The organism is Vibrio neptunius (genome assembly GCF_000967495.1).
In the GTDB taxonomy this organism is placed as follows: domain Bacteria; phylum Pseudomonadota; class Gammaproteobacteria; order Enterobacterales; family Vibrionaceae; genus Vibrio; species Vibrio neptunius.
In genome coordinates this window covers 173,015-229,727 of the sequence record NZ_JXXU01000048.1, presented here as the reverse complement: position 1 = coordinate 229,727, position 56,713 = coordinate 173,015, and the positions used below count along the sequence as shown (strand labels likewise).

Annotated in this window: 64 protein-coding genes (2 of these 64 cut by a window edge); 29 read left to right on the top strand and 35 right to left on the bottom strand. The window is 43.1% G+C overall.

Translation table 11 applies throughout. From position 1 onward, the window contains the following. A protein-coding gene (locus TW84_RS18110) for a methyl-accepting chemotaxis protein (protein ID WP_045977016.1) crosses the window boundary here: on the bottom strand, positions 1–832 show its 5' end (the start). Its footprint begins 932 nt before the window's first position; only the first 832 of its 1,764 coding nucleotides appear in the window; its start codon is at positions 830–832; its stop codon lies beyond the left edge, outside the window. A 116-nt stretch (positions 833–948) separates the two neighbouring features. On the opposite strand from TW84_RS18110, the gene TW84_RS18105 reads away from it, so the two are divergent. Then, the gene (locus tag TW84_RS18105) at positions 949–1,575 is read left to right on the top strand and encodes a beta-phosphoglucomutase family hydrolase (RefSeq protein ID WP_045977015.1); all 627 of its coding nucleotides are present in this window, start codon (positions 949–951) and stop codon (positions 1,573–1,575) included. Between the two features lie 38 nt (positions 1,576–1,613). Here the strand turns inward: TW84_RS18105 and TW84_RS18100 are convergent, their stop codons facing one another. Together TW84_RS18100 and TW84_RS18095 are read right to left on the bottom strand one after the other, a co-directional pair. Beyond that, positions 1,614–2,918 carry an inosine/guanosine kinase gene (locus tag TW84_RS18100; protein WP_045977014.1) on the bottom strand — a complete coding sequence of 435 codons (1,305 nt, stop codon included), beginning with the start codon at positions 2,916–2,918 and terminating at the stop codon, positions 1,614–1,616. A gap of 109 nt (positions 2,919–3,027) precedes the next feature. After that, complete coding sequence (locus TW84_RS18095) at positions 3,028–3,498, bottom strand: CreA family protein (RefSeq protein WP_045977013.1); 471 nt, start codon at positions 3,496–3,498, stop codon at positions 3,028–3,030. 147 nt (positions 3,499–3,645) lie between these two features. On the opposite strand from TW84_RS18095, the gene TW84_RS18090 reads away from it, so the two are divergent. Continuing rightward, the gene (locus tag TW84_RS18090) at positions 3,646–4,146 is read left to right on the top strand and encodes a hypothetical protein (protein ID WP_045977052.1); all 501 of its coding nucleotides are present in this window, start codon (positions 3,646–3,648) and stop codon (positions 4,144–4,146) included. A 241-nt stretch (positions 4,147–4,387) separates the two neighbouring features. Next, on the top strand, positions 4,388–5,035 hold the full coding sequence (locus tag TW84_RS18085; RefSeq protein ID WP_045977012.1) for an HAD-IA family hydrolase: 648 nt from the start codon (positions 4,388–4,390) through the stop codon (positions 5,033–5,035). Positions 5,036–5,044: 9 nt separating this feature from the next. Here TW84_RS18085 and TW84_RS18080 read toward each other — a convergent pair whose 3' ends face one another. The 4 genes from TW84_RS18080 to torT all read right to left on the bottom strand — a co-directional run bounded on the left by TW84_RS18080 (position 5,045) and on the right by torT (position 7,624). Continuing rightward, positions 5,045–5,242 (bottom strand): hypothetical protein, encoded by a 198-nt coding sequence (locus tag TW84_RS18080; protein ID WP_045977011.1) that lies wholly within the window; start codon positions 5,240–5,242, stop codon positions 5,045–5,047. Positions 5,243–5,480: 238 nt separating this feature from the next. Beyond that, complete coding sequence (locus TW84_RS18075; RefSeq protein WP_045977010.1) at positions 5,481–6,119, bottom strand: bifunctional 4-hydroxy-2-oxoglutarate aldolase/2-dehydro-3-deoxy-phosphogluconate aldolase; 639 nt, start codon at positions 6,117–6,119, stop codon at positions 5,481–5,483. 61 nt (positions 6,120–6,180) lie between these two features. Continuing rightward, positions 6,181–6,636 (bottom strand): methylglyoxal synthase, encoded by a 456-nt coding sequence (locus TW84_RS18070; protein ID WP_045977009.1) that lies wholly within the window; start codon positions 6,634–6,636, stop codon positions 6,181–6,183. 22 nt (positions 6,637–6,658) lie between these two features. Beyond that, complete coding sequence (gene torT, locus TW84_RS18065; RefSeq protein ID WP_045977008.1) at positions 6,659–7,624, bottom strand: TMAO reductase system periplasmic protein TorT; 966 nt, start codon at positions 7,622–7,624, stop codon at positions 6,659–6,661. A 116-nt stretch (positions 7,625–7,740) separates the two neighbouring features. Between torT and torS the strand changes: the two genes are divergently transcribed. Together torS and TW84_RS18055 are read left to right on the top strand one after the other, a co-directional pair. Then, a complete protein-coding gene (gene torS / locus TW84_RS18060; protein ID WP_045977007.1) occupies positions 7,741–10,614 on the top strand; it encodes a TMAO reductase system sensor histidine kinase/response regulator TorS in 2,874 nt (957 codons plus the stop codon). Between the two features lie 8 nt (positions 10,615–10,622). After that, positions 10,623–11,147, top strand: coding sequence for a GNAT family N-acetyltransferase (locus tag TW84_RS18055; RefSeq protein ID WP_045977006.1), 525 nt, complete (start codon positions 10,623–10,625; stop codon positions 11,145–11,147). 153 nt (positions 11,148–11,300) lie between these two features. Here the strand turns inward: TW84_RS18055 and TW84_RS18050 are convergent, their stop codons facing one another. Next, on the bottom strand, positions 11,301–12,449 hold the full coding sequence (locus tag TW84_RS18050; RefSeq protein WP_045977005.1) for an iron-containing alcohol dehydrogenase: 1,149 nt from the start codon (positions 12,447–12,449) through the stop codon (positions 11,301–11,303). A 185-nt stretch (positions 12,450–12,634) separates the two neighbouring features. On the opposite strand from TW84_RS18050, the gene TW84_RS18045 reads away from it, so the two are divergent. Further along, positions 12,635–13,522 carry an AraC family transcriptional regulator gene (locus TW84_RS18045; RefSeq protein ID WP_045977004.1) on the top strand — a complete coding sequence of 296 codons (888 nt, stop codon included), beginning with the start codon at positions 12,635–12,637 and terminating at the stop codon, positions 13,520–13,522. 167 nt (positions 13,523–13,689) lie between these two features. On the opposite strand, the gene glgC is transcribed toward TW84_RS18045, so the two are convergent. The 5 genes from glgC to fruB form a co-directional block, all read right to left on the bottom strand. After that, positions 13,690–14,907, bottom strand: a complete 1,218-nt coding sequence (glgC, locus tag TW84_RS18040) for a glucose-1-phosphate adenylyltransferase (protein ID WP_045977003.1) — start codon at positions 14,905–14,907, stop codon at positions 13,690–13,692. A 155-nt stretch (positions 14,908–15,062) separates the two neighbouring features. Next, on the bottom strand, positions 15,063–16,937 hold the full coding sequence (locus TW84_RS18035; RefSeq protein WP_240478198.1) for a sensor domain-containing diguanylate cyclase: 1,875 nt from the start codon (positions 16,935–16,937) through the stop codon (positions 15,063–15,065). Between the two features lie 240 nt (positions 16,938–17,177). Beyond that, complete coding sequence (fruA, locus tag TW84_RS18030; protein WP_045977001.1) at positions 17,178–18,914, bottom strand: PTS fructose transporter subunit IIBC; 1,737 nt, start codon at positions 18,912–18,914, stop codon at positions 17,178–17,180. Positions 18,915–18,931: 17 nt separating this feature from the next. After that, positions 18,932–19,882, bottom strand: a complete 951-nt coding sequence (pfkB, locus tag TW84_RS18025; protein WP_045977000.1) for a 1-phosphofructokinase — start codon at positions 19,880–19,882, stop codon at positions 18,932–18,934. Between the two features lie 9 nt (positions 19,883–19,891). Next, complete coding sequence (fruB, locus tag TW84_RS18020; RefSeq protein WP_045976999.1) at positions 19,892–21,028, bottom strand: fused PTS fructose transporter subunit IIA/HPr protein; 1,137 nt, start codon at positions 21,026–21,028, stop codon at positions 19,892–19,894. A gap of 265 nt (positions 21,029–21,293) precedes the next feature. On the opposite strand from fruB, the gene cra reads away from it, so the two are divergent. Further along, positions 21,294–22,274: a catabolite repressor/activator gene (gene cra, locus TW84_RS18015; RefSeq protein WP_045976998.1), complete on the top strand. Its 981-nt coding sequence runs from the start codon at positions 21,294–21,296 to the stop codon at positions 22,272–22,274. A gap of 47 nt (positions 22,275–22,321) precedes the next feature. Here cra and TW84_RS18010 read toward each other — a convergent pair whose 3' ends face one another. Both TW84_RS18010 and TW84_RS18005 read right to left on the bottom strand, forming a co-directional pair. Next, positions 22,322–22,861, bottom strand: coding sequence for a hypothetical protein (locus TW84_RS18010; RefSeq protein WP_420806553.1), 540 nt, complete (start codon positions 22,859–22,861; stop codon positions 22,322–22,324). Between the two features lie 76 nt (positions 22,862–22,937). Beyond that, positions 22,938–23,306: a YgiW/YdeI family stress tolerance OB fold protein gene (locus tag TW84_RS18005; RefSeq protein WP_045976996.1), complete on the bottom strand. Its 369-nt coding sequence runs from the start codon at positions 23,304–23,306 to the stop codon at positions 22,938–22,940. Positions 23,307–23,473: 167 nt separating this feature from the next. On the opposite strand from TW84_RS18005, the gene TW84_RS18000 reads away from it, so the two are divergent. From TW84_RS18000 to modC, 4 genes are read left to right on the top strand one after another with little or no spacing between them, the layout of a single operon-like run. Continuing rightward, positions 23,474–24,937, top strand: coding sequence for a cobyric acid synthase (locus tag TW84_RS18000; protein ID WP_045976995.1), 1,464 nt, complete (start codon positions 23,474–23,476; stop codon positions 24,935–24,937). Between the two features lie 5 nt (positions 24,938–24,942). Next, positions 24,943–25,689 (top strand): molybdate ABC transporter substrate-binding protein, encoded by a 747-nt coding sequence (gene modA / locus TW84_RS17995; RefSeq protein ID WP_045976994.1) that lies wholly within the window; start codon positions 24,943–24,945, stop codon positions 25,687–25,689. A gap of 11 nt (positions 25,690–25,700) precedes the next feature. Beyond that, positions 25,701–26,393, top strand: a complete 693-nt coding sequence (gene modB, locus TW84_RS17990) for a molybdate ABC transporter permease subunit (protein WP_045976993.1) — start codon at positions 25,701–25,703, stop codon at positions 26,391–26,393. Beyond that, positions 26,390–27,496 (top strand): molybdenum ABC transporter ATP-binding protein ModC, encoded by a 1,107-nt coding sequence (modC, locus tag TW84_RS17985; protein ID WP_045976992.1) that lies wholly within the window; start codon positions 26,390–26,392, stop codon positions 27,494–27,496. Before modB ends, modC begins: the two co-directional genes overlap by 4 nt. Positions 27,497–27,533: 37 nt before the next feature. On the opposite strand, the gene TW84_RS17980 is transcribed toward modC, so the two are convergent. Beyond that, positions 27,534–27,971 (bottom strand): DUF3069 domain-containing protein, encoded by a 438-nt coding sequence (locus TW84_RS17980; protein ID WP_045976991.1) that lies wholly within the window; start codon positions 27,969–27,971, stop codon positions 27,534–27,536. Positions 27,972–28,147: 176 nt separating this feature from the next. Here TW84_RS17980 and TW84_RS17975 point away from each other — a divergent pair, with 176 nt between their 5' ends. Further along, the gene (locus TW84_RS17975) at positions 28,148–29,080 is read left to right on the top strand and encodes a GGDEF domain-containing response regulator (RefSeq protein ID WP_045976990.1); all 933 of its coding nucleotides are present in this window, start codon (positions 28,148–28,150) and stop codon (positions 29,078–29,080) included. Between the two features lie 69 nt (positions 29,081–29,149). Here TW84_RS17975 and TW84_RS17970 read toward each other — a convergent pair whose 3' ends face one another. Then, positions 29,150–30,385: a GGDEF domain-containing protein gene (locus tag TW84_RS17970; protein ID WP_045976989.1), complete on the bottom strand. Its 1,236-nt coding sequence runs from the start codon at positions 30,383–30,385 to the stop codon at positions 29,150–29,152. Positions 30,386–30,607: 222 nt separating this feature from the next. On the opposite strand from TW84_RS17970, the gene TW84_RS17965 reads away from it, so the two are divergent. The 9 genes from TW84_RS17965 (at position 30,608) to TW84_RS24180 (ending at position 39,086) form a co-directional block, all read left to right on the top strand. Next, positions 30,608–30,979 (top strand): late competence development ComFB family protein, encoded by a 372-nt coding sequence (locus tag TW84_RS17965; RefSeq protein WP_045976988.1) that lies wholly within the window; start codon positions 30,608–30,610, stop codon positions 30,977–30,979. A gap of 12 nt (positions 30,980–30,991) precedes the next feature. After that, positions 30,992–31,267, top strand: coding sequence for an HlyU family transcriptional regulator (locus TW84_RS17960; protein ID WP_045976987.1), 276 nt, complete (start codon positions 30,992–30,994; stop codon positions 31,265–31,267). Positions 31,268–31,564: 297 nt separating this feature from the next. After that, complete coding sequence (gene pntA / locus TW84_RS17955; protein WP_045976986.1) at positions 31,565–33,100, top strand: Re/Si-specific NAD(P)(+) transhydrogenase subunit alpha; 1,536 nt, start codon at positions 31,565–31,567, stop codon at positions 33,098–33,100. Between the two features lie 12 nt (positions 33,101–33,112). Further along, entirely contained in the window at positions 33,113–34,489 is a 1,377-nt protein-coding gene (pntB, locus tag TW84_RS17950) for a Re/Si-specific NAD(P)(+) transhydrogenase subunit beta (RefSeq protein ID WP_045976985.1), read from the top strand. Positions 34,490–34,592: 103 nt separating this feature from the next. Beyond that, a complete protein-coding gene (gene vxrA, locus TW84_RS17945) occupies positions 34,593–36,092 on the top strand; it encodes a sensor histidine kinase VxrA (RefSeq protein ID WP_157634061.1) in 1,500 nt (499 codons plus the stop codon). Next, positions 36,067–36,726: a response regulator transcription factor VxrB gene (vxrB, locus tag TW84_RS17940; RefSeq protein WP_045976984.1), complete on the top strand. Its 660-nt coding sequence runs from the start codon at positions 36,067–36,069 to the stop codon at positions 36,724–36,726. Before vxrA ends, vxrB begins: the two co-directional genes overlap by 26 nt. Then, on the top strand, positions 36,726–37,598 hold the full coding sequence (locus TW84_RS17935; RefSeq protein ID WP_045976983.1) for a DUF2861 family protein: 873 nt from the start codon (positions 36,726–36,728) through the stop codon (positions 37,596–37,598). The genes vxrB and TW84_RS17935 overlap by 1 nt, the downstream gene beginning before the upstream one ends. A 59-nt stretch (positions 37,599–37,657) precedes the next feature. Beyond that, positions 37,658–38,872: a conjugal transfer protein TraF gene (locus TW84_RS17930; RefSeq protein WP_045976982.1), complete on the top strand. Its 1,215-nt coding sequence runs from the start codon at positions 37,658–37,660 to the stop codon at positions 38,870–38,872. Positions 38,873–38,936: 64 nt separating this feature from the next. Then, positions 38,937–39,086 (top strand): YoaH family protein, encoded by a 150-nt coding sequence (locus TW84_RS24180; protein WP_084720260.1) that lies wholly within the window; start codon positions 38,937–38,939, stop codon positions 39,084–39,086. A 634-nt stretch (positions 39,087–39,720) separates the two neighbouring features. Here TW84_RS24180 and TW84_RS17925 read toward each other — a convergent pair. Both TW84_RS17925 and TW84_RS17920 read right to left on the bottom strand, forming a co-directional pair. After that, the gene (locus TW84_RS17925; RefSeq protein ID WP_240478196.1) at positions 39,721–40,305 is read right to left on the bottom strand and encodes a hypothetical protein; all 585 of its coding nucleotides are present in this window, start codon (positions 40,303–40,305) and stop codon (positions 39,721–39,723) included. Between the two features lie 38 nt (positions 40,306–40,343). Continuing rightward, a complete protein-coding gene (locus TW84_RS17920; protein ID WP_045976980.1) occupies positions 40,344–40,649 on the bottom strand; it encodes a hypothetical protein in 306 nt (101 codons plus the stop codon). A 461-nt stretch (positions 40,650–41,110) separates the two neighbouring features. Here TW84_RS17920 and TW84_RS17915 point away from each other — a divergent pair, with 461 nt between their 5' ends. The 3 genes from TW84_RS17915 to TW84_RS24455 all read left to right on the top strand — a co-directional run bounded on the left by TW84_RS17915 (position 41,111) and on the right by TW84_RS24455 (position 42,694). After that, on the top strand, positions 41,111–41,797 hold the full coding sequence (locus TW84_RS17915) for a hypothetical protein (RefSeq protein ID WP_071209565.1): 687 nt from the start codon (positions 41,111–41,113) through the stop codon (positions 41,795–41,797). Positions 41,798–41,967: 170 nt separating this feature from the next. Then, positions 41,968–42,525, top strand: a complete 558-nt coding sequence (locus tag TW84_RS17910; RefSeq protein WP_045976979.1) for a hypothetical protein — start codon at positions 41,968–41,970, stop codon at positions 42,523–42,525. A 13-nt stretch (positions 42,526–42,538) separates the two neighbouring features. Beyond that, the gene (locus TW84_RS24455) at positions 42,539–42,694 is read left to right on the top strand and encodes a hypothetical protein (protein ID WP_157634060.1); all 156 of its coding nucleotides are present in this window, start codon (positions 42,539–42,541) and stop codon (positions 42,692–42,694) included. 226 nt (positions 42,695–42,920) lie between these two features. On the opposite strand, the gene TW84_RS17905 is transcribed toward TW84_RS24455, so the two are convergent. After that, positions 42,921–43,157: a hypothetical protein gene (locus TW84_RS17905; protein WP_045976978.1), complete on the bottom strand. Its 237-nt coding sequence runs from the start codon at positions 43,155–43,157 to the stop codon at positions 42,921–42,923. An 833-nt stretch (positions 43,158–43,990) separates the two neighbouring features. Here TW84_RS17905 and TW84_RS17900 point away from each other — a divergent pair. Further along, entirely contained in the window at positions 43,991–44,287 is a 297-nt protein-coding gene (locus TW84_RS17900; RefSeq protein ID WP_045976977.1) for a hypothetical protein, read from the top strand. Positions 44,288–44,344: 57 nt separating this feature from the next. Next, complete coding sequence (locus TW84_RS17895; protein ID WP_045976976.1) at positions 44,345–44,626, top strand: hypothetical protein; 282 nt, start codon at positions 44,345–44,347, stop codon at positions 44,624–44,626. 384 nt (positions 44,627–45,010) lie between these two features. Here TW84_RS17895 and TW84_RS23775 read toward each other — a convergent pair whose 3' ends face one another. Then, positions 45,011–45,745 (bottom strand): DUF2799 domain-containing protein, encoded by a 735-nt coding sequence (locus tag TW84_RS23775; RefSeq protein ID WP_084720259.1) that lies wholly within the window; start codon positions 45,743–45,745, stop codon positions 45,011–45,013. Between the two features lie 858 nt (positions 45,746–46,603). Between TW84_RS23775 and TW84_RS17885 the strand changes: the two genes are divergently transcribed. Then, positions 46,604–46,996 (top strand): hypothetical protein, encoded by a 393-nt coding sequence (locus tag TW84_RS17885; RefSeq protein WP_045976975.1) that lies wholly within the window; start codon positions 46,604–46,606, stop codon positions 46,994–46,996. A gap of 322 nt (positions 46,997–47,318) precedes the next feature. Here the strand turns inward: TW84_RS17885 and TW84_RS17880 are convergent, their stop codons facing one another. After that, positions 47,319–47,930 carry a hypothetical protein gene (locus TW84_RS17880; protein WP_240478195.1) on the bottom strand — a complete coding sequence of 204 codons (612 nt, stop codon included), beginning with the start codon at positions 47,928–47,930 and terminating at the stop codon, positions 47,319–47,321. A gap of 177 nt (positions 47,931–48,107) precedes the next feature. On the opposite strand from TW84_RS17880, the gene TW84_RS17875 reads away from it, so the two are divergent. Next, positions 48,108–48,479, top strand: a complete 372-nt coding sequence (locus tag TW84_RS17875; protein WP_045976974.1) for a phage protein — start codon at positions 48,108–48,110, stop codon at positions 48,477–48,479. A gap of 803 nt (positions 48,480–49,282) precedes the next feature. Here TW84_RS17875 and TW84_RS17870 read toward each other — a convergent pair. The 11 genes from TW84_RS17870 to TW84_RS17830 form a co-directional block, all read right to left on the bottom strand. Then, positions 49,283–49,474, bottom strand: a complete 192-nt coding sequence (locus tag TW84_RS17870) for a hypothetical protein (protein ID WP_045976973.1) — start codon at positions 49,472–49,474, stop codon at positions 49,283–49,285. 11 nt (positions 49,475–49,485) lie between these two features. Beyond that, a complete protein-coding gene (locus tag TW84_RS24920; RefSeq protein WP_167336333.1) occupies positions 49,486–49,653 on the bottom strand; it encodes a hypothetical protein in 168 nt (55 codons plus the stop codon). A 9-nt stretch (positions 49,654–49,662) separates the two neighbouring features. Continuing rightward, on the bottom strand, positions 49,663–51,024 hold the full coding sequence (locus TW84_RS17865; protein WP_045976972.1) for a zonular occludens toxin domain-containing protein: 1,362 nt from the start codon (positions 51,022–51,024) through the stop codon (positions 49,663–49,665). Between the two features lie 4 nt (positions 51,025–51,028). Beyond that, positions 51,029–51,373, bottom strand: a complete 345-nt coding sequence (locus tag TW84_RS17860) for a DUF2523 family protein (RefSeq protein WP_045976971.1) — start codon at positions 51,371–51,373, stop codon at positions 51,029–51,031. A gap of 1 nt (position 51,374) precedes the next feature. After that, complete coding sequence (locus TW84_RS17855) at positions 51,375–52,646, bottom strand: prefoldin domain-containing protein (RefSeq protein ID WP_045976970.1); 1,272 nt, start codon at positions 52,644–52,646, stop codon at positions 51,375–51,377. Between the two features lie 138 nt (positions 52,647–52,784). Beyond that, positions 52,785–53,003, bottom strand: coding sequence for a hypothetical protein (locus TW84_RS17850; RefSeq protein WP_045976969.1), 219 nt, complete (start codon positions 53,001–53,003; stop codon positions 52,785–52,787). Between the two features lie 34 nt (positions 53,004–53,037). Next, entirely contained in the window at positions 53,038–53,262 is a 225-nt protein-coding gene (locus TW84_RS24170) for a hypothetical protein (RefSeq protein WP_084720258.1), read from the bottom strand. A gap of 3 nt (positions 53,263–53,265) precedes the next feature. Further along, positions 53,266–53,580, bottom strand: a complete 315-nt coding sequence (locus tag TW84_RS17845; protein WP_045976968.1) for a hypothetical protein — start codon at positions 53,578–53,580, stop codon at positions 53,266–53,268. After that, complete coding sequence (locus TW84_RS17840; protein WP_240478194.1) at positions 53,571–54,830, bottom strand: replication initiation factor domain-containing protein; 1,260 nt, start codon at positions 54,828–54,830, stop codon at positions 53,571–53,573. Before TW84_RS17840 ends, TW84_RS17845 begins: the two co-directional genes overlap by 10 nt. Further along, entirely contained in the window at positions 54,823–55,047 is a 225-nt protein-coding gene (locus TW84_RS17835) for a hypothetical protein (protein ID WP_045976966.1), read from the bottom strand. Before TW84_RS17835 ends, TW84_RS17840 begins: the two co-directional genes overlap by 8 nt. A gap of 3 nt (positions 55,048–55,050) precedes the next feature. Continuing rightward, the gene (locus TW84_RS17830; RefSeq protein ID WP_045976965.1) at positions 55,051–55,605 is read right to left on the bottom strand and encodes a 3'-5' exonuclease; all 555 of its coding nucleotides are present in this window, start codon (positions 55,603–55,605) and stop codon (positions 55,051–55,053) included. A 117-nt stretch (positions 55,606–55,722) separates the two neighbouring features. Between TW84_RS17830 and TW84_RS17825 the strand changes: the two genes are divergently transcribed. Continuing rightward, positions 55,723–56,091 carry a DUF3693 domain-containing protein gene (locus tag TW84_RS17825; protein ID WP_045976964.1) on the top strand — a complete coding sequence of 123 codons (369 nt, stop codon included), beginning with the start codon at positions 55,723–55,725 and terminating at the stop codon, positions 56,089–56,091. A 150-nt stretch (positions 56,092–56,241) separates the two neighbouring features. Here TW84_RS17825 and yciH read toward each other — a convergent pair whose 3' ends face one another. Continuing rightward, positions 56,242–56,553, bottom strand: coding sequence for a stress response translation initiation inhibitor YciH (yciH, locus tag TW84_RS17820; RefSeq protein WP_045976963.1), 312 nt, complete (start codon positions 56,551–56,553; stop codon positions 56,242–56,244). Between the two features lie 6 nt (positions 56,554–56,559). Further along, positions 56,560–56,713, bottom strand: the final stretch of a protein-coding gene (locus TW84_RS17815) for a DUF3319 domain-containing protein (RefSeq protein ID WP_045976962.1). It continues 218 nt past the right edge of the window; the window shows 154 of its 372 coding nt (coding positions 219–372); its start codon lies off the right edge, out of view — the gene reads right to left on this strand; its stop codon occupies positions 56,560–56,562.

Here is a 56,713-nt window from a genome sequence, read left to right as displayed (position 1 = left end):
CGACGTTATTTGATCGAGCGATCTCCTGAATAATGGAAAGCAGGGCCGCGACCTGTTGGTTTATTGATCTGGAAATTTGGACAATAAAGCCGAGAATAAATACCATAACAGCAACACTGACCCCTTGTTTAATCAAGGTGAGCTCTTTTCTGGTTGTCTCACTTTGTTCGTCGAGTGCAGCTGCGAAGGTTTTGAACTGTGTCTCCACCGCATGGGAGAGGCTACGAGCTTCGCCGAGCAGGCCTTCGCTATACTTTAGGCCGATGAGTTTCTTCTGAGCAACAACCTGATTCGCTGCAGCGATTAGTCCACTGGCGTTGCTAGGAAGTAACTGGGTTTGAACTTCTCCTTTGGCAATATGCTTGTCGAATTCGAACAGGTCAACCAACTGCTCGCTGGACAACGACGGTTTTAATGCCTTTAACTCTGTGTTGTAAGTACCGAGGATTTTGACTTCAGGTTTGAGCCCTAGGGCATTGAACGAATTGACAAGATTGGTAAAACCGTTTTGATAACTGAGGATATCCTGCCTTACCTGGGAGCTTGAAGGCAAATCATTACCCTCTAAAACAGGGGCGAGTTCAGATTCGAGATCAAGAAAGATGTCCATATTCTTGTTAAATTTATCAAGGTATTTCATGTCCAGCCTGAGAAGGAAATCCTTTTCGTTTCTCCTGAGATTAAGAAGACGAATTTCCAGTTCAGCGACGAGTAAATTTGCTTTATTTAGTTGCTTGGTGGTTTGGGCAAAATGAGAGGTTGTTAAAAGTAACGAGACAACCCCTAAAATAGCGACTGCACCTAATGAATACAGTTTGTTCTTGATATTCATGAGACTACCTGAGTTAATTGAGCGGTTAGTTTTATCGGCTTCTGTTTGAAAGAGTAGCTGTTGTTTATAAATATATCAATTAATCTGGTCTGGCCAGATTTTTATGGATGGTAGCAATGTTTAATGTCGCAAATATTATAAAATTTAAACAATTGGAGCGGTATCAAGGTTTCATCTTTGATATGGACGGCACCCTAATCGATACCATGCCCGCACACTTGAAAGCTTGGGCGACAACAGCCATCGAATTTGGGTTTCCTTTTAAACAAGAATGGCTCCATAGCTTGGGTGGTATGCCAAGCTATAAAATAGCGTCTGAAATCAATAAGAAATATGGTTTGACGCTAGACCCCATGGCAGTATCCTGCTTTAAGATGAAAACCTTCGGTGCACTGGAAGATTTCGGACGACCAATAGAGTCTACCAATGAAGTACTCACGCATTTTTACGGTAAAAAGAAAATTGCGGTAGGGACAGGAAGTCAACGCGAAAGCGCTTTGCGACTGCTGTCAGAAAGCCAGATCCTCGACAAACTGGATACTGTCGTGACGGCGACAGATGTTAAGCGTCACAAACCTCACCCAGATACATTTTTAGTCGCAGCTCAAGAACTTAACTTATTACCAAGTGAGTGCGTTGTCTTTGAAGATACAGAGCTAGGAAAGCAAGCTGCACACGCAGCTCAAATGGACTGTGTCATGGTTGAAGGAAGTGGGTTAGCTTTCTATCCCTGCCCACACTAATAAAGAAAGAGCCGCATGACGGCGGCTCTGTTAGTTTGTTATCTGTCCCAGTATGTCTCTTCAAGGCTATCTTCGCGTTCTGGCAGTGCGCGGCTTAGACGAGGGGAGTGCTGGGTTAACACTTCATAACTGACTCGGTTTGCATATTTACAGATCTGAGACAAAGAAGAATACGTCAGGTAAGGCTGATCATGCTTAGATGAGTTTGGCACGTTTACTTGGTGGTGGCTATTGGCTGCCATATCATGCAAAAGTGCCGACAGTGCCGCGTCTCCAGCGCCGTTGGTATTCTTAATTTCTAATGGTCCACCTAAGTATGGGCCAATATGGGAATACACTTTGACTGGTGTCGCACAGTCACTTTTACGCATGGCTCGACTAAATTCGTACTTATTGAATTCTGGAATGTTACCCGGCAGCAATGGAAGCTCAGTGGTACGCTTTACTGACTCTTCAGTGTAGCCAGCCATATAAAGACCCACTGGGCCAGACGTACACAATACCAGATCAACCCATTCCAATGCTTTATCGGCAGCAAGAAGAGGATCTTTTTCACCGGTAAGTGCTTCACCTTCCTCTTCGTTCATTGCAACGATAGAAATGTTTTCCTTAATGTAGTTTTGCCACCATTCAGCATTGCCTTCGATGACCCATTTTGTGCCAAGAGTCAGCACAACAGGTACATTTTTCGACTTGGCAATCTCGATAGCGCGAGCAACCGCTTGCGGCATTGGGTCCTCAGGATTGCCACGCATCAGATAGGAAGATACGACCAAAGCAGATGCTTTATCAAAGACGTCTTCAGGAATACTATCCGGACGCAGCTTATTCATATGGCCTTCATTAATGGCAAACGTACGCTCACCATTTTCTGAGATTAAGGTGTAACAACGGCCAATTGAACCTTCGACCATTTGAAGATGGTTTAAGTTCATACGAGAAGAAGTACGACATAGATAGCGGTAAGCAAAAGAACCAACTTCAATGTTCTTAGACATGACGCCTAGCAACACAGACTTACTATCTGCCAATACCGAATAGTTGTGCAGCGTATTACCTATGGTATCACCAGGGTATTGATGAGTGATAAGTTCACGCTCTACCAGCTCTTCATACAGCGCGTCCGCTTTGCTTTCTTCTAAGACCAGAGAATGTCCTTTGCTCAAGTCGTATTTAGCTAGGAAGTCGTCATCCACACGAGCTTCGATATCCACAATTGTTTGACCAACACCGACAATGATAGGTCGGTAAAGCTTTGGCGTTTGCTTCATCTGGTTGACAAGTGGATCACGGGCGTGAGTAGGGAAGTAGTGCTTAGATTTGCGCTGTCCAGGAAACTTCATTTTTTGAGTGCAGTTGGAAATTTTCGCGCATCATATCACACCAATGAAAGATTGCTTTCATTTTTATTACATAAGAAAGCCAACCAGATAGAGTTGGCTCTTCTTCCATCTACTTCTCGGTCGTCGATGTTCCGTAGGCTTTTGTGCCCCAGAGCGGTACCGTCGAAAGGCTATGTTTGAAGCTGCCTGATGTTTCTTTGGTAGAGTAGGACAAATACATTAAAGTTTGGTTTTCGACATCCAAAATCCTACGTACCTTCATGCTTTTAAAGAAAATACTTTTTGATTTCTTGAACACCACTTCTCCGTTTTTGGATTGATCAATTTCAGCAATCATTTCTGGGGTGATTTCTCCTGTTTGACGGCAAGAAATTGAGCTATCACTTGGATCAGCAAGACTAAAATCTGCCTCAATAGACGCTATATGGCAGGTCACGCCAGTGACGACCGGATCTTTAAGGTGATTCAGTTTGATGTCTTTCATCGTGAATAAGCCGAGGCTGACATCGCCAACTTCTGTGTTGTCACAGGCCGTTAATCCCAACGCAAGCAATGATACGATCGCGACTTTTTTTAGCATATTGTTGTTTGTCCCAATAATTTAATTCTGTCTGTGAATGACTCTAGTTTGACACAGATATAAGAAGATATCTTCCAAAATACTTGAGACATCAGATCGTTATCGCTAAGCTTCACGTTAATTAAGAAAAAAGCAGTAATGATCTATATGAGCGAAAGCGCTAGTTCAATTATCGTCGCCAAGAATCAATGGCTAAGTCAGCACGTAGATGTGGAGTTTCCGACTCAGGAAAGTCTTTTAGGCAGAGCACTATTTTTAGAGAAGAGTGCTGCTTGTGAGGTCAGAAAATTAAGTCATGAATCGGAGTCACACGAAGAATCTCGCACTCTCGATATATATAAAGTGGACTTTCATCGGTTGACAGTAATGTTTGCTTTATTGCAGTCAAAAAGGTGGGATAAGCGTCATGAGCAAAAGCTTATTGTCGAGTTTCTTAGTCAGATCATATTCTCTGAGCCTTGTGATCTTTATATCGCTTTCCTAAATGGTGAGCCTGCCGCTTCAGCTATTGTGACTAAACAGCAAAATACCCTGCTGATTTCTGATATCGTCACATTAGGCAGCGAACGTGAAGCGTTTATCGCTTCTTTATTGAGTCATCAAAGCATTGAGGCACCACTATTCTCTGATATTTACATTGAATCTTAATTTCGATGTCTACCCTCGGTCAGATTGTTCCCTTTGAATATCTCAACTCTCATGTTCGTTGTTCTACTACTTAGCTTTATGTCATTATTATTAAATTCATACAATTAGCGCGTGAATTAGTGACAGACTTGGTGTTTTTATCATCAACTCAGTGACATTTAATCGAAGTGTTAACCCCATCATTCCAATCTCGATGACCTGGAATAATATTTTACCTAGTGCATGATAAAAGGAAGATAGGATGGGCAAACCTCAAACTCAGTGTGTGATATTCGATTGTGACGGCACCTTGGTGGACAGTGAGAGACTTTGTTGTCAGGCTTTGTGTGATGTGTTCAATCGATATGATGTTCATCTGTCTTTAGACATGGCAATAGAACATTTTGAGGGGGGGAAGCTGGCTGACATTCTTACTGATATGCGTGATAGACTCAGTCTTAATGTTTCACTGGACGAACTAGAACCCATATATCGTCAAGTGTTAGAGAAGCTTTTTGAGGCTCATCTTAAGCCTATGGACGGTGTATTTGAAGTGATTAGCTACCTAGAGGCGAAAGGGATTGAGTATTGTGTCGCTTCAAATGGGCCCAAGACAAAAATCGAGAAAACGCTACAAATTACGGGTTTGTTGCCTTATTTCGAAGGTAAGATCTTTTCAGCGTTCGATACGAATAGTTGGAAGCCTGATCCTGACTTAGTGCACTACAGTGCTATGAATATGGGTTTTTGCCTTAACGAATGCATATATGTTGATGATACGCCAAAAGGTTTGGAAGCAGGTATTAGAGCTGGGGTGAAGACGATTCACCTAGTGGGGCTTAATGATAAGGTCCATTCCGATAAAGTTTTGAGAATCAGAACGCTGAAAGACCTAGAGACTCTAGTTTAGTAATTGAAATCAATGAGTATATTGATTCGTCACTGTTGTATCTAGCTTATTGGTCGTCACAATAGGTTGCAAGGCAACCGCTTGTTCAATATCTTCGAAAAATGTTCCACATTGAGCACACAACATACTGCCTGTTTCTGACAACAGATATTCTTCGCTGCCGCATAAAGGACAACAAAGTATTTTTTCGTCTTGTTTCGATTCCATGAAAGATCCAGTTGAAAACGGCCAAATTATATAACTAACGCTCTTTTACTGTGAATAACCTAGAACACGTCTGTGCAACGCTATTCTAGTTAAATAATCTTTTGAATATAGCCAGTTTAACGAGTTTTCATAAACAATGGGAGTCGACTCATAAAATTATTAAAGCCGATACCCATCTCGGACTAGAGTTCAAAATGTGTCAAACAAGAGCAATTCCTCGACCTAAGAGGAGTTTTATTTAGCTGTCGATATTGTTTACCAGTTCCACTGCTTCGTGCGTAAGTTTCGCCAACTCTGGCCAGTTTTTTTCTTCAATTAACCGCTTGTCAACCATCCAAGTCCCACCACACGCCAGAACGCGAGGGATAGAGAGGTAATCTCTAATATTCTTTGAGTTGATTCCACCAGTAGGCATCAGCTGAATATCCGCGTAGGGTGCCAATAGAGATTTGACCATATTTACACCACCAGATGCTTCAGCAGGGAAGAACTTGAGCGTCGTTAAACCAAGCTCTAAGGCGGCTTCGATGGTACTTGGGTTGTTCACACCAGGAATAATTTCGATACCAATCTGTTGGCATGCTTTGACTGTATTGGGGTTTAATCCTGGTGAAACGATGAAAGTAGCTCCTGCTTCTTTCGCCGCTATTGCCTGTTCTCTGTTAAGTACAGTTCCAGCCCCAATCAACATGTTTGGCTGAGATTCTCTCAATAAACGAATTGCTTCAATCGCCGCATCAGATCTGAATGTAATTTCTGCCGCTGGCATCCCATTTTCCACTAAAACCTTGCCAAGGTGCACAATATCTTCTGCATTGTCTATTGCTATCACTGGGATGACTTTAAGCTTTCGTAGTTGTTCGCTAATCATTGACATGGATACACCTTGTGTAGTGGAGTTAATGAGCCTATGTCTCTTTGGAGTATTGTTGTCATGTTTAAGTACGCTCAGCTAAATATGCTTCGTAATCTGGGATTTCGATGTCGACTTCAGATTCGATTAAGTCAGACTCGATTAGAAAGTTTGCCGTTGCGCGGTTTGTAGCGACTGGGATGTTCCAAACACTGGCGATACGGAGTAGGGCCTTTACATCAGGGTCATGCGGTACAGCATTAAGTGGATCCCAGAAGAAGATAAGCATATCGATTTTTCCTTCCGAAATCAGAGCACCAAGTTGTTGGTCACCGCCCATCGGTCCGGAAATCATGCTCTTTATCGCTAGGCCTGTTTCTTTACTCAGCATGGAGCCTGTTGTGCCGGTCGCGTACAGAAAATGGCGCTGAAGCTTCTCTTTGTGCTCGGTAACCCAGCGAAGTAGCTCTGGTTTACAGTTGTCATGCGCAACAAGAGCTACATGTTTGTGTGCAGGCATAGTGCGAGTTGTTTTCTGCATTCTAGATTGTTCCCTGATATCTCTAATTATTGACGTAAAATGTTGGTCGATACTCTGATGGAGACAAAGAATCCGATATCACCTGAGGTTTTAAGTTTTCAGGTGTCAGTGCCTCAATGCTCGGAGCTTCACTTTTCTCGTAAGGTTGACCTTTTAGATAGCTTACCGCTTGTTTTACAGATAATCGACCTTGTTTAACCATTTTGTCAGTAGGCGCAAATTCCACGCGATTTCTCAGCAGTCCGCGGTAAACGCCGTGACTGAGGTAGGTTGATATGAGTCCGATCTGATCCGTTTTTCCCACTGTCCTTAATTCGCTGATCGCCGCTTCAATCGCTACAGCACTACCAACTATATAGTCTAGGTCTTCGCGCTCGATAGATTGCTGAACAAGATTTCGCTGAAGCTCCTTGTCATTATCTGCCCAGTAGGTTTCAACAATCTGAATATCACTGTCTTCAATAGCAGTGAGAAAACCACGGATAACAGGCTTAGTGCCACCGCTAGAATCCGGACCGGGGAGTAAAACAATATTTTTAGTCCCGGAGCCTAGGGGATGTTTATCTTTCAAATATTGCCCTGTGTAATAGCCCATCCAATACCAATCGACGCCAACTTCGCCTTTGAGCTGTTTTCTTGAGTGACTACCCAAAATCAGTTCATTAACACTGGCAAAAACAGGAGTATCAACTGCGAATTGGCGCAAACTGTTCATATACAGATCAGGAGCGACTGTGCCCAAGATAATGGCGTCTGCTTTCCACCGCTGGCAGTTTTCAAGTTGTTCTTTTTGTTTAGCCTGATTTGGGTACCCGCCGGCTTCAAATACTTTCAAATCAACTCCGAGCTTTTTAGCCTCGTCTACCATGCCATAATTAACGGAAAGCCAATAAGAGTCTTTAAGGTGGGGGTAAAGCGCGCACAGTCTTAGAGGTGCTTCAGCGGCAGACAAAGAAGTTGGTATGAACGAGCACACCGTAATGGCCATTATAAACAGTCGTATTAGGGAGAAAGCTGGAAGCATGATGTATATCGTTGGTAATCGTTACATAAACACTGCAAAATATAGCGTATTCCCACAGTGCAAAGAAGTGTAATTACTTAATGTTACTTGCTAAAGCCAGTATTGGTCGGAAGTTGCTGTTTGCTTTTCTCGCAATGGCGCTGCTAGTACTGATTTCCGCGTTGATTGGTGTGTTCGGCTTTTCCTCAGTTGCGAAGACAGAAAGGAATGTTGTGAATTCCGCTATCCCTTCCATGATTGAAGCTAGACAAGTGTCTGAACTGAGTTCACGAATCATTGCTTCTGTGCAAACTCTCTCAAATTCTAAATCCGAACTTCAGCGCCAAAAGTCGGGTAAAGAATTGTTCTCTCAGTTGGAAAGTTTACTTCAACATATTAAACAACTGGGTTCAGACTCTTTTGATTCCAAACTGTTAAGCACACTAGAAGTTGACGTTCAAACCGTAATCGATACTTTAGTCGAGCTAGGTATCGTTGTAGAGAAGAAACTGGTTCTGGAAAAAGAATTGGGTACGCGGACGGGGGAACTTCGAGAGCAAGCCTCTGAACTAGAGGTCTTGACGCGTACACAGGTTTCAAATACTAGTACTATTGCCATCGCGAATGTCACTCATATTTATGATTTGTTGGAGAAGCAACGCACAGAGCAAGCCTATCAGGCTCTGGACACCTTAGTTGAAGTCGATTTAGACCTAGCCGAGCGCCTACATGAATTGCACTTATTAGCATTCAAAATGCTCAACCATATTGAAGAAACACGCACGATCTCTGACATTGATCGACTTCATACGGTGAGAGAAGAATTCAGTGACAACCTTGAAATCATGAAGCGTCGTGTCAAATCAGTGGAAGATCCTACGCGCTCTATTCAGATGGTCGAATTACTTGACAATTTAGAGCAGGGCAAGGTGGTTTTTGACGTGTTATTGCAACGTTACTCCAATGAAAAATCAGCCCAACAGCTGATGCAAGACACACTAACCCAACTAACAGCATTGAATACGACGGTTAACAAACTGGTGGATCACTCAAACCAAGCAACCACAGATGCAGTTGATGAGTTGAAGACGACACTTAAATACGCTCAACTCAGCCTGACCATTATTACTGTACTCGGTATGTTGACTGCTATCTTTATCGTTTGGAAAGTTGTCTATCTTTCTGTCCTCAAGCGCTTAGCAGAGTACTCGTCTGCATTGCTTTCTATTGCGCAAGGTCAGTTGAACGTTGATGTTGCAGTCAAGGGTAGTGACGAACTTGCCCATATGGGGCAAGCTATTATTACTGCCAGAAACACGGCGCAGGCGCTACAAGTGGTTGCCGAAAGTGAAGCTACAGCCAAACATGAATTGCAACAACATAAAGAGCACCTCGAAGAGCTCGTTACAGAGCGAACATATCAGTTACAAGACACCAACGAGCGCCTCAATCATGCGGTGTTAAATCATGCCAAGGCACGGAGACAGGCTGAGCAAGCCAGTCGCGCTAAATCAGCTTTCCTTGCAACCATGAGTCATGAAATTCGTACACCGATGAATGGCGTACTTGGAACCGCAAGACTGTTAAAAGAGACAGATTTGAATAAGCAGCAAGCGCACTTCGTGGACGTGATAAACCGAAGTGGTACGACACTACTGGCTATCCTCAATGATGTCCTCGACTATTCCAAAATCGAAGCGGGGCACCTAGAGATAAGAGCGGTTGACTTTAGCTTGTATGACATGGTTAACGACGTGAAACAACTCTTTGTAGGGCGCGCAACGGAAAAAGAAATCGACATTAGTGTTCTCATAGAAAGTGATGTGCATAAATTCCTCTATGGTGATGTCACTCGGATTAGTCAGGTACTCACCAATCTGGTAGGAAACGCCGTTAAGTTTACCGATCAAGGGCATGTTGATATCTATATCACCAACGATCCTGAGGTGCGAGGAAATGTGTTGTTTGACGTTTCAGACACAGGCATTGGTATCAGTGAACAAGAACAAGAGAACTTATTTGAGGCATTCACTCAGGCATCAGGTGGGATTGGTGCTAAAGGTGGAACTGGCCTTGGGCTAGCTATTAGCAAACGTATCGTCGAAGCCATGAAAGGGATTCTGACACTAGACTCAGAGGTCGGTCAGGGAAGCCGCTTTAGTTTTAGTATACCTTTAAGCCAAGGGTCAAAAGTGTCCGTAAAAGCGCCGAGTTTACGCGCTCTCCATGCCGCCAAAGTTTTGCTAGTTGAAGACAATCCAATTAACTGCATGGTCGCTGAAGGGTTCCTAAAGAGTTTGGGACACGAGGTTGTTATTGCCCCAGATGGAGAGTCTGCCCAAAATTTGTACTCTGAGTGTGACTTTGATATTGCGCTGCTCGACATTAACTTACCGGATTGTAATGGTATTGAGTTGTTGAATAAGCTAAAAAGCTTGAGAGGTGACAGCGTCACTCAAATGATTGCCGTTTCTGCTCATGTGTATAACGAAGAGGTCGAGAGCTATCTTTCTGCAGGGTTCGATGGATATCTACCCAAACCATTAGACAAGGATGCGCTTTGTAGTCTGATACAAGACAGTATCAAAGGACACCAGTTATCGCTTGCTCAAACAGCCGGTAAACAAACGCAAGGCGCCCCTTCATTGGTTCTGGACCCGAGCATTGTTCGTCGAGACAGTCTAGTTTTAGGGAATGATAAAATGAAAAAAATCATTAACTTGTTCGATGAAGGCGCCGATGAAACGATGCATCTTATGCAAACTGCCGTTGAGCATGATGACGCGAATCAAATAAAACAACTCGCGCATAAATTGAAGGGTTCAGCAGGAAGCTTAGGTCTGCTAGCATTATCGGATGTGTGTTTGAGGATTGAAAGTTCAACACAGCCCATTGCCGAGTATTTGGCGGCTCGGACGAAGCTCCAGGCCCTCATTGAAGATTCAAAACAGGCACTAAATGAACTGGTTGACTAGGTATAATTATGATAGAAATAGCCTCCCCCCGACTTTTGATGCGTCAGATTAAAGAAACCGACTGGCCTCTATTTCTTCGCTTACATCAAGAAGAGGATGTAATACGTTACGCCTTTGATCAACCTGAGTTGGATGACATTCGCCAACGTTTTGAATCACGACTTCCTGTTTGGCAATGGGGAAGTCCCCATTGGTTGTGTTTAGTGATTACTGATAGCGTCAATCAGAGAGCCGTTGGTGTGACTGGGCTATGTATTGAAGACGAATCTGATGATTCTGTAGAGATAGGCTACCTACTACTTCCAGAATATCATGGCAAAGGTATCGGGACAGAATCACTCTTGGCTTTGATAAAACATATTAAACAATTTTTTCCAACGGTTAAGAATATTAATGCGATCGTTACTGATGGTAATGTTGCTTCATGTAAAGTCTTGGAAAAAGCTGGTTTTGAGCTTATGGAACGGGAAGAAAATGCCTATCAGATAGGTGGTAAGCTCTATGATGATTTAATTTATCGCTTTCACATCTGATTGTTATACGTAGATATAGAGGCTGCGTATAGGCGTCGCACTGCACACCACACCCAACTGGAAGAGAACGCTAGGGAAAGCCGCCAATTTTGTTATTTACCCAAATGCTAAAAAGCAGCGTTTTGCTGCTTTTTAGCGTACCAACTGGGTGGGCTAAGCAATAGCCTGTGTGAGTATCTCACGACTTTCTTTGAGAGTAATCGCCTGATTTTCACCTAGCGCTTTCATACCATGCAGCTCTAGTTGATTGACTACGGAATCAATCGCATTTTGCTTATCGCTTCCGTGTTCAGTTAAGCGTGTAGGCACTTGCATGGTTTGGTAGAAGCTTTCAATGGCGTCAACCGTTCGCTCCGCCAAGTCAGCTCCTGACTCTAAGCCAAATACATTGGTTCCCATTTGCTCTAGCTTAGCGCGTTTGTGTGTCATTTGATTGCGCAATAGCGAAGGTTGCACGATAGCCAGCGAGCGAGCATGGTCAACGCCCCAAAGAGCCGTCAGCTCGTGACCGATCATGTGTGTTGCCCAGTCTTGTGGAACGCCACTACCTATTAAACCGTTTAGCGCTTGGTTGGCTGACCACATCAGGTTTGCGCGCCACGCATCGTCGTCACGACTATCAAATTCTTCACCCAGTTTCTTCAATGTGCGAAGTAAAGTTTCTGCATAGCCGTCTTGTACCATTGCTCCATGGTTAGTGGTTAAGTACTGTTCACAAACATGTACCCAAGCGTCGACAATACCGTTGACCAGCTGTTTTTCTGGTAGTGTTTTCATAACATCAGGATCCATCACGGCAAACTTTGGCTGTACAAATGGGCTGAGGAAAGCGAGCTTGTCTTGTGTTTCCGCTTTTGTAATGACCGCCCCCATGTTTGATTCTGAACCTGTCGCAGGAAGGGTCAAAACCGCACCGATTGGCGTCGCTTGTGTCACTGGGTGGCTACCTGTCAGAATGTCCCAGCCATCACCGTCGTATTTAGACGCTGCCGCAACATACTTAGAACCATCGATCACTGAACCGCCGCCAACAGCGAGAATAAAATCAATGCCTTGTTGTTTTACGATCTCAACGGCTTTATCAAGAGTCTCTTTTGTTGGGTTTGGTTCAACGCCTGAAAATTCAACCCACTCATGGCCTGTTAGAGCGTCCAAGACTTGATCATAAACGCCGTTGCGTTTTATCGAACCACCACCGTAGATGATTAAGACTTTATCTGTCGGTTGAATAGATGACTGGATAGAACTGATTTGACCTTGGCCAAAAAGGATTTGGGTAGGGTTAGCGTAAGTAAATTGCATTGTCATTCCTCTTGCTTCAGTTTATCGCCTGATAAGGCAGACTGATTAAGCACTTCGTCATTCGAAGCACTGGACTGTTTTAATGCATATTAGTGTTGAAAAATGGTTTTAAAAATATCGGATCCTCCGTTTTTGTTGCCTAATCCTACTTTTTGTATATGCTGATAGAAAAATGGGGAGATAACATGACACTTGCTCAGTTAATGCAACAGTATGTTGATATCTATGAATTAAACGATCTTGAAGGGGCGAGGGAAACGCAACTAGACGGTGTTTGGTTTTATCGCAGCAGTAAAGGAAATAAGCGCCAGCCTTTTGTTTACCAATCTGGCGTGATTGTTTTGGGGCAGGGCAATAAAAATATTCACCTTGGCGACGAGCCTGTGCAATACGGGCCTAACGACTATCTAGTGGTGGGCGTCCCTATGCCTCTTGAATGTGAGGCAATCCCAACTAACGGTCAACCTTTACTGGGTCTGACGATAGATATTGACTCACAACTACTGCACCGTTTGGTGAACAAACTTGAAGCTTTGGGCTTTACACCTTGCAAAGAGAACTTGCAGCAAACGTGTGGTTTGAGATCGGTAAGTATGGAAGCGTCAATGTTGGATGTGTGTAAACGTATCATACAGGCACTATGCAATCCGCTAGAGCTAGCCTTGTTAGGAGAATCGCTAAAAGAGGAATTAGCTTATCGAGCGTTAACTAGCAGCGAAGGGCACGTGTTGTTTGATTTAGCTCACCACGAAGGTCAATATGCGCGAGTTGCCAAAGCGTTGGATAAAGTCCATCGAAACTATAGCGAGTCGCTTTCAGTACAGCACCTAGCGGAAGAAGCCAATATGAGTATGTCTGCTTTTCATAGTGCATTTCGTCAGATCACACTTGAGTCACCTATCCAGTATATTAAGAAAGTACGCCTAAATAAGGCCAAAGAACTGATTCAACTCGAAGGGAAAAAGGTCAATGATGCGGCTAGGCTAGTGGGCTATAACAGTGCTTCTCAGTTTTCTCGCGAGTTCAAGCGCCACTTTAATGAGACACCGACAGGTTTGAAACTGCTTAATTAAGAAAAAGAGGAAAGGCTCCTTGAGAAAATTACTGTTTTTTTAGGGAGTTAGAGTTGCCATAATCAGCCTAGTAACAAGAGCGGTCTAAATCGCTCTTGTTATACCCCCTATGGGAGATCTAGTCAGTCTCTTGTTCTAGCCCTCTTACATAAAATGAGAGGGCTTTTTTACAAAAACTGATAACTTTCAGGGACTACCACAATACCTTTTGGTGAAACATGGAACCTCTTGGCATCTTCGATTTTATTTAAGCCAATCTGCGTGTTTGGTGGGATTTTTACATGTTTATCAATAATACAGTTAACTAGTTGACTGCCTTCACCTACCTCAACATCATCGAAGAGAATACTGTCGACAACCGTTGCACTGTCATTAATTCGCACATTAGGGGAAACAACAGAGTGTTGTACTGACCCACCTGAATTAATTACGCCGTTAGCAATGATCGAGTTGATGAAAATACCTTCATTTCCTGTTGCGGAAGATACTGTACGAGCAGGGGGGCATTGAGCTTCATAGGTCCTTACTGCCCAATCAGGCTGGTAAAGATTCATTGGCGGAACGGGTTCCAGTAAATCCATATTAGCTTCATAAAAAGAATCCAATGTGCCGACATCTCGCCAGTAACAATCTTTGGCTACTCGTCCTTTATCATTGCAAAAATCATAAGCGTATACGCCCTTTGTATCGATGAGCTTGGGAATAATATCCTTTCCAAAGTCATGGCTCGATTCTGAGCAGTCCGCGTCGTCGTCCAGCGCACTGCGAAGGACGTCCATATCAAAAATGTAGATTCCCATTGATGCAAGACTGCGATCAGGTTTACTAGGGATAGTGGGAGGGTTTTGAGGTTTTTCAATGAACGAGGTGATCATGCCGTTTTGGTCTATATCCATGACACCAAACTGTGTGGCTTCTTCTCGGCTCACATCCATGCAGGCAATTGTCAGCTTAGCATTGTTTAGTTTGTGTTCTTCAAGCATGGCTGCATAATCCATGCGGTATATATGGTCTCCCGATAGTACGACGACATATTTGGCGTCACTTCGCGATAGCAACCACAGGTTGTGATAGATTGCGTCCGCGGTGCCTTCATACCACTTACCACCGCCCCGCATTTGTGGTGGTACAACAGAGATGAACTCGCCAAGTTCAGGGTTAAAAATAGACCAGCCATCACGTAAATGCTTCTGTAGAGAGTGGGATTTATACTGAGTTAAGACAAGAATCTTTCTTAAACCAGAGTGTAGGCAATTGGTAAGCGTAAAATCGATGATGCGATACTTACCGCCAAAGGGCACAGCGGGTTTAGCGCGATCGTCAGTTAACGGGCTAAGCCGTGAACCCATTCCGCCAGCTAAAACTACCGTTAATGTGTCTTGCATGTCTTTCTCCCCGAATCAGTGCGTTTCGTTGCTTCTACGAAAGTTAGTACAAGTTTCGAGCCAATATTCAACTTATTGAATTTGTGTGCGTTACGTCTAGATGTGATGGCTTTGCCTTTTAAGTGAACGCACTAATGTAGGGCGTTGCACCAAAATTAGGCAACCGTATTCATTTCTGCTGAAGAGAGAATGGACACACTATTTCGGCCTAGGGATTTAGACTCGTAAAGCGCGACATCAGCGCGTTTGTAGGTATTTTCGATAGAGTCATCCATTTCAGTGACGCCAATGCTGACAGTAATTTGTTCTTGATGTTCAAGTGACACCGATGTGCGTAATCGATTTGTGACGATTTCAGCTTCCTGTAGACGAGTATGAGGCATGATAATCGCAAACTCTTCACCACCTATTCGTGCGATGAAATCAGTTTCTCTAAGATGTAAACTTAGAGCAACGCCGACAGACTTAATAATTTTATCACCCTCATCATGACCCAATTGATCGTTGACGCGTTTAAAGTGGTCAATATCGACAATCGCGAAACACGTTGGCTCTGAGTCTCTATAACGTTTGGTCCGTAAACATTGCATTGCCATTTCCTGATCGAATTTACGCCTGTTCCATAGACCGGTCATTGAATCCTTTTCACTCATCTCCCGTAGCCTGTTTTCGAGCTCTTTACGATGTGTAATATCAACAAATGACGCGACATAAAACTGGATCACGCCATTGTTGTCAGTCACAGTCTGCATTCGCAAAATCTCAGTAATGAGTGAACCGTCTCGCCGTTTATTGACGACTTCACCTTCCCATAGCCCCTCTTTTTCGAGAGTTTTCCACATATTGATATAGAATTCCTGCTCATGTTTGTTCGCGGCAAAGAAAGAAGGTTGTTTCCCTTTCACTTCTTCAAAGGTATAGCCACTGACACGAGTAAATTCCTCATTCGTCTTAATGATTCGATTATGACGATCGGTAATCAACATTGCGGACATGCCATTCATAGCGGCTCGTGCAATCTGGCTTTCCAAACTGTTCTTGGTGTGGTTAAAGTTCCAAGTGATGAAACTAAAGGTGATGAAGACAATAATCACATAGATAGAAAGAGCTTGAATCGTCAGTTCTTGTTTACGATCAAGGTATAGTTGCGAGGCGTCATGTTGCGAGACCTCCGCCACTAAAATAAACTGAATGGGCCTATCTAGGGTATCGATCTCTGCTTTGACGTAAGAAAGCCATTTGCCTTGTTCGAAAATCGTACCATTTTGGTTTAGTAGAAGCTGACGCCACAGTTTAGGGTACATTCTACTCAACTGATATTGCTCATTCTCTTCCACAAGATGGCCCATGATGCGGTCCATTTTTTCCGACATGACGTAGTAGCCTTGTGCATTATATACATCAGGTAGTTCGCTGTTGAATTTGTTGTAAGCAAGGCGCTGATACAAATATTCGAAGTTTAAATTGGCAATGAAATACCCACGACGTTGAGATTGAATATCAACTGGCACAATGATGCGTAAGCTAGGCGTTAGAGGTTTCGCGATATCATTGTTTTCTAACTCCAAATCGATCCCAAAGGTCCCCAATGTGTTGCTAGGAAGCTGTTGCGCGAATTCAAAGTAATCTCGATGTGATTTGTCTTGCAGTAAATGCTTAGGAACCACTATGCTCGCTCGCTGGTGATGATTGATTCGTACCACTTCTTGACCACTATTATCCAAGTAACGCAGTTGAGAAAAGTAGCCTTGGGTACGCACAACCAGTAACCAAAAGTCTTGCAACGTATCGAGATTCATCCTGTTTGGCTCAAGAACCGCACGGCGAAAAACCCCATTAGTTGAAAGAACGTTAATGGATTCTATAACTTTCGAAGAATGGGATTTTAATTCAGAACGCGCGTATTCAAGTTTGGTTTGTGTAAGCAGATCAACTTGCTTACGTGCTTGTTCCTCAACTTTCGACAACTCACTGGCAAAGTAAAGGGTAGGCACGAAGGCTAAAGTGATGAAAACGAGTACGAATTGCATAAGAATTCGGGAATTTAACTTGAACATTTAGCCCGGCGGCACCACAAACTTATCTAACAATACTATGAATAATTATATGGTCTTTAATCAACTTTACTGTGAGCAGTGTTGAATATCCTATGATATTGATTCAGACGCTCAGCAATGTGATGCATTTTCACAGTATAAGTATCTAACAGGTAAAACCTAAAAACCCTACTCATAGATTAGGGTCTAGTCGAAGGGCTAAAAGCGTTTTACTTAAGCCGTCACTGCTTCTGTCTTGTTTTCGCCGTTGCGATTTTTCAAAAAGGCATAGCCAAATCCAGTCAATACTGTACCTGCGGCAATCGCGGCAAGGTACATTAGAACGGGAGAAATGGCATTAGGAATCAAAAGGACAAACAATCCGCCATGGGGAGCCATTAACTTTGCACCAAACAGCATCGATAGGGCACCGGTCAATGCACCACCTGCCATGCATGCTGGAATAACACGCATAGGATCTTTAGCTGCAAATGGAATCGCGCCCTCTGAAATGAAACATAATCCTAGCACGAAAGAGGCTTTACCGGCTTCTCGTTCACTGGGTTCAAACTTGTCTCTGGCGATAAACGTCGCTAGCCCCATGCCAAGAGCCGGAACCATGCCCGCTGCCATAATTGCGGCCATCGGAGCATATGTCTGAGAAGCGAGTAGGCCAACACCAAATGTGTAAGCAGCCTTGTTGACAGGTCCACCAAGGTCAAAACACATCATCGCGCCTAGAATAACACCCAATAGAACCGCGTTTGTAGAGCCCATAGTGTTGAGGAAATCAGTCATTGCGGCCATAACACCAGAAACTGGACCACCCACGATGTAAATCATCACCAGACCAGTAAAGAGACTCGCAATAAACGGTATGATCAGAATCGGCTTTAATGCGTCCATTGATTGAGGCAGCCGAACTTTATCCGCTATCAACCTCGCCGAGTAACCAGCGATGAAACCTGCAGCAATACCACCAAGGAAGCCAGCACCAGTCGAACTGGCTAACATACCTCCAATAAGACCTGGCGCTAAACCAGGTCGGTCTGCGATAGAAAATGCGATAAAACCTGCAAGAACAGGGATCATTAAAGCAAAGGCTGAACCACCACCTATAGTCATCAGGGCCGACGCAAGCGTACCTTCTTCTTTAAATGCTTCAATACCAAATACGAATGAAAGCGCGATGATCAAACCGCCAGCAACAACGACAGGCAACATATGCGAAACACCTGTCATCAGATGCTTATAGACACCTTTTTTCTCTTCAACAGTCGCAGACTCGCCAGAACCTGTATGCTGGTAAATAGTGGCTTCAGAGAAGGCTTTATTTAGCTCTTGCTCAGTCTTTTTAAGTGCTGGCCCCGTCTTAGTGCGGTACATAGGTTTACCATTGAAGCGATCAAGTGGCACTTCAATATCCGCAGCAATGATAACCAGATCAGCGTCAGAAATGTCAGCCTCAGTCAGTTGGTTTTTCGCACCTACTGAGCCGCGAGTTTCGACTTTGATTTGGTGGCCCTGACGTTTAGCTTCATCTTCTAGTGCTTCGGCAGCCATGAAGGTGTGAGCCACGCCTGTAGGGCAGGCAGTAATAGCGACAATCTTCTTAGCGGAAACGTTCGTAGACGATGCTACAGACTGAACACTCTCAACATTTAACTCGGTTGCATTGCTAACCGCGTGTTGAAGAAAGTCCGCCGGGTTTTCGGTGACTTCACTGATAGAGGCTTGATACACCTTTTTACCAACAAAACGCGACGTGTCGACAGGAGTATTGGTTGCAATGACCACTACATCTGCTTTAGCAATATCTTCCGCAGATAGTATGTAACCAGCTAATACGCTGGACTGGCATTCTATTTTGGCGCTGAACTTGAGTTGATTAGCGGCTTTTTCTAAAAGCCCGGAAGCGATGATGCTGTTTGCAACCCCGCTAGGGCAAGCTGTAATAATCGCAATATTCATAATCTCGACCTTTGTCCTTAAGCTTTCTGATCAGAGAGCAGGTTGATTTTGATTTGTTCTTGTAGGGTATGTACTTGTTTAATATCTTGGACGCCAACGCCGACTTGGCTGACAGCCAAGGCTGATAGTGCCGTAGCGAAAGACAAGATTTCAGTTTTCGTCATCGATTTCATGTGGCCCCAGCATAAACCGGCGACCAGCGTATCGCCTGCACCCACGGTACTGACGACGTCCATTCTCGGCGGCTGAGCTTGAATCCATTGATTCTGGTTTAACCACATTACGCCTTCAGCCCCCATGGAAACGACTACGTTTTCTATTCCACGCTGGCTCAAGTCTTCAGCTACTCGCCGGCACTCACGGGCAGAAATTAGTGTTTTTCCAGCATAGTCAGAAAGCTCTTCATCATTAGGCTTAATCAACCAAGGGGCGGATTCAATACCAGCTTTTAGTGCCTCTCGGCTCGAATCAAACAAGACTTTTTTGCCTTTTTGCTCAAGGAAAGAAACCCATGAAGCGCAACGCTGTGGAGTGACGCCTTTTGGCAGACTACCTGCCAACACAAAGTAGTCGTGGTTCTCAGCAAGTTCTTCTAGTTTGTCCTCAAATTGACTCAGTGCCACTTCGTCGATGCTGATCCCTGGAAAATTGATGTCACTTACGCTGCCATTCTCTTCGACAAGTTTCACGTTGATACGTGTAGCACCACCGACCCGAAGGAACTGGTCATCAGCGCCCATCTCTTCAAACAGCTGACAGAACATTTCCTGATTATCTTTACCAAGAAAGCCAGTCACTGTAACTTCTGCACCTAAATCGGATAGCACTCTAGCAACGTTTACACCTTTGCCTGCTGCGTGGAGTGAACTGTGATTAACTAAGCTAACGGAACCCTGCTTAAGAGTTGATAAACTGCCTGTAAGGTCAAGTGCCGGATTCAGCGTGATGGTAACGACTTTGTTCGTCATAATGATTCCTTAGTTCTCACCCAGACCAGCTTCGATGGCTGCACCAATAGACGCAAGAGCTTGCTGTGCATCTGCACCATCCGCAGTAAACTGAAGTTGATGACCCTTTTTGACACCTAAAGCAATCACCTTCATCAAGCTTTTAGCGTTAACCGTAGAACCATCACCATCAAGGTTGGCAACTTTGATGGTCGATTCGAATTTTTTGGCTTCAGCAACAAGCATTGCGCCAGGCCTTGCATGTAACCCATGCGCATTTCTAATCACAAAAATCGCACTATTTCCTTTATCTGTTGACGCTTTAGTTGCCATTTCCCCCGTTTTGAACAAAGCAATCAGCTGGTCTGTAGTGGCTTCCGTCAAAAGGCTTTGCTTTCCTTCGAATACCATTTGGCTAATGATCTCTAATTGAGGTGTATGGCTGTTGTTGCAAGCTGAGAACGCGAGCAAGGCTTTGACACTCCTACCTTGATATTCGCAGTGGTTAGCCGTTGATACGAAAGCTAGGCCGTTACGGCGCACGGCGCGGTTGGAGCTGACAAGCCATAAACCCTTTCCAAGGTGGGTTGGGGGAGTCGTGACCAAGCTCGCCACAAACTCACTCCCGACACAACCTGTATTCTTTAGCAATCCGCCGGCAACCGCAGATATTTGAACCATGTCGCTGGCAGGGAAGTTGAGTTGAATGAGAGATGGATCAAAGTCGATCTCTAATTGTGTTTCACCATTAAGAAGCGCAATGATTTCATCTTCAGTTTTTGCTTGTCTAAACTTAGCTTCAATGCCATCTGCAGATAGTATTTTTGTGAGTTGTTTCAATATCCCCAAGTGCTCATCAGATTTGGCGGCGATTCCAATCGCAACGTAAGCAGTGTTGCCATCACCCCAATCAACACCTTCAGGAAAGTGGGCAATAGACACTCCCGTTGTTTTAACCAATGCACGGGTATCGGTAGTACCGTGAGGGATAGCAATACCGTTACCTAAGAAAGTAGAGTTTTGGTTTTCTCGGTTCAGCATACCCTCGACGTAGCCATTCTCGACCAAACCCTTACTCGTCAGGGCTTCAGCAAGAAATTTAATTGCACTTTTCTTATCAGAGAAAGATTGCTGCAGCGAAATATCTTTTGTTGTTAGCTTGAGCATAAGCGCCTCAATTCGTTTATTTATCCAATTCAGTAGCAGTTAATGCAAAGCTGAATCGTTTCAGCAAATTATTAAAAAAATTCAGCAAACTAAAAAACAATAGATTTTCATTTGCTGTGTTATTCAAAATTCGAATCGTTATCAAATTTTCAATTTTGCTGAATCCTTTCAGCTTTTATGCTGAATCGTTTCAGTTTATAATGCAAATATTGTCAGGATCATGATTTGGGATTTTTGATCCAATGCACAGAATATGTAGGTTCATATGACACTAGATGAAATAGCCAAACTGGCTGGAGTATCCAAAACGACGGCCAGTTATGTCATCAACGGCAAGGCGCAAAAGTACAGAATCAGTGAGAAAACACAGAAGAAGGTGATGGAAGTTGTGGATGAGCATAATTACCGTCCTGATCTTGCTGCAAGCACTTTGAGGGCCGGGCAAAGCCGTTCATTTGGTTTGGTCATCCCTGATTTGGAAAACACCAGTTATGCTCGTTTGGCGAAACTGCTTGAACAAAACTCTCGTGCAGCAGGATATCAAATATTAATCGCCTGTTCCGACGATGAGCCTGATACTGAAAAAAATGTGGTTGAAGCCTTAATCAGCCGCAAGGTAGATGCGTTATTTGTTGCCAGTGCAATCCCAGAAGCTAGCGACTTTTATCGCGAGCTACAGAACAATGGAACTCCCGTCATTGCGATAGACCGACCTCTCGATGATGAACATTTTTCCTGTGTCATTAGTGAAGATTTTGGCGCGGCATTTGAGCTAACGTCGTCCATAACAAGTGACAATGTAACTAAGATTGGACTAATCGGCGCACTGCCTGAGCTGAACATTTCACGAGAGCGTGAGCTTGGCTTTCGTTCAGTTGCCCAGAAAGGCGACTTAGAAACGGTAGTGGGTTATGGCGAACACTTTAATAGAGAAGATGGCCGCAAAGTGTTGGAAGGCTGGATTGCTGAAGGAGATCTGCCTCAAGCAATCATTACGACATCATACACCTTGTTAGAGGGTGTACTTGACGTTTTATTGGATAAGCCTGAAGTAATGGATCAAGTTAAGTTATCCACCTTTGGTGACAATCGCCTGCTGGACTTCTTACCAGTCAAAATCAACTCATTACCTCAACAATTTGAACTGATAGCAGATAGCGCACTTGCGTTGGCATTAAATGCAACGGCTAAGCGATATCAACCAGGTGTAGAGCTGGTGCCAAGAAAAATCATAGTAAGACAATAAAAAGAGCCCGGCATTTCAAATGGCCGGGTTCTTTTTTGCGCGTCTAATCAGTATTGGAAACGAACAGACATCGTCACTTGTGGGCCATACAAACCATTGTTGCGAGTTTCTGCAGAAAGAGACAACTGATCGGTTGAGTGAAAACGTACACCCGCGTGAAAGACTGAACTGTCGTCATTACGGCCAATTCTACCCGTCGCTTCAATCTGATCAGCGAGCCACATACGTACACCTATGTTTACTTCAGCCACAGTATCAGACTCGCCACCAGCTTCTTTGGTATATTTGGTCTGGTGGACAAGTAATTGACCATAGACGTCAGCAAACTGACTCATTGGTCCATTGAACCCGATACCGCCTGCCAAATCGTAGTCTTTGTCAAACTGCGTATCTGCTCTCAGAATAAAATGAGAGTTATCAGTGAAGAGTGTGCTGAATTCAACGCCGCTCATTTCAGGGTTCACCGCTGTACGCACTTCAAAGAAATTATAATTAAAGTTGTTCGCATTTGCCGCGCCAGCGAAACCAGCACAAATTAGCGCACTGGTTAGGATGATCTTTTTCAAGGGTAGTACTCCGACTAGCATCAAGTTTTTGACTATAAAAAAGGCTTGCAATAAGCAAGCCAGATATTAGCGCAGTGGGAGTAAAATTACTTTATCTTTAAAGTAGTTGAATACGATCAACTTCAATTTCTGGAGTATTTCCGCCTTCAAACTCACCGAAAATACGTAGGTTGGTCGTAGCATCAATCGCTTGGTTTAAATGAACCTTGTTGTCGATTTCAATTTGAATTTCGCTTTTCCCGTCAGAGAATACGAACGTATCGCCTTTAATTTGACGAACAATGTTTCCGTCGATTACGACGTTTTTTTCAGTAAACATGTTGCTATCCGCAAGTAGAGTGTCGACGGTAGTCAGGTCAACAGGACCATTAAATTGAATCCCTGACGTTGAGTGGTCTTCTTTTGCAAGTACTAGAGTCGGCAAAAGAACTAGGGCTGCCGCGGTCGTCAAAATCACTTTTTTCATGTTGTTTCCTTTTAAGATAGTGCGTTGTTGATGGTGCTATTACACCATTGCTATTTTGAATAACCTCTGAGGAGAACATTCATGTTCGATTCATTATTGAGTCAACTAAACGAAAGAGGCTATGATTAGACAATACTCAGTAAAAAGACTCGAAAAATTAATAGATTATGCAACCAGCATTACAAGCATTGATGGTTCAGGGCACGACATCAGATGCCGGAAAAAGTGTATTAGTGGCAGCGTTATGCCGTGTATTGGCCAGAAAAGGAGTCAGAGTTGCACCTTTCAAGCCCCAAAATATGGCGCTCAACAGTGCGGTCACATTAGATGGCGGTGAAATTGGTCGTGCTCAAGCAGTACAAGCCAGTGCCGCGAATGTTGAAACTACGGTACATATGAATCCAGTCCTACTTAAACCCAATTCGGATACTGGGGCTCAGGTAATCCTGCAAGGCAAAGCTCTCAGTAACATGGAAGCGGTGGGATATCAAAACTACAAGCAAATCGCTTTACCTACAGTGCTTGAGTCCTTTTCAATACTCCAAGAGCAATTTGAATCTGTCATGATCGAGGGAGCCGGTAGTCCAGCGGAAATTAACTTACGCGAGAATGACATTGCCAATATGGGATTTGCTGAAGAGGCTGATGTACCCGTTATTATAATCGCTGATATTGACCGAGGAGGTGTGTTTGCTCATCTAGTCGGTACACTGGACCTTTTGACCAAATCAGAGCAAGAGCGAGTCGTGGGATTTGTTATCAACCGGTTCCGCGGTGATATTTCATTACTTCAATCGGGGTTGGATTGGCTTGAAGAAAGAACAGGTAAACCAGTTTTGGGGGTGTTGCCTTATCTTCACGGCTTTGACCTTGAAGCAGAGGATGCCATCAATAATCAACAAAATACTGGTGAGTCAGCGAAGCTAAACGTCGTCGTCCCCGTACTCACCCGAATCAGCAATCACACCGATTTTGATGTGCTAAGGCAAAATCCAGACATTAACTTTCGCTATGTAGGTAAAGGTGAAAAGCTTGATAAAGCAGATTTGATAATTCTACCAGGCACCAAATCTGTGAGAGCCGATCTCGACTATTTACATAGCCAAGGTTGGGATAAAGATATCGCCCGACATTTAAGATTAGGTGGGAAGGTGATGGGAATTTGTGGCGGGTACCAGATGTTAGGACGTCATATTAACGATCCTTTAGGCGTAGAAAGCGTTGCTGGTAAATCACAAGGCCTCGATTATTTACCTGTTTCCACAGAGTTAACCAAAGAAAAAGCACTGACAAACGTATCCGGAGTGTTGGAGTTGAATAATCAAACTGCACCAGTGAAAGGGTATGAAATTCATGTCGGTAGAACATTAGGGAATGGCAACTATCCAGTTTCCTTAGAATCTGGTTCATCAGATGGTGCTATCAGTGACTGTAATCAAATCTTTGGGACTTATTTACATGGTATTTTGGATACCCCACAAGCGTTAGCATTGATTTGTCGTTGGGCGGGGGCGGAAAGCATTGCTTCTATCGACCATCAACAGAATCAAGAAAATGCAATCAACCGAATAGCCGATGCTGTCGAACAACACATGAAGCTAGACTTAATCTGGCCGGAACTTTATACCTGATATTGATGAAACTTTTTACTCAGCGACTCTTTTGCACCTTTTTGACTCTCATTTTCTCTGCGACAGTTCATGCCTCAGTTAACGTTTATGCTGCGTCTTCTATGACCAATGTGATTAAAACATTATCTGAAAAATACCAAGCAGAAACAGGCGTAAAGGTAACGCCTGTATTCGCGGGTTCTTCTTCCCTTGCTCGGCAAATATTGAGTGGAGCACCTGCTGATCTCTATATATCCGCCAATACTAAATGGACTGATTATCTAGTTCAGCAAGATGCGATCAATAGTGACGCCGTCACAAATATTGCTCATAATCAGTTAGTCGTGATCTCACCTAAGACCGATGCAGCGCCACTGGAGTTAGAGAGCCGAGAACAATGGTCAAAGCGCTTATCAGGTCAAAGACTAGCGATTGGTCAAACCAATGCCGTGCCTGCAGGAATGTATGCCAAAGAAGCCCTTGAGTCGCTTGGCTTGTGGAGTGGCTTAAATGAGCAACTCGCCCCCGTAAACAATGTAAGAGTCGTACTTACTTTAGTTGAACGTGGCGAAACGCCACTTGGGATTGTTTATAAGACGGACGCGCTGGTGAGTGATAAAGTAAAAGTCATTGGTACGTTTCCGGCTTCGAGCCACACGGCTATAACATACCCTATGGCAAGGCTGAACGACAAGCAAACCACCAAGGACTTTGCTGCCTTTATAAAAAGCGCCCAAGCTCAGGCAGTGTTTAAACAAAACGGATTTAACTAGGATTATCTTCATTGCTTTCTGATTACGAATATCAGGCGCTACTGCTTAGCCTGAAAGTTGCGTTTTATACTATCTGTTGGCTGATTCCTATCGGGATCGGATTTGGTTGGCTGCTGGCTAAAAAGCAGTTTGTCGGTAAAAGCTGGCTCGACAGCTTAATTCACCTTCCTTTGGTACTTCCTCCTGTCGTTATTGGTTATTTACTCCTCATTTCAATGGGACGCCAAGGCTTTATTGGCCAATGGTTATATGAATATTTCGGATTGATCTTCTCTTTTAGCTGGAAAGGGGCTGTACTTGCGTGCGTGATCGTTGCTTTACCTTTGATGGTTCGCTCAATTCGCCTCAGCTTAGAGAATGTGGATCCTAAACTTGAGCAAGCAGCGGCGACCCTTGGTGCCTCTCCGCTTAAAATATTCTTTACCATCACAATACCGCTGACAATTCCAGGAATCATCACAGGGACGATGCTTTCATTCGCACGTAGCCTCGGGGAGTTCGGAGCAACAATCAGCTTTGTGTCGAATATTCCAGGTGAAACGCAGACAATTCCTTTAGCTATGTTCACCTTCATTGAAACTCCGGGCGCAGAGCTTGAAACGATGCGTTTATGCATCATATCCATTGTCATTGCCTTAGCCTCATTACTTGGTTCAGAAGTCCTGACTCGTCATTGTGCGAAGAGATTGGGGACACAGCGATGAGTGATATTCGAATTCAGTTTAAGCAAACATTAGGCGAGCAGAAGTTTGACATCGATGTGTCGGTGCCAGAAAAAGGCATTACCGCTATTTTTGGTCGCTCCGGAGCAGGTAAAACTTCACTTATCGACGTGATTGCAGGCTTGAGAACACCTGATGAAGGTGAGATTACTGTTTCAGGCAAATCTCTTTATAGCTCGCAATCAAAAATAAACGTTTCTGCCCATAAACGCCGCGTAGGTTACGTTTTTCAGGAATCGAGGTTATTCCCGCACTATCGGATCAAAGGTAATCTTTTGTATGGTGTGCGTGAATTGGATCAAAAGCATTTTGACAAGGTAATCAAATTACTGGCTCTAGAACCTCTTCTTAAACGATACCCGATACAGCTCTCTGGGGGAGAGAAACAACGCGTAGCAATCGGTCGAGCACTACTTTCTAAACCAGAAATACTTTTGATGGATGAGCCACTGGCATCGCTAGATATTCCACGCAAGCGCGAAGTATTGCCATTTTTAGAGCAGCTTGCCAGTGAGGTTGAAACTCCCATCATTTATGTTTCGCATAGTCTCAATGAGGTCGTACGCTTGGCAAACCACATTGTTGTTATCGATGATGGCAAAGTGGTAACTTCAGGTAGCCTAGAAGATGTTTGGTCATCTAGAGCTATGAGGCCATGGCAATCCTTCTCGGACCAAAGCTCGTTGTTTGAAGCGACGGTTGTTCACCACAACACAAACTATGCACTGTCTAAAGTGAAATTGGCGGATAATGTGTGTATTTGGGTACAGCGTTTAGAAATTGCGCCAGAAGCGAAAGTGAGACTACAGGTAAGAGCGAGTGACGTGTCGATCGCCTTGGATAAGCCTGAAAAGAGTTCAATTCGGAATATTCTCCAAGCGAAGATTGCTCAAATCCAAAGCCATTCTCAAGGTACAAATCGACAGAGCGTATCGGTTAAATTAGAACTCAGCGCAAACTGCTATTTATGGGCGACGATCACCGCTTGGGCTAAGGACGAGCTAGAACTCCAAGAAGGGATGGAAGTCTATGCACAAATCAAAGGGGTAAGTGTAACCCAAAGAGATGTGGTATTGAGCCATTAAAAAAACGCCGCATATTGCGGCGCTGATTCACTGTGGTTTATTTGACGAATACGTCAGTGAAGTCACGTTTAAGGACGGGGTCGCGACGCGCTTTCTTAATCTGCTTCACCATATCTTTGACACAGTTGTGAAGAACTTGGTCTAGCAGCTCCGCACGGTATTCTTCTTTCTGTTCATCGGTCATGTCTTTAGGCAGGTTAAGGGTAGGGAACTCTTCCATAACATTAAGGCCTGCGAACGCCTGACTCACCGAGATCAGAGCATGAAACTGCTCAAAGCTATCGAGAACATTTTGAGCACTTTTTGGTAACTCATCCCAAGCTTCTCGAACCGCTTCTTCAGACACTTCATGAATTGATGTCACCATTAAGTGCATTGCCTCAGGCACTTCGTCGAATTCGATCACTTGGCGAAGTTCCGCTGAAACCGTAGAAAGATCTACTTTGGGTTGTTCTGTTTGATTTTCGTCAGACATTAGTACTATCTCATAAATTATACGTATAAAGCGGAGTTATCCTAAAAAATCCTCATTAAATGTCAACCTTAGTGGAGGATTTGATGTACTTGGAGTATTCTTTTCTATAACCAGCTGATTTTAAGGCGAGTTTACAGACAAAAAAGGTAGCAGAATTGGAACTATCGGGATCATCGATGAAAATACTGTTGGTCGACGATGTGCAAATGGAGCGCATGCAGTTGGCTATACGTCTAAAACAGCTGGGGCATACTGTCGAAATGGCAGCGTCAGGGGAACAAGCGTTGGCATTGTATCCAACCTTCGAACCTGAACTCATATTACTTGATATTTCAATGCCTGAGATGGATGGCTTTGAAGTGTCTCAACGCATTCGCTCTATGTACACGGAGTGGATACCGATTATTTTCTTGAGTAGCCACGATGAGCCTGCAATGATCGCTAATGCAATCGACGCCGGTGGAGATGATTACCTGACAAAACCTGTCGACAAGTTGGTTCTCGCCTCAAAGCTCATCGCGATGCAGCGCATTGCTTTTATGCGACGTGAACTCAATCAGAAAACATCAGAGCTAGCAAAAGCGAATCAAGAGCTGGAAAAACTGGCCAGTGAAGACGGTCTGACCAAGGTGAAAAACCGCCGTTACATTGATGAGAAACTGCGTGAAATGATCGCTAATCACGGCCGTCATAATTTGCCTCTGAGCATAATCTTAATCGATGTCGATCACTTCAAGTTGTTTAATGATAACTACGGTCATATAGAAGGTGATAAGTGCTTAGTCGAGATTGCTCAGGCTTTAGCCTCGCTCTTTTCACGTAGCGGTGAGATTGTTGGGCGTTACGGGGGGGAGGAATTCGTGATTGTGCTGGGGCATACAAATGCTGAGCACGCCCGAAAGCACGCTATGCGTATTCATTCCACTCTAGAAAAACTGGCAATTAGACACGGCCATAGCTCGGTGTCTGATTTGGTTACAGTGTCACAAGGGGTTTACAGCATCACACCGACCGGAAGAGAGACACCCGATGATTTGTATTCTAAAGCGGATCAAGGTTTGTATCAGTCAAAGAATGATGGAAGAAACCGATTTAGTTATATTGAATAATGCTTCGGGACAAGAGAAACAAAACAGGTTCAGCAATCGCTGAACCTTTTCTCTCTTGTTCATCGTTATTCATGCTGCTTCTATACGGTTTCTACCTGCACGTTTCGCTTTATATAAGGCTCCGTCAGCGCTTTTCATCACTTCGCTGACGCTTTCTGCGTCGCTATGATCTGCCACCCCTATACTAATTGTGACGTTCACGTGATCATGCGAGCTGGCTTTTTTACGCTTTTTGACACCTGTTTTGTCGTTTTTGGGCCTAGATTTCTCATTCCTGACTACCATTTCATAATCTTCTATCGAAGCCCGTAGGAGTTCTAAGTGTTCCAAACTCTCATCGACGTTTTTATTTTTAAACAATACGGTAAATTCTTCACCACCATAGCGATATACCTTAGCACGACCGCCCACTTGCTTCATTCTACTCGCAACAAGCTTGAGTACATCATCGCCCGTTTCATGACCATAGGTATCATTAAAAGATTTGAAGTGATCAATATCGAGCATAGCAATGGTGTAACGTTTCCCTAAATGACGTAAGTCAGACTCCAAGGCTAGACGGCCGGGTATATCCGTCAGCCTGTCTTTGAAAGCTAGCTCGTAACTTGCTGAAAACATGTAGATTAGCAATAGAAACCCGGAAAGGGTAAACATAGTACTGGATACATATTTTACGTGGAAGAAAATAAAAGTTGCCGCATTGAGGGTGATGGCGGAATAAACGACAACATCGATAATACGGTTCAATTTTAGGACGAAAATCGCACTCAGTAGAACTGCCCCCAAAGAGTACAAAACCAGTATCAATGGGAGCCTTGATATACTGGGTTCAGAGTATAAATAGGTATCTTGAAAGCTTTGGAAACCGCCCTCATATAAATAAGTGAGAACTAGATAACACCAGAGCGCAATAAGTGACAGTGTCACTATGTACAGCAAAAAGGATTTGCTTAATACGCTTCTTTCCTTGTAGGGATAGACCAATGCACATGCAATAGGGACGACAAAGGAGAGCAGGGAGAGCTCTAGTAAAGTCGAACCGGTTGAAAGTGAGCTCTGTAAATGTTCTTGTATGTACCAGTATACAATCAGCATTGTGACTGCGACCATAGCAATCCGAGACTGTTTAAAGGCATGGCCTAGGCCAACAACACTTAAGAACAAAAAGTAAGGGAGGTTAGAAGTAATGCTAAAATTGGCCTGAGTGAGAACAATGACGCTATTCATACCCAAACCTATCATCGCTAACAGCAGTACTGGAAACGTTAAACGAAACCAATTTGTTGCTACCAAAGAAAACGACATTTACTTAGCCTTTGCTTTATTCATTAACTTCTTAATATACGACTCTTAGAATACTTTGATTTAATGATTTTCCAAGCTTTTTACTAAACTAATGAATGAAAAGTGAGTGTTAGTATGAACATTAGCCAAAAAGTGAGGGCAAAGCATCCGCAAAACAGAATTGTGTTTTATAGTTAACTGATACTCATAAGAAAAGTGAGAATCTTAAAGGAGTTAAGGTTTATGCAAATTAGTGTTGATGTTCACAACTACATGGAAACACTGGTAGGACAGGTTTTAGCCGACAGTCAGTATACTGACAGGTTTGATCATGAACAACTCGCAGATTTGGCTTGTTTGGCATTAAGTCAACTAAGACCCGTATACATTAGACATGATATCGACTTTTTGTCTGCATTGTCTGAAGAACGGTTAGTCGTACTAAAGAAGTATTCTGAGACCGCGGTAGAAGCAGCACTGACCATGATAGTTGACGATAGACGCAGAAATCGTAAAGATGAAGTACCAATCATGTTCAGTAAACCGCGATTCGATGACGATACCGAACTCGAATGGTTTGAAAAACCTCTGATCGTAAATAACCAAGATGCCTAAAGGAGTGATTAGGTGGGACTATTTTCTCGTTTGTTTGGTGGTGTTGAAAAAGCCAAAACTATAGTTGAACCAGTGGAATACAAAGGTTTCTTGATTTATCAAGAATCGCTACCTGAAGGCGGCCAATATCGAATTGCCGGCCGAATTACAAAAGAATTAGAAGGGCAAATCAAAGAGCACAGATTCATACGCTCAGACGTTCTTGCGTCACAAGCAGACGCCAATGAGTTTATGTTAAAAAAAGCACAAATGTTCATTGATCAGATGGGAGACACTATTTTTAGTTAGTCTTTTGCAATGTTGACGGACGTCATAAATATGGGAGCCATTAGCCGTTATGCTGATGGCTCTTTTATTATGTGTATTTGTCTCTATTTGTCTGATTTAACAATCATTCAAGCCAACTGGTTCGATCTCTCATTTTGAAGTGAAAGCGTCGTTTCATTATCACGTAATACTCGAAGTGCTTCATTACCAAAGGTTATATGTAATGATATTTTGTATTTTTGTTACAAATTGCTTGAAGTTAATGAATCCGTTAGATAAAAACAATTAATCATTGTAGCCAGTAGTCAAGGAATAACTATGCAGATTGGTGTGCCAAAAGAAATACTCGCGGGAGAAACGCGAGTGGCAGCCTCGCCCAAGTCGGTTGAGCAGCTGTTGAAATTAGGATTCGATGTGAATGTCGAATCCAGTGCAGGAGAACTTGCCAGTTTCGATGATCCCGCATTTGAATCATCAGGGGCAAAGATTGTCACCACGGAAGAGGTGTGGCAGTCAGACCTTATTCTTAAAGTCAATGCACCAAGCGATGAAGAAATTGACCTTATCCAAGAAGGAACAACACTCGTTAGCTTTATTTGGCCTGCTCAAAATCCAGAGTTAATGGAAAAACTGTCGAGTAAGAAGATTAACGTGATGGCGATGGATTCAGTCCCAAGAATCTCAAGGGCTCAAGCGTTAGATGCATTGTCTTCAATGGCTAATATTGCTGGTTATCGTGCGGTAGTAGAAGCAGCTCATGAATTTGGTCGATTCTTCACAGGCCAGATAACCGCCGCTGGTAAGGTACCGCCTGCAAAAGTACTTGTTGCTGGCGCTGGGGTAGCTGGTCTTGCAGCTATCGGCGCGGCAGGGAGTTTAGGCGCCATTGTGCGTGCCTTTGATGTTCGCCCGGAAGTGAAAGAGCAAGTTCAATCAATGGGAGCGGAATTCCTAGAAGTTGATTTCAAAGAAGACTCTGGCGCGGGAGATGGCTACGCGAAAGAAATGTCCGAGGAATTTAACAAAAAAGCGGAAGAGCTGTACGCTGAACAAGCGAAAGATGTTGATATCATCATCACCACGGCACTCATACCTGGGCGACCAGCACCTAAGCTCATTACAAAAGACATGGTCGATAGTATGAAAGCGGGCAGTGTCATCGTCGATTTAGCGGCCGCAAATGGTGGCAACTGTGAATACACCCAAGCTGATAAAGTCATCACAACCGCGAATGGTGTTAAAGTTGTTGGCTACACTGATATGGTAGGTCGTCTCCCGACTCAATCATCTCAACTTTATGCCACCAACTTGGTCAATCTGCTTAAACTTCTCAGTAAAGAAAAAGACGGAAATATTGATATCGACTTTGAAGATGTCGTATTACGCGGTGTGACGGTTGTTAAAGAAGGTGAAGTTACTTGGCCTGCACCACCAATTAAAGTGTCTGTTCAACCAGAGCAAAAGCCGGTCGAGCCAGTCAAAGTTGCAGAAAAAGTGGAACAGCCCGTTTCTCCAATCAAGAAACTTGCGGCACTGGCAATCGGTGTAGGCGGTTTTGCCTGGATCGCCTCTGTTGCTCCTCCCGCTTTTCTCTCTCACTTCACAGTCTTCGTTTTAGCTTGTGTTGTTGGCTACTACGTTGTCTGGAATGTGACACATGCACTTCACACTCCCTTAATGTCAGTGACTAATGCGATTTCAGGCATCATTGTCGTCGGTGCTTTGTTACAGATTGGTCAGGGAAATGGCGTGGTCTCTTTCTTAGCATTTATTGCCGTTTTGATAGCAAGTATCAACATATTTGGCGGCTTTACCGTCACGAAACGTATGCTTGAAATGTTCCGTAAAGATTAAGGAGTAACGAGAATGTCTGCAGGACTAGTACAAGCAGCTTATATTGTTGCTGCATTATTCTTCATTCTGAGCCTTGCTGGTTTATCTAAGCAAGAATCAGCAAAATCAGGTAACTACTACGGCATTGCCGGTATGACGATCGCTTTGATCGCAACGATCTTCGGCCCTGAGTCACAAGGCTTTATTTGGATCATTATCGCTATGGCTATTGGTGGCACTATCGGTATCCATTACGCCAAGAAAGTGGAAATGACGGAAATGCCAGAGCTTGTTGCAATTCTGCACAGCTTTGTTGGTATGGCGGCAGTATTGGTGGGTTACAATAGCTATCTCGACGCTCCTGAAGCGGCGACGCATGCTGAACATGTTATTCATTTAGTGGAAGTCTTCCTTGGTGTCTTTATTGGTGCGGTGACCTTTACCGGTTCAGTGGTCGCATTTGGTAAGCTTCGTGGTATTGTTTCGTCTTCACCTTTAAACCTGCCTCACAAGCACAAGATGAATCTCGCTGCTGTGGTTGTTTCAACATTGTTGATGCTACATTTCGTCAATGCTGATGGCAGTATGTTTGCGCTTATCGTGATGACACTGATTGCTTTTGCGTTTGGCTATCATCTTGTCGCGTCAATTGGTGGTGCGGATATGCCGGTTGTTGTATCAATGCTTAACTCATATTCTGGTTGGGCAGCAGCTGCTGCAGGTTTCATGCTTGCCAATGACCTTCTCATTGTCACTGGCGCGTTGGTCGGTTCTTCAGGCGCTATCCTTTCCTACATAATGTGTAAAGCAATGAACCGTTCTTTTGTCAGTGTGATCGCTGGTGGTTTTGGTCAAGAAATCTCTGTGAGTGCAGATGTTGAGTATGGAGACCATCGCGAATCTACAGCCGATGAAATCGCTGAAATGCTCAAGAACTCAAAATCAGTGATCATTACTCCTGGGTACGGTATGGCCGTCGCACAAGCACAGTACCCTGTGCATGAAATTACTGAAAAGTTAAGAGCTAAGGGAATAGAAGTACGCTTTGGTATTCATCCTGTGGCGGGTCGATTGCCAGGCCACATGAACGTACTACTGGCAGAGGCCAAGGTGCCGTACGATATTGTTCTAGAAATGGACGAGATTAACGACGATTTTGAAGAAACCGATACCGTTTTGGTTATTGGTGCCAATGATACTGTTAACCCCGCAGCACAAGAAGACCCAAACAGCCCAATCGCGGGCATGCCGGTTCTAGAAGTTTGGAATGCGAAAAACGTCGTTGTATTCAAACGATCAATGAACACTGGCTATGCAGGTGTGCAAAACCCATTGTTCTTTAAAGACAATACGCAAATGCTTTTCGGAGATGCGAAGGAGAGTGTAGACGCCATTTCCAAAGCTCTGTAACATGATATAACTAACTAAGAAGCCAGCAACTGCTGGCTTCTTTTGTTTTATCACTAGCATTATTGACACCAATATTACATTTGAAATTCATATTTTTGCGATAATGCTTTACTCTAAATCTAACCTACTGATTTATAGATTTTTTGCATTGATTAAAACGGCTTTCAATATATTCACAGTATGCACAGCAGCGCTGAGCTTTAACGTCAGCGCTAATTCGCTGCCAGAACGCATCGACCAATTTGTCGATGCGTTCAGTCACGATCAATTCAGTGCATCTTACGACATTCGCATCATGCAGTCTGATTATCCGACCCGTTTGATTACACCAGATTCAATGCTCCCTCAAACATCATCGTATCCGCTGAGAGATATTCAGCGTTTATATCAATTGGCACAAAACTGTACTGGCAAGCTGCCGTTAAGCCCGTTGATTACTGAACCTCTCGTCTTTACTCGCGCCGTTTGCAAAGGAACAAAACTGAGTGAAAAGTGGTTCGCACGCAGTGGATTGATTCACCCCGGCGGTGGTACCTATGCAAAACGTTATGTTGCTTTGCACCCTGAAAGACAAGGGCAGTTGCAACAGTACATGCATATTAAGGAGCGACCATTAGCACCAAGAGCAACATTGCTTGGCCGTTTACAGAGGATGAATGAAGAAACCATACTCGCTTTGCTTTCAGGCTCTAGTATGTTTCTTGAGCAGGGCGAGTTGTGGCTGCGACAAAATGATAGCTACTTAATTTTTAGCGAAAGCGTTTGGAAACAGAATGCCGACAATGCAGGGTTAAGCGTTCAGCTAAAAAGTGAATCGAATAGCTGTTTCGTTCAAAGAGGCAACCTTTGTTGGGATATAGAAGATCATTCTCAAGTATTGCGAATCAGCATGGTCGTGTTGGTGATTGCCAATATCCTGCTCGTTTTGGGATGGTCTGTTTACCGATGGAATACAAAACGACAAGAGATGAAGAGTCGAATGTTGATTCTTCAGATACTTACACATGAACTTAGGACCCCGATCGCGAGTCTATCACTAACAGTAGAGGGATTTCGTCGGGAATTCGAGAAGCTGCCGGAATCCGTATATGATGAATTTCGACGTTTGTGTGAAGATTCGCGACGCCTGCGTCAGCTGGCGGAAGCGAGCAAAGATTATTTGCAGTCAGATAATAAACCTTTGGCCACTGAATGGGTGCCCTCCGTCAAAGAATGGCTGGAGTTTAAGGTAGACGAAGAATTTAATGGCAAGATCGAATTAAAGATCAATGAAGACATAGCAGCTAAGCTGAATGTTTATTGGTTAGGAACTTGTATTGATAACCTGATACGCAACGCGACTAAATATGGTGTTGCGCCGATAGTGCTAGATATCAGCACTGATGATAATTTAATTACCGTTAAGGTCATTGACCAAGGTGAGCTAACTCATAAGGATTGGCGACAATTACGTAAGCCATTCGTTAGCAAAGCTGGTCTTGGTTTAGGCTTAACTATCGTTGAATCAATGGTGGGAAGAATGGGGGGTAAAATGACTCTGATCGGTCCACCAACAACGTTTATATTGGAGATACCTTGTGAAACAGACACTGCTTCTTGTTGAAGACGACAAAAACCTGGCCGACGGCCTGTTAGTAAGCCTGGAGCAAGCAGGATATGAGTGTTTTCACGCTGAAACAATTGCTGATGTAGAGCAATATTGGAAGAAAGCGGACCTTGTTATTTTGGACCGACAATTGCCAGATGGCGATTCAGTTGAACATTTGGTCGGATGGAAAGAGACCAAAGATGTCCCAGTCATTTTGTTGACTGCACTTGTCACTGTAAAAGACAAAGTCACAGGCTTGGATGCAGGTGCCAACGACTATCTAACAAAACCATTTGCAGAAGCTGAACTGTTTGCACGCATTCGTGCTCAACTCAGAGCGCCCGAATCTGATACACAGGACGAGAGTAAGGTAAAGACCCAGCATTTAGTGATAGATAAAGCAACACGTGAAGTCTTCTACAAAGAAGAGTCGATTACTTTAACTCGGACTGAATTTGATTTACTTCTATTCTTAGCAAGCAATTTGGGACGGGTATTTACGCGCGATGAATTGCTGGACCATGTGTGGGGCTATAATCATTTTCCAACTACTCGTACCGTAGATACGCATGTTCTTCAGTTACGACAAAAACTTCCTGGATTGGAAATCGAAACGCTTCGTGGCGTTGGCTACAAAATGAAGGCCTAATGAAAGTTAAAGCGTTAGTTTTAGGCGTGCTAATGAGCACGCCTGTCTTTGCTGCCAATCCTCCTTGGTTTGAGAGCAATTCGCCGCTGACTCAAGCGCACCGTTATCTTCTCAATGATGACTTGCCTGCGATGTTTTCATCGATAGTTGAAGTGTGGCAACAGGATAAGAGCCAAGCGATATCACCACACCTCAATGAGTTGTTTCAACAATCACTGCAAGTTGATTGTGGAAAGGGGCTCGATTCAAAACCTTTTCCTGATTGGGTAAAAGGCGTCACGGTTCGTGCCATCGAAACACAAAGTCCGGGCCGAGATTCCTATCGAGCTTTGGTTGAAGTTGCCTCACGCAAGGATATCACTGATATTTCGCTCACTCGCTGGGTTCAAAAAAGCATTTCTACTGACAATTCCTTCGTGACACTTGCTGAGGGAGAAAATCAGGTTAAGTCTTACGTTAAGCGTTACAACCTAAATAGTAAAATCCCTATGGGGCTATATCGTTTAGACGTCACCGCAAAAGATCAAACATCATGGAGTTCTTGGATTGTATTTGGTGAACCCAAAGCAAAAGTTACAGTTCGCTGGCAATCTAAAGAGCAATGGCGAGTCGATAGAAACGCATTGTTGAATTCTCACTGCCCATTACCAAAACTCGATACGGCGCTTTATGACTATGTCGATGGCCAATACAACAAAGTATGGGGAGCTACCTACGTATCTGATTATCCAACCACATTAGAGCCAAACATTGTTGACCCAGGTAGATACGTTTTAGCCATTTCGATGACCCACCAAAGATGGCAAGGTCCAATAATTGTTGAACAATCCCAAATAATTAGTAAAACATACGACGTTTCTATAGAGGAATAACTAAAGTTAAGACACAATAGGTCGATGTAAACACATGGAAATAGAAAGTTTATATCGATATGAAAAATTCAATAAAAATCCTATCGTTGTCTATTGCGTTAGCTTCCTCAAGTTCATACGCAGCCACTTATGCGGTCGAAGCACGTGGTGATGCAATGGGTGGCGTCGGGGTTGTTTCTGCAAACTTCTTAACCGCCCCTTTTTATAACCCGGCGATCACTGCGATTTATCGGCGCAATGACGATGTTGGCATGCTCATTCCTTCTTTTGGCTTAGCTTATAATGATGAACATGAGATGGTCGACGGATTAGACCAAGCTGCAGACATCATTAATAGTGCCGTTAGCAGTAAAACCATTACTGCTGAAGATTCAGCACGCCTACAGACAACGCTTGATGGCTTGGAAAATGACATCGCCAAGCTCGAAATTGGCGGTGTTGTCGCGTTCGCTATACCAAATAGTTTTGTTGCGGCTAACTTATTCGGGAAAGTATACGCTGAGTCCTTTGCCCAAACTGATATTTACTCAGGCGCAAACACAGGTAACAGCGACTTAAATACCGCTGTTAACGCAGAGCTTAGCGCAGTCAACGCGGTTGCGATAGGGGTGGCTGAAGTTGGCGTATCCCTGGCAAAGTATCAAACTTTCCTCGGTCAGCATATTTCTTTTGGTGTTTCACCTAAAATTCAACGCGTTTATACCTATGTCTACAGTGCCAATCTAAACAACTACGACATTAAAGATGTGCGTGATAATGGCACTGGCGAAACCATGTTCAATATGGACGCTGGCTTTCTTTGGTTCCGTGGTCCTCTGCGTGTTGGCGTCTCTGCCATGAATTTGGTGTCCCGTGATATTATGACACAAACGCTTCCTGCTCAGACACTGACGTCAAGTATCGACTCGAGCCAATCACGTACAGTTTCTGCGACTTCATACGCCTATCAGATGAAACCACAATACACCGTGGGACTTGGCTTGGTTGCAGACTATGCCACACTGAGTGTCGATTACGATATCAATGAAGACGAGCGATATACCAATTTCAAAGACAACACTCAATATGTGAGAGTCGGTGGAGAAATCGATATCATGCGTCAACTTAAGCTGAGGGCAGGGTGGCGAAGAAACCTGGCTTACGATAATTTGGACGACACCATTACAGCGGGTATTGGCTTATCGCCATTGAACCTATTTCAAATGGATATCGGCGCGAGCTATACCAACGAAAACTCAATGGGGGCTTACGTTAACTTCCTAGGAAGTTATTAGAAGCGCTGGCGATAGTAAAGAAATCGTAATATAGTCGGCTCCTAAATAAACAGGAGCCTTTTTTATGTTAGATGATTTTCCCCCTCTATCTCATCAAGACCAGCAGAAAGCCGTTGAAAAGATCCAACAGCTGATGGCACAGGGAGTCAGTACAGCTGAAGCCATAAAAATTGTAGCAGAGGAAATCAGACAGCAGGCCGAGCCTAAAGAGTAAAACAATCATTTTTATAAAAAGAGAGCAAGAGATTGCTCTCTTTTTTTATGTCACCAGCAAAAGATAGGTAGGTAGGTAGGTAGGTAGGTAGGTAGGTAGGTAGGTAGTTACCACATATTTCTCAATAAAAAATATCTTTCTGCATTACTCCCAAGCACCTAGCTTCACTCCCGAAATGTTAAATACCCAGCCAATACAACAACTTACAGCAGAACTTTTGACTGCAAGAAGCCCTTACTCAGTGCGCTGTGTAATAAAATTACACTTTTGACAATCTGGTCTGTAAGCGCTTACTGTCAGCTAGGGTATTACTCTATGGTGTTATGCCGTAACAATTGATAATGTATTGTTCTGTCCCATTCCATTATCGGTGCGCCAATTCGTAAACTTGCCGTAATAGGCGATGAGAGTGGCTGAACTTGATGTGTTGGTGAGAGTCTCAAACAATGAGCCAGTCCAAGTATTGTCGTTCAAGATGAGTTACAACGTAACATGTTATGTGGATTTGAAAAGAAAAATCAGGTAAGTATTGGCCTAATAAACAGCATGCGCGCAAAGGTGCGAGCTACAGTTTTGATGGATTATCAAACTGGTTGGCTGCTCTGTCCTTGCCATTTATCTGATTAAATAAACACTACCAATTAAACTCAACGGTGGTTGATTCAATAATCGTGTCGTTAGCGTATCTTTTGAGAGGATGAGCAATCGAGTTCGGTGTATAAACAGCCTTATATTGGGCAAGCTTTTTCTTCAGTGGAACGTAAACTTGCTGGCCTTCAACGTACATAGGCCGAAAACCCAGCAACAAGTTAAGCTCGTAAGACAAAGCATATTTCCCGTTAACCAAAGGAGTAATCGCGAGCCAGGAATCACAATTCACTTTCGTACGTGAAATTTTTGCTAGCTCAACTTGACTCAATCCAACATAAACTCCGTTGTTTTCGCAGAGTTTAAAACGCATTTCAATCGGTTCGACATCGACATTGACGACTACCGTTCTGTCTCTTTCACCTTCTCGACTATACACAAACGTTACATGCTTCTTTTCCGGATTGAGTTCACCAATGACATGTTCAAACATAGTGTTTTCTAGAAATGGCGTCGGTTGAATGTTCGCAGGGAGAGTACAGCCAGAGAGTGTCAATAGAGATAAGGTTAAGGCAAGTGGTCTCATTGGGTAAGAAGGGAAGAATGAGTGAAACACATTGCATTGTCGCACAAGGTGTATACTCTTTACTAGCACCAGCCAGTCAAAAGTTAATAACGACCACCATGCCTCTTGAGCGTACAAACTTCCGACATCACAAACAAGTAAAGCATGATTACTATCGGTCCAGTTGCTAGATTCCACCATTGATTACCGACAAATATAGTAGAGGCGGGCCAATTTAAATTGATCACACCAATGACGCACAACCACCCCGAAATTAGGCCGACAAGAAAAATAATAAAGCTCGGCAGAATCAAACCGCAGGCTAGCGTTGCTGAAAGACGCTCACTTCTGACCAATGAAAAAACCAACCACGGAATGGTCAACATCAATAGTTCTAAGGCAGCAACCATGGGATACCTCCTAACCCTTAAACACTAGCAGTGTAGTAAAACTAAATGATGATATTGTAAATAATGATACACTTCTTGAATTTGAGACAGGTGAGTACCAGGGAGCGATACCAATCGTCATTGAGTGAAAAATTAGCTCAAAGCGGCATTACCTTCTGTTTCCAAAACATCAGCGCCTGATTTTTCTCACTAAAATAACCGAATTTCGGAACTCAGAAGTAAACGGATACGGAGCAAATACTTAGATAACGTATCCCGAAAAGATAAATAATACTAATAAATTTTCAATATCTATATGTTTGTTATCTAATCATTTACCAATTAATATCTCATTATTTATTTTAATTAATAATATTTTCTCTCGCACTTTCCTTAATTAGACCCTTAAATACTATCAATATAGTAATTCTCACCACGCGTTAATTAAATAAAAGGTGTGAAAAATAAAAAGGTGTGAAGCCATGAATAAACCAACGTCACTACAACGCCAATCGATTGATGTTCAGTTCTTACAAGAGCTGATCGATCGCACCCATTTAGAACTGAAAATATCTTCGCTTAATGAACTGCGCTACCAGTCAATAGCTTTCGACGACAGTTCGATGACGAAATGGCTCAATCGCCATCATGTTTCCCGTTCTTTAAAACGAAATTTTCATATTAATGTTAAGCGTTTCAATGAACAGTCGGAGCTCGGTATATTTATAGGTGTTTACGATAGTCGCATCAGGAGATTACATCCACTGTTGCTGGAGCCGCGAACGGAAGATTCAGCCCACGAAAATACCGATAGATTAATGTCTATGGTCACTTACATCGCCTTGTATTTTCTCTCGACATATCCTGATAGCCATGGCGTGTACATCATCAATCCGCCCAATACATTCCGATCAAAATATGGTCTGTATGGATACAAACTATTAGATTATGGGTATGGGCAGGATGAGCCAGCGATGTTCGGCACATTTGATAGCCTTTACGAACGTCAACAAGACGTGCTGTTCGAGATGCTACTTGACCATGAGCTGGACTTATTGGCTTCTAGCCAGGCGCATTGCCCAGCGCCGCAAACAGATAAACCAAAGCTACGTTCGACAACACGGACAGACTTAACCTTTGGCCCGCTCAGCAAAGCTAACTCATCATAAAAAGGTAAATACCGGGGACAAACTATGTATGTTAATCAACTCAATAGCTCAACAAGAGACTGCGTTCATTAATAGCTCTTGTGTGACAACGGATAAATAATTCTTATTTATAGGTCGAATGAAAGAAGCCCTCCTATGGTTTTATCTGGAATCCAATGTAAGGTGGCAAAATGGAAGCAAAAATAAACAGAGAAGTACTTGAGACCGTGTCCTTTCTTCAGCAAGTCATGGACAAAGCCCAAATGGGTGTGTTGGTGACGGCTCTCGACAACCATGATTATGAAGATATCGTCAATCACGAACCCTGTGATTTGAATTGGTTAGGCTATCATCCGATGATGTGTTCAACCACAAGTACACTTCATATGGGACTGAAAGTTATCAATAACGAGGATTTCCAAGGTGCGGTGATTGGAATATATGATGGCCTTGCAGAGCAGTTTCATGTGATTTTACTCGAGCAGTTGGCCCTCAGTGTCCATGAGCAACAACTCCAACACCGATTGGTCTCTATAGTCTCCATTGCCTCCGTCTACTTTATGTCACTCTATCCCAACCATTCTGGTGTGCATATTGTCGAGCCATTTGAAAATTTGATTCCACATTATGAAATGTTTGGTTTTTATAAAACTGATGCTGATGCCAGTACCATGTACGCCACATTTGAAGAGTTGTTTGAATGTCAGCAAGATTTGTTCTTCAGCACATCTGTGCAAACTGCCTGCTAGCGGAGACGCAAAGATGATGAAGTATACTCGAAAGAAAAGCATGAAGGTAAAAGCCAAACGACCGTCGAAACACCAAGTCAGGCAAGTCCTTCTCCAAACAGCCTGTGTATTACTGCAAGATGAGCGTTACAAAGTGCCGATAGAAGAAAGCGAAGCATTTGAGCGCTAAGCGGTTGTTAAAACCAAAAACATCAAACATTTCACTAAAGGAGGAACAGAGATGGAAAAACTCTGTCACCATTACCAAAAAATGGGCTGATGACGATAGTTTGTCTCGTATATCAGCCCGCTTCAAATGCTATAAAAGCGCCTTACTTATTTAATTATGTGGGTCATATTGAGAGACAGTACAAAAGCCTCCTTGAACACCATCAGTATAAATTGTTGCCATTCCTTTACCCTGCGCCCTCATAGCAAGAGCAACAGATATCATTGTTTTGTTCTAGCATCCAACCACTAGGGTTAACGCCATTGCAGTCTGTTGGCACTTTGCGTTCGTCAACTCTAATCAACAATCCATCTCGAGTACTAGTTATGTCATAAACTTCACCAGAAACGTAAGTCTTAAACGCTGTTGCTGAAAACACAATTGACGGAAAAAGACACAGCACAAGCAGAAAATATTTCTTCAAAATAAGAACTTCCTTTGATTGAATAGAAAAAGAGCAAGATCTTACCCAATGAATCAGTTTTCATCAATCAAATGAATGTATTTAAATGAGAAGACTAGCAAATAACTTGCATTCAATATCACTATAGACTTCTTACAGTATTCCTTTTCCGACACCAATAGCAGGCATCTGCTCAATGTTTATGCGATAGATGCGGATTAGGGAGCTTAAGCCGAATACAAATCTCGTATTCCGATACTTTACGCTATGTTTTCAGCAAAGTAGGGGGACGAGTAAAACAATGAATAAGGTGTAGAGCAAGGGTAGCACTAATTTCAGCGACAACGCCAAATAGAGTAGATACCATTGCCATTGTTGAGACCGAAGAAAAGATAGCGTCTTTGGAGAAAAGAAAACTGCTAATGCCAACTATAAGTTAAGGAATAAAGGCAGTGAAAAAACGTCAAAGTAAGTCTGCACCCACAGCATAGAGATAACATACAGAACTGTACCTACACCTCAACTTCATGCCGTTTATAACCCCAACTATGTTCGGATCTATCCGATGCTGGTTATTTCTTTTTTTATTTGTCTATTGATAGGCGTTACCAATTGAGAAGTGGAGTAAACCAAATCTTTTCTTATTATTTTCTAACTGGCTTTCTCAGTTAAAAGCAAAACGGACTTATTAATTTGATAAATTATCAGAGAAACTTGAACTGTGTTACGTATATTCGGTTTTACAAGACATTTTACTACGATGGCAAATGATTTTATCTTTGGTAAGCCAAACTTTTGTCTAGTAATATATTGAGTTATGCTAGCTACACAATTAAAGAAATTACGAGATTTACATGTCAAATCCAGCATCACTAGTTTGGTCCGCGATCACTTCTATCTATGGTGTTTATTCAGATAAAGTATCAAATGAACGACATTACAAGGCGTTGGTGCCAGCAATTCATACAGCAATTGAAAGAGGTGCAAGATACAATGATGATTATATTCAGGCAGCTATCGAATCATTAAAGACCTTACCACCATATGGAGCAAGAAGAACTAATTTTTATAGAGCCTACTTAAGAGATATTGACGGGCTATCCCGCTTACCCAAAAACCCAAACTCTCTTTCTACTGCGTACTGGTGGTAGTCAATGCTAAACAAGGCAATATTTTTTATACTTCTAGTGATAACAAGTTTCTCATATATGGGCTTTTTTGAACAAGCTACTGCGAACTGGTACCAGATCACTAGTGCTATTATTATGTTTTACTTTATGTACCTAGGTACTTTTAAGAAAAGAGTCTCCCGCACTCTTGTTTATGTTGTGTTGATTAATACGTTAATCGCAGGCTTGCTTGGTGTCTATGATGAACTCAATGATGGCTATATTCACCTAGTCAGTGAGACGGAGTTAGTAGGTTATCTTAGCTTTGTTTCTGCGTACTATTATTTTTCTATTAAACTGATTCTAGAATCGAAAGAGTAGGTTGCTTTATTCTGAAGGAAGGTGATTTTCGTTCATTTTTCAGCCAGAATTGCACTCAAAGAGGGCGTGGTACCGTTAAAATGCCCAAATATTTATGAGCATCATCGAGCAGATTTATACCGTTACCTTAATGAAAAGGTAGTCAAGAGGCACTGTTTTCCCCTATAGCCGCCATCAGAAAAAGACCATTTTTTTCCTTAAACAACTACTTCTTAGGGTTATTTGCGTGACGGTGTAACCAAAAATGCGAAAATATTAAAAATGAAATCTAATGCATGCAACCAGGTACCCGTATTAAACTAACAAAGCCAAGTACACCGACGTTTTATAATCCGCCGGTGTAGCACGTCCTTAATCGAATTATTATAATGCGGGCCAAACTCACTAAAACAAGTCAGCAATTCCTTTTATGCTTCGTATGGTATTTTCCGTTTGTGATAAGTTTTCATAGAATGATTGCTGCTTATCCAGAGTATTTAATCGTTTATTTAATTGATCTTTCCGGCTGTTAGGTAAATCATTGTTAGAAAGCTCTTCAACTATCTTGTTCTTCTCAACCTGAATTTTATGCAGTGCGAGTTCATTCTCGTATTTGCTTACCTTGTATTCTGCTTGGTCTAACTTATATCTCGCAGATTTAAGGTTCGCCTCATAGTTTTTTCTATCACTATCACTGAGGCTTTGACCATCAAGCAATGCAACATAATGGTTGATGTTACTTTCATACGAGCGTTGTTCTGATTGCGCACTTGCTAAATTATGATATGGCGTATATCCCGATAAAAATTCGAGCGAAAGTTCCGCAGGGCATACATTATTATAGCTTTGGTTGGACTTACCAAGTGATACACCATTTTCATAAGTGCAAAATGATTTAAGCCCTTCACTTCGACCTTCGCTATAGAGCTTAACATCCACTTGCACCTGATACTCTGAACAGTCTTTATTATATTCGGCAGCATGACTATTTTTGCCTTTCTGACCATCAGATAGGCCAACCTGATACCAATCCCCAAGCAAACATTCTTCTTCACTAATAGATGAACAGCCTGATACAGATCCTAGTAAAATGGCATAAAGTGGGACAATGCAATATTTGCGCATAAAATTAAATTCCATATTGATTTTTTAGATTAGATCGAATTTTGAAGACAACACATAAAATGTTCACTTTGCTTGTAAAATGAGCAAAAAAATTTATTTTATGAATCAATGTTAACTCATTGAAAAAACGAAATAAACTTATAAGTTCAAAGAGGATGAATGCTTAAAATTGCGCTACACCCATTGAGCAGCAAAATAGGCAGTTAAATTATTCAAACAATGTGCAAAAGTTGATCGACAGTGTTGGGATAGTTCAGTAGGTCGTTCGCGATTCCTTCGAATTTGTTGGTGAGTGCGTGTTGCTCGCGCAGTATAAGCAACAACATCAGACAAACCAATTCAATAGGCATTGCGGTGACCATCTATGAGCGAGCTCTCGCAGACCACCATTAACGTTATGCCCTAAGAAGAGCAAGTAATTGAACAGACAAAAAGCGAACCAAGCGAGAAAGAAGAAGCCCCGTAGACTCCGAGAACTTGCGGCGGCCATCTGATTTACGGCTTGCAAGCGATGTGAATTTGCTAAAAGATGCGCAGTACCACATGAACCAGCGATACTGCATTAGCGTAGACCTATACTTTGAGACGGTTATGTGGTCGAGTTTGGTTGTAAAATTAACTTTGTACTTTGCTTCACTCAGAGCGTAGAACATGCATTTTTAAACATTATTTACTTCTAGTTAGGGTTGGCTTGAATAACCTTTCATATGAATACAAGGATAAACAACTGGTTTTTATAGACTATTGCTCGATAAAAGGTTTCGGATATCCTGTCCGTTTCTTCTGCCCCGCCCAACATCCGCATGGTGTGAGCATGATTCTAATTAACTGATTTTTAAGTGTTTTGATATGAATAACTAGAAGGTTTATAGTATGGCTATTTGTAAATTTAACTTAGACAACTTCGAATACAATATTGAAAGCAACATGGCTGCAATGAGCCTGCCTTTACCAAAAACAGTTTTTGGCTCAGTAACAACGGTCAGTGCTGCTCTTGCAGCAATAGAAACAGCATTATCAGTAAAAGCATATGATGTTCCTCTTTCTGTTGTTTCTGCTGGAAGAGCAAGTAAACAATTGGCAGGCATTGGTGCTGCTTTTTGGGCTGGTGCCATAATTGGTTCCGCTGTTATGGCTTCAAAGAGAGCAACATCATGTAACAGGTTAGAGTTTAAGGAGGCTTTTCGAACTTTAGGCCTTCCTTCGTGGGCTGCTGACGCTGCACTAACTAGTCATGATGGTCATAAACTTTTGCGTAAGAATTAATATGATTTCATTTATTAAAGACAAGATAAAGCTAATACTGTTCTCTCTACTTTGTACGTTGGTCGCGTGGTGTTTCTGGTATTTTTTTGATATGGCTGGCTTTTATGTGATTGGGGTTATTCTTATTGCTTCTTACACAAGAAGAATATGGAATAAGTTCTATCGTAGCTAAATAGCAGCGCCGATGCCGGCACACAGCCAGCCAGAGCCTTTGGAGTTAGGGGCAGGGGATTCGGGTTCTTGAGGTATTTCCGAGGTGCTTGATATGTCTTCGGGTGGTACTTCTTCAGGCTCAACCACCTGGTTAAGTTCCTCGAGTGGCCTACACTACTGGTCTTGATGCTAGCAGATGCTCTTTGCGGCGACGAGCGAGTAAGGTGATGGTGATAGGCGTTGGAATGTACTTAATAGGCTGCCATTGAGTTGCACGTTTCTTTAGGTACTTGCGTGCCTTTTGTTTCGCTTCAAGACGTTCTTTAAGCATCCCTAAATCAGCAAAATATTTATCGGTGATCTTCTTAATCGACGCTAAGCCGCGCCATTTCTCGAGGTTATCTTTGCCTGTATAACGCTCACGAGGCTGAACTGAGGTGATCCATCCTTTACGAATCGCATAACCTTTGCACTGTTTAACACGCCATTCAGGCATGTTGAGTTCTTTGCCAATGTAACCCCAAGTTCTAAAAATAAAGCCGTGTTGCGTATCAACGCCAATTTTGCCTGTAGTCAGGCACATTTCATTGACAAGAACATACATAAAGCGAGCAACATCGTTTACCATGCTTTGCTGAGTGGCACGGCCGTTCTCTGTGAGAAAAGCGGCTGATATAGCAGATATGCTTGGGTTAGATGTAGATTTAACTTTGCTAGCAATCATCGCTGAACGTTCTAAAAACGATCGTGCAATCGAAGCATTGAGACGTTTGGAAGACAATCAAAAAATAGCTTGATTGAAGAGACAAAAAGTAAAGGTAACTGATTGAATTAACGTATAAAGTTGCCTTTCTTTTTTGCCTCCTTTAGTGCGCATTATGCAGACTTATGTTCAATAGCATTCATATCATATCTATCAATAGATTAATAAACTCTTTCGCTTTTGAGAGAGTAAATCATGAAGTATCACGAAATGACCAAGAACTACATTTTTCGTGAATTTGAATGCGGCTTATCCATTGAAGAAACAGCACATCTTTGTTTTAAAAGTGTGAGAACCGTCAAAGGGTGGGACTCTGGCAATTCCATTCCTAAAGAATGCAAAAGGCTTATGAGAATATACAAAAGGTCAGAGCTATCACATTCAGAGGAGTGGCAAGGCTTTAGGATGAATAAAAACTCCTTGGAGCTTCCAACTGGACAACTCGTTACACCACAACAAATTCTAGCAGGTATAGGGTTGCTTGAGATTAACTCTGAACTGGAAATCTTAACATCTACCCAACTGCTGAAATTGGCGAGGGCATTAAGTAAACTAAAAAAACTATAGTCAAATAATTGCCTATACTAATTAGTAACTTATGAAAAAGAAGCGAGATGGAAATTGATTATATTAGAGTTAGTACTTTTGGTCGTCCCTGCTATGGTTCTAGTTGCCTTCAAAAAAGGGATAAGTCAAAAAAATCATTCAATCATGATCAGTTTTTACAAGCTTTCTTTTCTAATAGTCGCTCTGGAAATATCGTACTCATGGATGGTCAACGTTGAATTAATCACTCCGTATTTAAATCTAGGATACTCATTAATAATCGGTGGCTCTATCTTGAATACGATCTTCAGCACAATCATCATCTTTTGCTACGTCTCTACCTATACGTACCTCGAAATAGACCCCCGTAAATAGTTTGATAGAAGTAAGACTTTCACCCCGTATTACTATACGGGGTAGACTCGCTGACGCTCAGACACTGGCGCGCTAACGCTTGCGGAACGATGGAGTGGGGCCAGAGATAGAGCAGGGAGGAACAATTAAACAGATGGCGCACCTAGCTCCGCGCTTCTCCTCCTCAGTCTTCGTCGTCGTCGCTTAGTCGCTGGTGCTGTTTATCATTCAATCATTTTCGACACTCAAATGATTGTGTGCGGAAAATTCAGCGGGTTGCAGTGGCATTGCGCGCCACTGGTGTTGTTAGTCTCTGCAAGGCTGATTCTAGCAAGGGGAAGGGGGGATTTTGTGGTTTCAGTTAGGGGAGCTGCGCTGCGCTTGTTATCGCCAAGTTGAGGGAGCCAACCCCATAACCTTTATCGTGTTGGCTTATCCCTGCGGGGCTAGAGCGTCACCAGTGACAGGGGCTATTTTCGTAACAATGAGGCCAAACGACCAGAAACAAGATTACGGAGTGTAGCTATGGTCAAATCCCTATCTTCACACATACGCTGTGCCGCCTCTTTGACGTCGCACTCCTTATCCTCAGGAACCCAAATAGTTATTTTCTTGAGCCCACTATCACGCTGACGTTGTTCATACTGAGAATTTCTACTCATAACAACACCTCTTACTGATTATCTTTCAAACGAGACTTTACCAGTCTGGCCGACTCGCCAAAAAGCCACATAACACCATCATAGAAAAGCAATGCAGCCGTTACGCCAGCAAAGCTATACAGGAAGAACGATTCAATAATGAACTCAATTTCTGCTTGAGTAAAAGTAATGGTTTCCATAGGTAATCCTTAAAACAGTTTGATTTCAGGTGAACGAGAATCAGAGCCGCGCTCTAGCGACTCTCGCTGCACTGGCTTGCAAAAGACGTTTAAATTAAGAGATTGCTTAGTGAGCTTGAGTAAACAGTCACCGTAATGCACATACTTGATATCGTTGGCCGCTAGAAAAGCATCATTGAGGTGATACGTTCCCAGCGGGGTAACCGCTTCAAGTGTGACAAAGAAGTCAAAGCCATTGTCACTATGTTTGGTTGTGTGGCCCGTGTAATAAAGAGATTGAATGTCGTAAATACCTAACATGTTTCTAAGGACCTCTAGACGAGCATCTGGATTAATGGGACTAACGTTAACCGGATAGCTATCCCCACCATCAGATAAAGAAGAATCCCCTTGAGCACTCGCTTGACTAGGCTGACTAGTTTGCGAGGCATTGGGATCCGAAGATGGAGCCGCTTGCGCTTGCGTATCTTCCTCAGAATAACGATTAACCAAATCGGATAGACCATAGACTAAATACCCCAGACCAAAAATGATAAGAAAGCAGACCGCGATAAATTTGGGACTGCGAAAAAGCGGGTTAGATTGCCCCGTTGATTGGGCCGTTCCTGTCGTTGTGGACTTATACAGAAGGAAGGCATCAAGCGGGATTTTTTGAGTGGTAAGGTTAGGATGAGAGCCTTTAGGAATAGACGGCGTAGTGACCGTCTTGTCATGTCGAAAGATGTAGGGCTTGCGCTTGGCCCAGAAGTAACCATCACGGCCTTTATGGAAAAAACACTCCTCAGCACAGGCCTTAATGCCTGAATCAATCTGCTTCCAATCCGGTGACAGAAGTTCAATATCCCAGTTGTAGTGACGATGACGCATGAACCCCTCATTGAACGTAAACGGATAGATGATTCGTCCGCCCTGGTCATACTCTGCATGACCGCAATCGTCGATATCACAAGGGTCTAACTCTTCCATGTTGACAGGCACATATCGAGAGTTAAAAAAGTCTTCGTAACCGTCGGGAAGGTTCGGCAGGAACTCTTGAAGGGGTCTGTAACGGATCTTTTTGATGTCAAAGCCAACCTTGGGGGAAAAGATATCCTGACACTCATCAATGACGATTAAAGCCCCAAGAGGGGCCCAACAAAAGAAGTACTGCCACAGCTCTAAGCCGCGCTCGTTCTTACTCGATATACGAATCAATTTTGCAGTTGAAGGGAATTTGATATCAAGGCGCTGCTCCATGATATCAAGCGGGGCCATACCCTGAATATTAGTGACAACAACCCGTCCCGCTTTAAGAGCCTTTAAAACCGTAAAGTAAGCCACATAAGATGATTTGTAGGCGCCATTTGCGCCCGTTCTGATACGTACGGCCATGGGGTTACATCCTCGTTATTTTGATCACAAAGCCCGTCGCAATGAAATTCAAATAGATGCTAATAGCTTGAGGGACTTTGAAAAGAAACGCGTAGAAACGAACCTCACTAGGTAAGGCGTTAAAGGTATCAATGATTAACTGAGTAACTCCAATTTCATTCAGAAGATACTCAGCCGTGCGGTAGGTAAGCTCTAGATACTTGATCAAGATGACAAGGCGAATCTTGACGTACCAAGCATTGAGATAGATAAAGATTTGTTCAAACCAGCTAGGAGCAGCATGAAAAAAATCGACCACCGTCTGACCTGCATCACCCAGACTCTGGAGAAGACTTAGAATAGTTTCCATATCAATTACCTAATTGTCGAAGGCCAACAATGACGGCCATAAATAAAAGGGCGTTGGCTATCCAGTAAGAGATATCCACCAAGGCAGGAAGAACGCTAGAAACACCCGTAAACGTTACCCCATTAGCTAAACGAAAATTCAAAGCATGATTAACGAATTTACCATCGTTCAATTTGGACTCATCGAAGCCAATCAAACTCTGAAATTGTTTAATCTTCTCGTCATACGCCTTCTCAAGGTCCTCGACTTCCTTCTCTATCGCCTCAATTTTGGATTCGTCATAGAGAGGATTTTCACTAAAATCGACCCTACCAATTGGGTCGCGTTGCTCGAAGCCATCATCAGAAAGCGCATCTTTAATGTCTTTGAGGTCATTGGACAAACCATCAATAGAGGATTTAATTTCCTGACCCGTTAAGGAGGCGTTAACTCCGTTGTTAATCAATGTGTTGCTGATACCATCTAACTTCATTTCAACGCCGGAGGGCTGAGGGATACAATCTGGAGGGGGCAAGCCCAAAGGAGGCACAGGAGTACAATCCGGCTCCTCTTCGGGCTTTGTGTTTTCGATAAGCTGGTCAAGCTTATTACTGATTTGATTAAGAGCATTGGCGGATTGGTCAGCATCATCAGCCATGTTATGAACATTGAGCGAGATGCTATTCATCTTACCTTCAATAGAATTGGTTTTGTCCTTTATGGTGCCAAGTGAGGCATCCATATCAGAGAAATTCTCTGAACGGACTTGCTCCAACTTATCAAGCAATCTTCTTGTGTAATTGGCCCCAATAATACCAGAGCGAACAGAGAGGATTTGAGTCCTTTTCAAACCAATAGCAGGCTTATCTGCAACATTAAAACTTCCCTCCTCAGCGAAATTAATCGCATCGTGCAAACTTCTAATGTCGGCAGGATAATCACAAACACCGCCACCACAATCGGTATTGTCACCATCACCGTTATCATCTGGCGTGCAGTTTCCCGTATCGTCACAACTACCGTCCGTGTCGTCCTCACCCGTACAACTTTCGCCTGTCGTTGTGTAATAAGCAGTACAGTAACTGTCATTACATACCCATGTATTCTGACCGTTAAAGCCCTCAACAGCCTTGCAACCGTCAACACAGGCAGAATTAACCTTGGATGTACCAGCAGGAAACTTTAAAGAAGGTGTATCACCAATAGGACAACTTGAAGCATAAGATGACGCAGAGATAAGCAAGGCAGTCATAAGGGAAAGGAGAACGAGAAGTGTGTTAATTGCGCTACGCATAGAAGGACCCAGAAGAAAAACGCCCCCAAACTAGGAGGCGTTAACACCAGTGTAAAAGCCATAGAGAAACGCTGAAAAGACCGATATAGCCAGAACAATCGTTACAACGTCCGATACTAGGCTAACCATAAGAGCACCTTATTTCATGCTACCAGTGATACGGCCAAGGCCAAAGGCAAGCGCAGAGAGAGTAATAAGGCCAATGACAACTAAGGTATAATTTGCCTTGCCCGCTTCGACAGCCGCTGAAATAGCAGTACCGATAGCATCATCAGCAAAAGCAGAACTTGATATAAAAGCAGCAGAACCTAGTGCGATTTTTGAACCATGTTTTTTAGCCATATTTAGGTATTTCATAATCATATTTCCGTTGTTAGTGAGTTATTTAGGGCTATTTGCGCCCCAGAGTTTTTACGATCCTTCCCAGTACATGACCTGAGACAAACGAGAGCAATAGATACCCTGAAACAAGCTGGTAAAGGTCAGAATCGATAGTGAGTGACCCTGAGAAAGACTGTGTAAGTTGGTTAACTTCCTCAGAGGTCAAAATCATGTAATCGCACACGCTAGGCGATGTGACCAAATAGCCGCTTTGCTCGATTACACACTTAGCCATGCGTTAAGCCTTACCAGTAACAGGCTTGATATCGACAACAATATTTCGTGCCGGATTCTGAGGGTCAGCATCAAGATGAAGCTCACACATCATAGGGAATTGCGCTTCAAGTTCTTTGAAGGCCGCAACCAGAGACGGGTTAGGGTTCATTGCAATTTGCTTTTGAACCAAACCGACAGGCTTACATTCGCCTTTCTCTGATTTCCAGCCCTCGTTAGAGGCGAGGTAATTCACCTGAGCAAAGTTGTAAGGACGGTCATCCTTTTTGGATAGACCTTGAGAGTGTTCACAACCGATGACAACAACTGTTAATGGCATAATATTTCTCCAGTTTCTTCTAGGTGGAAGTCCCGACCGACTGGAAAGTTAATGCGGTCGGGGATATCTGTTAATTCGAGTCCCTTGGTGAGAGTCTCGATGATGTGTTTATCGTCGTCGTACAGTTGGCGCATGGCATTGACCAGCTTTCCATACTGAACGCGAGCGTGTTTGACCGCATTATCAAATGAGGTCATGAATTGAATCTTGGTGGTTGAGATGCGGATAGGCTCCACATCGTCCAACAAAGTAGCAAGGGCAGGGTAAGCACCTGCGAAATAAGGGTCGGGGTTAATCAATATATCAAGAGGAATTACCCTGTAACGATTTCCTATCTGAACCTCAAAGCGGTTCCAGTTTGGATACTCTTCACACTTCAGTTGAGCCGCCTTATCGTAAGCGCGGAAAATCTTTCCGTTCTCACGAGCACCAACATAGAAGGTATGACCCGCGTCAGGGACCAAACCGCATTTTTTGCGGTCTTCCTTACTCATGCCTTTTCCACCCCAGAACTCACCCCAGCTAGGCGGAGTACCGCGAGTGATAAATTCACCATCAATGTACTTTTGCTTAATATCATCAATAGTGACATTGCCTTGAAGATCATCCAGAGCGAGGTCAACACGAGTGAGTTTTGCACCCATCATTTGATTCAAAGCCTTGTGAAGGGCCTCCATGTTAATGGCCTCACAACCTTTACCAGAAAAGGACACGTAATAACCAAAGTTGGCCGCACCCCAAGCAACTAAACCCGCCTGAGAGCCGTTACAAAGAAGCTTTGCAGAATAGCGATATCCTGAAAAACCACCTCGACGCTCAAGGGTCCAGACGTTGGTTTTTTCGTAGCTAATCTCATCCTCAAGCAGCTCAAGGAAAGACTCAATTTCACCATGACAAAGCGTATCGAGCATATCGATACCAATGTTTGAGATAAGGTGCTGGTAACACTCATTGAATGACACATCCGTATTCACAACCAAGTCCGCGTCACGCAATTCCTTGTCAATGGCAGCAAAGTACAAATCACGGTTAGCAAAATCTTGAGAATCAAAATCACCCAACTCATTAGCCAAGTTTTCCGCAAAGTGCATGATTTTAGTCTGTTCACGGTGCTTAATAGCCACCGCATTCTGAGACTGAAACTCATTGATTTGCTCAAGACAAAAACGTTGCTTTGCCATTTCCTTGCAGCGTTCTAAGAGCAGCGGGGAGCCTGAAAAGCTCACATAATCGATAACCGTTCTATTCATCGTGAAACACTCGCTCAAAAGCACCATTGGCACGCAGTTCAGGTTCGTTTTCGTGAGTAATTTCAATCAGTTCTCGGTCTGATTCACACGCATACAGATACATTTCGTGTTTGGTTTTGAAGTACTCAGGAATACCATCAATCGAACACCAGAAGCCGTCAGCATGGTGCTCGAAGTACACAGGCGATTTGCGTAGAGGTTTAGATGCAAAGGGCATGAATTACGCTCCTAACTTAGCGTTAACAGCATGAATAAGGCGGCGAGTCATTTCACAGTCAGCCAGAGCGCGGTGAGCGGTCAGGTCAGACGTATCAATGCCTTGTTGCAAGCACGCATTGACGAGCTTTTGCCAGCGGTAGTTGTCGTGATAGTCGTTCCAGTCACCGAAGTATTCGGCGTACCAGAGCATGGCGCATTGGCCAGACAAGAAGTGAGGAAGGTTTTGTGTCGGATAATCAAAATCAGACAAAGATTGCTCAATAAGACGGTAGTCATAATCGAAGTTGTAAATCAGAACATTATTTTCGAAAAGATGGGATTTAATGTCATTCCAAACCACATCAAACGTGCGTTTAGTGGCAACGTCTTCATTCGTAATACCATGAATGGCTTGCGCCTCAGCAGGAATTGGAGACAGCGGATTAACCAACTCATTAAACAGCACGTCACCAGTGACCGCGCAAATACCTGAGATTTCAACAATACGAGCGTTAGAATCCAGACCCGTGGTCTCAGTGTCCAAGATGATCGCGTTTGATAAGTTTAGAGTTTTCAATTTGAGCCCCTTGGTGAGGATTACGATTTTTCGTAAGTCTAATTACGATAATTCGTAACCGCAAGATACGAAAATTCGTAACCAATGAGCTAGAATCCAGTTAAAGGAGGAATTGCTATGTACCAAAGTCAGTTATTAGATGCCTATAAAAAGGCTCAAAACTACCTACAAGACAAACAAATAGCGCATGACCTAAACGTGAAGGCCTCTAGAATCAGTGAAATGCGTAAAGGCCGCCGCTATATATCTGATGCAGAAGCAGTTTTTCTAGCTGAAAACGCAGGAATTGACCCTGAGCTAGCATTATTGGGTTGCCACGCTGATCGCAACGATAACCCAGACATCAAAGCGATGTGGGAAAGCATCGCAAAAAAGTTTAACGGGCACGGTTTACAAGGAATATCAATAGCTTGCATGGGATTGGCTATGTGGATTGGCAGCCCTACAGAAGCGTTATCTAAGTGCGCATTATGTACGTTATGTTAAATGCAAAACTACAAATAGAAAGCACTCTTGCACAAGTGCTTTCTTCGACTCTCTATTGGCTTAGTCATTAAACATAATGCTATTTACCATAAAATACCTAATAAACATTTAGTTTAATCAAAGATTAACCTAACTTTTATTAGTTAAGATTCAGCCACCGGCAAGTTTGACTGTATGGCCTTTCTTTTCAAGATGCGCCTTGATCTTATCTCTGGCATCACCTTGGATTTCAATGTTGCCATCTTTGACGGAACCGCCACATCCACAAACTTTCTTTAACTCAGCGGCTAATAGTTTAAGTGGTGCGTCATCCAGATCCAGTCCCGAGACAATACACACACCTTTACCTTTGCGTCCTTTCGTTTGACGCTGGATACGAACGATCCCGTCGCCTTTCGGTCGCTGGACTTTTTCTTCTTCAGGTTTGATGCGACCAACTTCTGTCGAATAAACAAGACTCATGAATAACTACTTCTTCTGTTCGGCTTTTTGTTTGGCCAGCAAGTATGCCTCTATATGCTTCTGGATCGCAAGCTTTCCGCCTTTAATTAGCTTTCCATTGAAGAAACAGTACCAAGAGTTAGGATCGCCAGTATCATTTTTTATGGTGTAACCGTGAAAG

Bases quoted from the DNA above. Each gene is read 5' to 3' on its own strand.
- TW84_RS24170 (WP_084720258.1), bottom strand. From the start codon at position 53,262: ATGGCTAAGTGTGTAATCGAGCAAAGCGGCTATTTGGTCACATCGCCT.
- TW84_RS17870 (WP_045976973.1), bottom strand. From the start codon at position 49,474: ATGAGTAGAAATTCTCAGTATGAACAACGTCAGCGTGATAGTGGGCTC.
- TW84_RS18000 (WP_045976995.1), top strand. From the start codon at position 23,474: ATGCAACCAGCATTACAAGCATTGATGGTTCAGGGCACGACATCAGAT.
- TW84_RS18105 (WP_045977015.1), top strand. From the start codon at position 949: ATGTTTAATGTCGCAAATATTATAAAATTTAAACAATTGGAGCGGTAT.
- TW84_RS17855 (WP_045976970.1), bottom strand. From the start codon at position 52,646: ATGCGTAGCGCAATTAACACACTTCTCGTTCTCCTTTCCCTTATGACT.
- TW84_RS18080 (WP_045977011.1), bottom strand. From the start codon at position 5,242: ATGGAATCGAAACAAGACGAAAAAATACTTTGTTGTCCTTTATGCGGC.
- TW84_RS18100 (WP_045977014.1), bottom strand. From the start codon at position 2,918: ATGAAGTTTCCTGGACAGCGCAAATCTAAGCACTACTTCCCTACTCAC.
- yciH (WP_045976963.1), bottom strand. From the start codon at position 56,553: ATGAGTCTTGTTTATTCGACAGAAGTTGGTCGCATCAAACCTGAAGAA.
- TW84_RS17975 (WP_045976990.1), top strand. From the start codon at position 28,148: ATGAAAATACTGTTGGTCGACGATGTGCAAATGGAGCGCATGCAGTTG.
- TW84_RS18090 (WP_045977052.1), top strand. From the start codon at position 3,646: ATGAGCGAAAGCGCTAGTTCAATTATCGTCGCCAAGAATCAATGGCTA.
- TW84_RS17930 (WP_045976982.1), top strand. From the start codon at position 37,658: ATGAAAAATTCAATAAAAATCCTATCGTTGTCTATTGCGTTAGCTTCC.
- torS (WP_045977007.1), top strand. From the start codon at position 7,741: ATGTTACTTGCTAAAGCCAGTATTGGTCGGAAGTTGCTGTTTGCTTTT.
- TW84_RS24920 (WP_167336333.1), bottom strand. From the start codon at position 49,653: ATGGAAACCATTACTTTTACTCAAGCAGAAATTGAGTTCATTATTGAA.
- modC (WP_045976992.1), top strand. From the start codon at position 26,390: ATGAGTGATATTCGAATTCAGTTTAAGCAAACATTAGGCGAGCAGAAG.
- TW84_RS18095 (WP_045977013.1), bottom strand. From the start codon at position 3,498: ATGCTAAAAAAAGTCGCGATCGTATCATTGCTTGCGTTGGGATTAACG.
- glgC (WP_045977003.1), bottom strand. From the start codon at position 14,907: ATGCAAGACACATTAACGGTAGTTTTAGCTGGCGGAATGGGTTCACGG.
- TW84_RS17850 (WP_045976969.1), bottom strand. From the start codon at position 53,003: ATGAAATACCTAAATATGGCTAAAAAACATGGTTCAAAAATCGCACTA.
- TW84_RS18050 (WP_045977005.1), bottom strand. From the start codon at position 12,449: ATGCAATTTACTTACGCTAACCCTACCCAAATCCTTTTTGGCCAAGGT.
- TW84_RS23775 (WP_084720259.1), bottom strand. From the start codon at position 45,745: ATGGAATTTAATTTTATGCGCAAATATTGCATTGTCCCACTTTATGCC.
- TW84_RS18010 (WP_420806553.1), bottom strand. From the start codon at position 22,861: ATGCTAGTCGGAGTACTACCCTTGAAAAAGATCATCCTAACCAGTGCG.
- TW84_RS17935 (WP_045976983.1), top strand. From the start codon at position 36,726: ATGAAAGTTAAAGCGTTAGTTTTAGGCGTGCTAATGAGCACGCCTGTC.
- torT (WP_045977008.1), bottom strand. From the start codon at position 7,624: ATGGCCATTACGGTGTGCTCGTTCATACCAACTTCTTTGTCTGCCGCT.
- fruA (WP_045977001.1), bottom strand. From the start codon at position 18,914: ATGAATATTGCGATTATTACAGCTTGCCCTAGCGGGGTTGCAAACAGC.
- TW84_RS17900 (WP_045976977.1), top strand. From the start codon at position 43,991: ATGTCAAATCCAGCATCACTAGTTTGGTCCGCGATCACTTCTATCTAT.
- modA (WP_045976994.1), top strand. From the start codon at position 24,943: ATGAAACTTTTTACTCAGCGACTCTTTTGCACCTTTTTGACTCTCATT.
- TW84_RS17825 (WP_045976964.1), top strand. From the start codon at position 55,723: ATGTACCAAAGTCAGTTATTAGATGCCTATAAAAAGGCTCAAAACTAC.
- pfkB (WP_045977000.1), bottom strand. From the start codon at position 19,882: ATGACGAACAAAGTCGTTACCATCACGCTGAATCCGGCACTTGACCTT.
- TW84_RS24455 (WP_157634060.1), top strand. From the start codon at position 42,539: ATGATGAAGTATACTCGAAAGAAAAGCATGAAGGTAAAAGCCAAACGA.
- TW84_RS17895 (WP_045976976.1), top strand. From the start codon at position 44,345: ATGGGCTTTTTTGAACAAGCTACTGCGAACTGGTACCAGATCACTAGT.
- TW84_RS17980 (WP_045976991.1), bottom strand. From the start codon at position 27,971: ATGTCTGACGAAAATCAAACAGAACAACCCAAAGTAGATCTTTCTACG.
- fruB (WP_045976999.1), bottom strand. From the start codon at position 21,028: ATGCTCAAGCTAACAACAAAAGATATTTCGCTGCAGCAATCTTTCTCT.
- TW84_RS17840 (WP_240478194.1), bottom strand. From the start codon at position 54,830: ATGAATAGAACGGTTATCGATTATGTGAGCTTTTCAGGCTCCCCGCTG.
- pntB (WP_045976985.1), top strand. From the start codon at position 33,113: ATGTCTGCAGGACTAGTACAAGCAGCTTATATTGTTGCTGCATTATTC.
- cra (WP_045976998.1), top strand. From the start codon at position 21,294: ATGACACTAGATGAAATAGCCAAACTGGCTGGAGTATCCAAAACGACG.
- TW84_RS18035 (WP_240478198.1), bottom strand. From the start codon at position 16,937: ATGCAATTCGTACTCGTTTTCATCACTTTAGCCTTCGTGCCTACCCTT.
- TW84_RS17885 (WP_045976975.1), top strand. From the start codon at position 46,604: ATGGCTATTTGTAAATTTAACTTAGACAACTTCGAATACAATATTGAA.
- TW84_RS18005 (WP_045976996.1), bottom strand. From the start codon at position 23,306: ATGAAAAAAGTGATTTTGACGACCGCGGCAGCCCTAGTTCTTTTGCCG.
- TW84_RS17970 (WP_045976989.1), bottom strand. From the start codon at position 30,385: ATGTCGTTTTCTTTGGTAGCAACAAATTGGTTTCGTTTAACGTTTCCA.
- vxrA (WP_157634061.1), top strand. From the start codon at position 34,593: ATGCTTTACTCTAAATCTAACCTACTGATTTATAGATTTTTTGCATTG.
- TW84_RS17860 (WP_045976971.1), bottom strand. From the start codon at position 51,373: ATGGAAACTATTCTAAGTCTTCTCCAGAGTCTGGGTGATGCAGGTCAG.
- TW84_RS18045 (WP_045977004.1), top strand. From the start codon at position 12,635: ATGACACTTGCTCAGTTAATGCAACAGTATGTTGATATCTATGAATTA.
- TW84_RS17835 (WP_045976966.1), bottom strand. From the start codon at position 55,047: ATGCCCTTTGCATCTAAACCTCTACGCAAATCGCCTGTGTACTTCGAG.
- TW84_RS17865 (WP_045976972.1), bottom strand. From the start codon at position 51,024: ATGGCCGTACGTATCAGAACGGGCGCAAATGGCGCCTACAAATCATCT.
- TW84_RS17875 (WP_045976974.1), top strand. From the start codon at position 48,108: ATGAAGTATCACGAAATGACCAAGAACTACATTTTTCGTGAATTTGAA.
- TW84_RS17910 (WP_045976979.1), top strand. From the start codon at position 41,968: ATGGAAGCAAAAATAAACAGAGAAGTACTTGAGACCGTGTCCTTTCTT.
- TW84_RS17845 (WP_045976968.1), bottom strand. From the start codon at position 53,580: ATGCCATTAACAGTTGTTGTCATCGGTTGTGAACACTCTCAAGGTCTA.
- TW84_RS24180 (WP_084720260.1), top strand. From the start codon at position 38,937: ATGTTAGATGATTTTCCCCCTCTATCTCATCAAGACCAGCAGAAAGCC.
- TW84_RS18085 (WP_045977012.1), top strand. From the start codon at position 4,388: ATGGGCAAACCTCAAACTCAGTGTGTGATATTCGATTGTGACGGCACC.
- TW84_RS18070 (WP_045977009.1), bottom strand. From the start codon at position 6,636: ATGCAGAAAACAACTCGCACTATGCCTGCACACAAACATGTAGCTCTT.
- TW84_RS17920 (WP_045976980.1), bottom strand. From the start codon at position 40,649: ATGGTTGCTGCCTTAGAACTATTGATGTTGACCATTCCGTGGTTGGTT.
- TW84_RS17965 (WP_045976988.1), top strand. From the start codon at position 30,608: ATGCAAATTAGTGTTGATGTTCACAACTACATGGAAACACTGGTAGGA.
- TW84_RS17915 (WP_071209565.1), top strand. From the start codon at position 41,111: ATGAATAAACCAACGTCACTACAACGCCAATCGATTGATGTTCAGTTC.
- pntA (WP_045976986.1), top strand. From the start codon at position 31,565: ATGCAGATTGGTGTGCCAAAAGAAATACTCGCGGGAGAAACGCGAGTG.
- TW84_RS18075 (WP_045977010.1), bottom strand. From the start codon at position 6,119: ATGTCAATGATTAGCGAACAACTACGAAAGCTTAAAGTCATCCCAGTG.
- TW84_RS18055 (WP_045977006.1), top strand. From the start codon at position 10,623: ATGATAGAAATAGCCTCCCCCCGACTTTTGATGCGTCAGATTAAAGAA.